The sequence below is a fragment of the Winogradskyella sp. PG-2 genome, from assembly GCF_000828715.1.
Taxonomy (GTDB): domain Bacteria; phylum Bacteroidota; class Bacteroidia; order Flavobacteriales; family Flavobacteriaceae; genus Winogradskyella.
On sequence record NZ_AP014583.1, the window covers coordinates 1,487,402 to 1,545,072 of the forward strand.

A 57,671-nucleotide genomic window follows, 5' to 3' on the forward strand; every position below is an offset into this window, starting at 1 on the left:
GAATATATAGCATATGGAGCTGAATTATTTAAAAATCCGAATTCAGCAATTTTAAATGAATACGATGTTGAGGCGAGTAACTATAATATGTTAATTGCTAGGTTTGAACCTGAGAATAACTTAGAGGTGATTCTTGATGGCGTTGCAATATCAGATAAGAAAACGCCTTTTTTAGTTGTTGGAAAACATAATGTCAATAAGTTTGGTACCTACCTAAAAAATAAATTTAAAAATGTAGAACATATAAGATTTATGGGGGGTATTTATAATTTAGAACACCTCAATAACTTAAGGTACTATTCTAAATTTTACTTTCATGGGCACTCTGTCGGTGGTACTAACCCTTCTTTATTAGAGGCAATGGCTTCTAAAGTATTAATGATTGCTCATAATAATGAATTTACTAAATCAATTCTAGAAGAAGATGCTTTTTACTTTTCTACAAAGGAGGATGTAAAAGGTTATATCGATAATTTGAATAAAGAAAACAATTTAAATAAAATTGATAATAATTATAAAAAGATAGAAGAAAGTTTTAAATGGGAATTAATAAATAAAAAGTACTTAGACTTTTTACATGAATGTAATAGAAAAGATTAAAATAAAAATAAACTCTTTTGAGTTTTTGATGTGTCTTCTTGGAGCATCTATATCCCTGCTTCTTATAGGTTTTGCCGCAAGTAGTATTGTCATTAGTATTTTTTGTGTTTTTTCTTTAAGATATTTCATTTTAAATAGAGAAAAAATAACCTTTAGGTTTGATTTAGCTCTGATTGTACCTCTACTATTGTACTTGTATTTTTTGCAAACATATTTTTGGTCTGTAGACAAAGGACAAACTTTAAAAGGGTTTGAAAGAATGATAGTATTAGCACTAGTTCCTATAGCATTTAGTATTATTCCAAAAGTCTCATATAAAAATTATCGCTATGTTTTAGGCGTTTTCACCTGGAGCAATGCTCTACTAGGCATTTTCTTTTTGTGTTCGGCATTTTACTATTTTATGCAAAAGCACTCAATAAGTGTTTTTACTTATCATGAGTTGGTGAGCGTTTTAGATCTAAACGCAGTGTATGTAACATTAATTTTTTCTATAAGTTTTTTTTATTTGTTATCACTTAAAAAAAAACAGCTATAGAAAAAGTACTTTTAATATTTTTCTTAACCTTAATTTTCTTATTGTCGACTAAAATTGCACTACTAATTTTACTAATAGGCATACTTGTTTTTTCATTAAAGCGTCAGTTATTTAACCTAAATAAAAAAACAATAATAATATGTATCGTTACTGTTTTCATTGGAATAAGTATGAGTTCAATAACATTATACAATAGGTTTAAGGTAGAGCAAAAAACTGAGTTCTCAGAAATATTTCATAAAGAAAAGTTCGGAAAAGTTTACTATTGGACGGGAAGTTCTATTAGATTATTTCAGTTAAGAATTTTAAAAGAACAAATTACTGAAGAATCTATTTTTTTTAAAGGCTTTGGTTTATTTGCTTCAAAAAAGAGCCTGGAAGAAAAGCATAAATATTATGATACATATTATACATTTCATAAATATAATTACCATAATCAGTATGCTCAAATATTATCTGAAACCGGTATAATAGGGTTGAGTATTTTGTTAATTATGCTATTTATTTTAATTAGAAGAGCAATTAAATCTAAGGATTATGGTTTCATTATGTTTTCTTTTACAGTAATAACTATTTTCTTTACCGAGAGTGTTTTATGGCGTCAAAGAGGCCTTTTCCTATTTATTATTTTATACTGTTTATATCAAAGAGTTTTATTCATAAAGCAACCCAAATAAGGTGATTATTTTTTAAACAGCTCTTATTTAGCGGTAATTTAAATCTCATTTGTCATTAGCTATATTTTATATATTAAATTATATTTGTTTTAGATAGTTTAATGATTATTTATGGCAAGAAACGAAGGGTATTCGAAATTAATAAGACCGATGTTGTATATATTGGATTTGTTAATTATCTCTATAGTTTCTTACTTATTTTTAACAATAAACTTTATTTATATTGCTTTTTTTGTTGCATTTTGGTTTCTGCTATCAATATCATTTTCATTTTATCGAGTATATAGATTTACTAAATTGATAAAAATAGTCTCGCTCCTTTTTAAGCAGATTGTTTTATTTAGTTTAGCTATTCTTTCCTTTTTATTTTTAATAAAATCCCCATTAGGATCAGGTACTATTCTTAATTTTTTTCTTGTTGTTTTTTTTCTTTTAAACTTTTGGAGGGTTTCCCTCTTTTTTCTCTTTAGAAGGTATAGGGCAATAACGGGAAGCAATTATAAATTAGTAGCAATTATTGGCTCGGGTAAATCAACCAAAGTACTTAAGGACTTTTTTAATAATGAGCCTGGATATGGCTATAGATTCGAAGGCTTTTTTACTGACTTAAAAGATAAAAATAGAAAGGGTTCAATTAATGAAAGTTTTGATTACATTCTTAACAATAATATTGATGAAGTTTATTGTGATTTAAAAGAGTTGTCGAATTCAGAAGTTAAAAAATTTGTTGATTTCTGCGATATTAACCTAAAAACATTAAAATTTATTCCAGATAACAAAGGGTTATTTGCAAAGAATCTATATATAAATTATTATGATATTACACCAGTTTTATCTTTAAGAGAGATTCCTTTGGAAGACCCTATAAAGAGTGGATTAAAGAGACTTTTCGATGTTACTTTTGCATTAATTATAATATGTTTTGTGTTGTCTTGGCTTATTCCAATCTTGGGCTTAATTATTGTTTTAGAAAGTAAAGGACCTATTTTTTTTCAGCAGAACCGACCCGGAATAAAAGAAAAAGGGTTTTTGTGTTATAAGTTTAGGTCTATGAGTCTAAATTCAAGATCTGAAGAGTCAGCTACAAGAAATGATGCTCGGGTAACAAGGGTGGGTAAATTTATTCGGAGAACCAGTATTGATGAACTCCCTCAATTTTTTAATGTTCTGTTTGGCTCAATGTCTGTAGTAGGGCCAAGACCACATTTGTGGCGACAAAATGAAATGTATGGTACCAAAATCTCTAAATATATGGTTCGACATTATGTGAAGCCAGGTATTACTGGATTAGCACAAGTACGAGGATATAGAGGAGAAATAGAAACGAGAGATGATATTGTTAATAGAACGAAATATGATATTTTTTATATAGAAAACTGGTCAATTTTATTGGATTTCAATATTATTGTAAGAACTATAATGAATATTTTCAAAGGTGAGGATAAGGCATACTAGATTAAAACATTAATAAATTCTATTAATTAGAAATAATATTTATGTTTTTGCGTGGAGGTCCTTTCAAGCTAGATATTAAATAAATTGGTTTATAATGGAGTTTAAACGTGGAAGATATTCTTGGGCCTTAAGACCTTTATTAATTTTATTTGACCTTTTTATAATAAATTTCTTTGCGTATAATTTATTAAATTTCAATAGTCAAAACCTATATTTTTTCTCTTCAGATATATTTAATAATAAGCACTTATTATATTTAATATACTCTATTGCTTTTTGGCTTTTATCTACATATTTTCTAAAATTTTATAAAGTATACAGGTACACATCTTTAATAAATGTCCTCTCTTTAATTGTTAAGCAATTTTTTGCTTATGGGATTATTATATATGCATTCGCAGGCGTTTTTAGGAGTATTAACATTCCTGCAACAGAAATACTATTCTACTTGTTGTATTGCTTTATCGTAATCTCTATTGTAAAATTATTGAGCTACTATATATTAAAATCTATAAGGATTTATTTAAAAGGAAACCTTAGGGATATTATTGTAATAGGAAGTGGGGAAAGTGTTAATGAACTCAAAAGAATATTTACAAAAAAGAAAGAATTAGGCTATAACATTAGGGCTATTTTTAATAAATCAAATGATGATAATAGTGATTATGGCTCTATAAAAGACAGCTTCGAATTTTTAGAACAGAATAACAACATCGATGAGATATATTGTGCTATAGATGAGTTAACAGAAAAAGAAATAAATGAGTATGTGAGGTATGCTAATTTGAATCATTGCAATATAAAGTTTATACCTAACACAAAGAAGCTTTTTACAAAACGACTTAAAACAGACTATTATAACTATGTACCTGTCTTATCAATACAAGGTGTCGCCCTCAATAATGAAGTCAATAAGTTTTTAAAGCGAAGTTTTGATGTGGTTTTTTCACTTTTTATTTTGATCTTCATATTATCTTGGTTATCTATAATTCTATTTATTCTTATAAAATTAGAGTCTAAAGGTCCATTATTTTATAAACACAAAAGAACAGGGATTAATTACAAAGAGTTTTATTGTTATAAGTTTAGATCACTAACAATAACAAAAGAACTTAAAGGTACCTATGTAAAACAGAATGACGAACGTGTAACGACTATTGGTAAATTTCTTAGAAAAACCAGTATTGATGAACTTCCGCAATTTATAAATGTTTTAATAGGCGATATGAGTGTAGTTGGGCCTAGACCTCACATGTTATCCTATACTGATGATTACTCTAAAAAAATCGATAAGTATAATTTTATTTTTAGACACAATGTAAAACCAGGAATAACAGGATTAGCTCAAATCAAAGGATATAGAGGTGAAATTAAACTTGATAAAGACATTATTAATAGAATTAAGTACGATATTTTCTACATTGAAAACTGGTCTATTTTTTTAGATATAAAAATAATATTTCAAACGTTTATTAACATAATTAAAGGAGACGAAAAAGCGTATTAATCCCTATAGAATGAAACCTATTGTTTCCATAATAACGCCAATGTATAATAATGATTCTGTTATTGAAGAAACCATTAATAGTGTTATAAAACAGACGTATACTAATTGGGAGTTAATTCTCGTAGATGATTGCTCCTCAGATTCAACCATAGCAAAAGCAGAGGGATTAAGAAATAAGGATAATAGGATAAAAGTCTATAGTCATAAAGAGAATAAGGGTGCTGCAGAAGCAAGAAATTTAGGAACAAAAATGGCAACAGGAAGTTATATAGCTTTCTTAGATGCTGATGACCTTTGGGATGAAAATAAATTAGAGTTACAGGTTAACGTTTTGAATACAACAACGGACGTATGCTTTGGGAGTTACGAGCTTATAAATTCTACCAGTAAACCTTTAAACAAGAAAGTGCAAGCGCTAAAAACACTTACTTACAAAAAATTACTCAAAGCAAATTATATAGGGAATTTAACAGGAATATATAACTGTATATCACTAGGTAAAATTTACACTAAGGATTTAAAAAAACGTCAAGATTGGTTGCTGTGGCTAGAGGCTTTAAAAAGAAGTGGAAAGCCAGCGAAAGGACTTTCAGAAACTATTGCTTATTATCGTATTTCAGAAGGGTCTTTGTCCTCTAATAAATCTAATTTGATAAAGCATAACTTTAACGCTTATCGTAAAGGTTTAGAATTTTCTTTTATAAAATCCTCATTTTATATGGTACTATTCTTTTATGAGCATTTATTTGTAAAGCGAAGTTTAATTAAAACTATAGATTAGACACAAATTGTTTTAGTTTACCCGCTTTTGTGCGTTTTAATTTATCTACACGCTCAAAGCTTACTCGTATTCCTGGCTCTAAATAACGCCCCATCTCTTTAGTAATTAACTCTTCTTTATCAGCTGGAATAACTGTTCTACTCACAAAACTTATCTTAAAATGGTCTAAAGCTAGTTGCTCAATAATAAACTCTGAAACATTACCATCGTTTTCAATAACGCTTTTTGTAACATAGTAGAAGGTTAATCCCGCTGCTTTTTTTCCACTAGGTAAAACAGCAATATCATTTGTTCGACCAGTTAATTGTTTTAAGATTGGTTTTCTAATAGTACTCAATTTAGATAAAGAACCAATATCACCAATATCATAACGAATAAAAGGGTGCGCGTGGTTATAGAAAGATGTAATTACAACTCTGCCCTCTTCTCCATTTGGTAAAACTTTGCCCCCCTCATTTAGAATTTCAACATAGAGTGTTTCACTATTTACTTGCCATTCATTTTTTGTGTTCTGAAATGCAATTAAGTCTAATTCAGAAGCTCCATATTCATTTACCACGGGAACACCAAATTGAGATTCCATCAAAGACCTATCGTCTTCAAAAAGCATTTCAGAAGTAACAATACAAACCTTAAGGCTTGGGCAGATAGTAGTTAAAATAATTTCTTTTCGCTTCAAATATTTGGCGAATTGAACAATAGGACTTGCGTAACCATTAATAAAATCAAATTCAGTTTTTTTAAATTTTAGAAGTGCTTTTTTGAAAGCAGAGTCACTAAGATCAAAAACTGAAAACCGAAAACGATTGCTAAACCAATCTTTTAGGCGCTCTTTGTAGTATCCCTTTTTATCTAAAGGAATGCCATAAAAACGGGCTTGTTTAGATGTATTAAAATCTATGTCGTACCAAGCAAAACGATTCATGATTTCTGCCCAAGTCATAGCATGGCACCACTTATCTTTTGCAAAAATAAATGGATCTCCTGAGCTACCAGACGTTTTGTTTAAATAAACATTTCTTGAGTTATAGTTGTCGCTTAAGCGCTGTTCAATAGGTTGCTGAAGATGGCGCTTTGTCATTATCGGAATGGAGTTCCAATCTTCAACATCAATAGATTTACCGAATGTTTTGTAAAATGAATTGTGTCTTAAATGATAAGAGATAATTTCTTTTTTCTGATTTAATATGTAAGCCACAAATTCTGAATCATTTAGAGCGTGAATTTCAGATAAAGTGATTTTAGCTTTGTCAATATCAAAGCCGTTAGTTTTTAGAGAAAAATCAAATAATCGCAAAGTGTTTTACACATTTAATGTTTCCGTAAATTAATTGTTTTTTGAGCGCAAAACCAATTATTTTTGCGCAAACAAATTTGAATCATGAATATTTTAATACTCGGGTCTGGCGGAAGAGAGCATACATTTGCATGGAAAGTAAGACAAAGTAACCACTGCACAGGTCTTTTTGTTGCGCCAGGAAATTCTGGTACAGAAGCTATTGCTACCAATTTAGATATTTCTGTTACTAATTTTGAAGCTATAAAAAACGCAGTGATTCAAAATAATATTAAACTTGTAGTTGTTGGGCCAGAAGACCCATTAGTTCAAGGTATTCATGACTTTTTCTTAAAAGATGATGACTTAAAATATGTTTCAGTTATTGGCCCTCAAAAAGCCGCTGCAGAATTAGAAGGCAGTAAGGAGTTTGCAAAAGAATTTATGATGCGTCATAATATCCCAACGGCTGCTTATAAAAGCTTTACAAGAGAAAATGTGGAAGAAGGCTTAAAGTTTTTAGAAAACCTAGAAGCACCTTATGTATTAAAAGCAGATGGCCTAGCTGCAGGTAAAGGGGTTTTAATTTTGAATGATATCGAAGAGGCTAAAGCTGAACTTAAGAGTATGTTAGTTGATGCTAAATTCGGTAAAGCAAGTACTAAAGTAGTCATTGAAGAATTTTTAGATGGTATTGAGTTAAGCTGTTTTGTTTTAACGGATGGTAAGAATTACAAAATTTTGCCTACCGCTAAAGATTATAAGCGTATTGGCGAAGGAGATACAGGATTAAATACAGGTGGAATGGGAGCAGTGTCTCCAGTACCATTTGCAACAAAAACATTTTTAGATAGAATTGAAAATGAAGTTGTAAAACCTACAGTTAATGGTTTAAAGAAAGATAATTTACCTTACGTAGGTTTTATATTTATTGGGTTAATTAAAGTCGGTGATGATCCTAAGGTGATTGAGTATAACGTGAGGATGGGTGATCCCGAAACAGAAGTTGTTTTACCGAGATTAAAAACAGATTTAGTTGAAATTTTTCAAGCAATGGCAAATCAAACTTTATCTGATGTTACTATTGATATAGATGAACGCGCTGCAACTACCATTATGTTAGTCTCTGGAGGTTATCCTGAAGATTACGAGAAAGGGAAAGAAATCACTGGGATAGAAAAAATAACTAACTCTATAGCGTTTCACGCAGGATCAAAATTTCAAAACGGCAAAGTAGTAACTTCTGGTGGACGTGTAATGGCAATTACGTCTTATGGTAATAATTACGAAGAGGCCATAAAAAAATCTTATCAAAGCATAGAAAATCTACATTTTGATAAGATGAATTACCGTAAAGATATTGGTTTCGATTTATAAATTAAAGATATGAGTGTGATGTCACACTTTTATCTTCTTCGTTATTATCGTTATACTTTTTTAGTTGAAGCATCCAATATGTGAATGCAACAAAGCCTATGGCCATGAATATCCAAGACATTATATTGGATCCAAACCAGTTTTCTAATTCTAAAGCTCTCAATGCATCAAAAGGTGCAAATAAGACATCAACAAATAAATCTTGTATTCCGTAAAAGAAATCCTTCATAACTTTATAAATTTACATATCAATTCGAATCTAGATATCAGATTTGATATTAAAACACAAAAGTACAAAAAGAGTTAATGATTACAAGTATTTTTAGTAAATCTAAACCGATAAACTTTATAATAGTTGCGGTTTTTGTTGCTTTACTTTTTGTTATTACAAATTACAATTTCCTGTTTAATGATTTTAGTGGTGTAATTAGTACAAGTTCAAAATTGTTAATCACACTTTTTTTAGTATTCCTGTTAGATTTTATTATTTCAAAAAACAACCTTACCCAAGGTAATAGCTACGGAATAATGACTTTTGCATTAATATTTGGGATGTTTCCTGAGGCAATGAAATATTCAGATATACTGCTAGCAAACCTCTTTACACTATTTGCTTTAAGGCGTTTAATAAGCTTACATTCTAAAGTCAATATAAAAAAGAAGTTATTTGATGCCGCTTTTTGGATAACTATAGCAACGCTGTTTTATTTTTGGTCAATATTATTTTTTGCATTAGTTATAGTTGCATTAATTTACTATTCACAAAATGATATAAAAAACATTGTAATTCCATTCATAGGTGCAGCGACAGTAATTTTGTTGCTAATTGTGTATAATATTTTACTATACGATGTTTATGTAAAACCATCGAATTTTCAGCCATATGCTAGCCTGGATTATACAGCATATAATAGTATAGAAAGCATTATCAGATTTACCGTCTTATTTACCTCATTTATATGGATACTAATCTATTTTTTTAAAACCTTACCAGAGAAAAATAAAAGGCTTAGACCATCTTATTTCATAATAGCATGGTCGTCTATTTTAGCAATTTTAATTGCTTTGATTGCACCTATAAAGAATGGGAGTGAGTTTTTGTTTCTGTTTGCACCATTTTCTATAATCATGGCAAACTATATTAAAGTTATTTCAGAACAATGGTTTAAAGAGGTCTTTGTAGTATTATTAATTATAACACCAATAATTACTTTATTGCTGTAACTTATTTCCAAAAGCTAAATCCCCAGCATCACCTAATCCAGGAATTATATAACCTTTATCATTAAGCGTATTATCTATTGTGGCTATCCATAGATGTGTATTTGTTTCAAATTCATTAGCTACTAAATCCACACCTTTTTGCGCTCCAATAACGCTAACCAAATGAACATCTTTTGGCGTTCCAAATGGTTTTAAAGCTTCAAAAGTAGCGACCATTGATTGACCTGTGGCTAACATTGGGTCAGCAAGAATCAAAGTTTTACCCTCTAGACTCGGACAAGCTAAATACTCAACAATAATTTCAAAACTTTCAGGATTATGTTTGTGTTGTCTATAAGCAGAAATGAATGCGTTTTCAGCGGCATCAAAATAATTCAATAAGCCATTATGAAGTGGAACACCAGCCCTAAGAATTGAACATAATACGATATCATTCTTATGCAATACAGTATTAGAAACACCCAACGGAGTTTCAATGCTATGGGTTTCAAATTGAAGAGACTTACTCAATTCTAAACCTAGGATTTCACCTATACGCTCAATATTTCGCCTAAAACGCATGCTATCTTTCTGGATGGTTTTATCTCTAATTTCAGAAATAAATGTGTTTAATATTGATGGTGTTTCAGAAAGATTATGAATATGCATAAGTCAATGTTTAGATGAACAGCTAAGTTAATAATTCAGACTATATTTGCATATTATAAAACGATTTCAATATGTTTTCAGAAAAAGCAAACGCTATATTTCAAGATGTAATAAAAACCTATAAGGTTTTAAATACTGTAGATCAGTCATTTACGAACAAATATGATAAGAATACTGATTTAATAGCACATTTATTATTTAGAAAATCATGGATAGATACTGTTCAGTGGGCTTATGAAGATATTATTAGAGACCCTAATATCGACCCTGTTGCGGCTTTAAAGTTAAAGCGAATGATTGATGCTTCTAACCAGGATAGAACTGATACTGTTGAATTTGTTGACAGCTACTTTTTAGACAAATACAAAGGTGTTGAGGTGAAGGCTGATGCTAAAATTAATTCCGAAAGTCCTGCATGGGCAATAGACCGCTTATCTATTTTAGCATTGAAAATTTATCACATGCATGTTGAAACGATAAGAGAAGATGCTACTGAAACTCACAAAGCAGCTTGCCAAAAGAAACTTGATGTATTACTTGAACAGCGTGTGGATTTAAGCACTGCAATCGATGGCTTGTTAGAAGATATTTCTAATGGAGATAAATACATGAAAGTGTATAAGCAAATGAAGATGTACAATGACGATGAGCTTAATCCTGTTTTAAGAGGACAAAAATAAATTCTTGCGAAGGTAGGGATTTCATCTAAAAGTTGAGGTGGCTAAACCAAAACACATACTAGTTATTAGGCTTTCTGCAATGGGAGACGTGTCAATGTCGGTTCCTATTCTGAGAGCTTTGACTGAACAGCACTCAGAATTAAAAATAACAGTACTTACGAGGGAATTTTTCAAGCCCTTTTTTCAAGATTTAAATAACGTTGATGTTTATTCTGCAGATCTAAAAGGAAAACACAAAGGTGTTTTTGGTTTGTATAAATTATCTAAAGAATTAAAGGCATTAGAATTTGATGCTGTTGCAGATTTACACAATGTCCTTAGAAGTAAAATTTTAAAACTCTTTTTCACAAGAAAAAAAGTAGTACAACTTGATAAAGGTAGAACCGAAAAGAGAGCCTTAACATCTGGGAAGATTTTTCAACAACTAAGAACCACACACCAACGCTACGCTGATGTTTTTGAAACATTGGGTTTTTCTGTTGATTTATCTAAGCCAAAATTTCCAAAACCAGCTCAATTATCGGAATCACTAAAATCTTTCTTTATAAATAAAGATTTAAAAGCTATAGGTATAGCCCCCTTTGCGGCGCATAAAAGTAAGATGTATCCTTTAGATAAAATAGAAATGGTAATTAAACAACTTTCTAAGGATTACAATGTGATTTTATTTGGAGGAGGACCAGAGGAGGTTGATATTTTAAATCAGTTTGAAGCAAGCTATAATAATGTTTCTTCAATAGCAGGGAAACTTACTTTAGGTGATGAGCTTGACTTAATATCTAATTTAAATTTAATGTTAGCTATGGATTCTGGCAATGCGCATTTGGCAGCAATGCTTGGTAAAAAAGTAGTTACAATTTGGGGAGTTACACATCCTTTTGCTGGATTCGCCCCTTATAATCAACCACACAATTTTGCACTTTTAGCTGATAGAGAAAAGTTTCCACAAATACCAACCTCTATCTATGGAAATAAATATCCTGAGGGTTATGAAAATGCAGCAGGTAGTATTTCTGCTGAAGAAGTAATAGATGAAGTAAAAGGCGTAATCTCTATGTAAATAGGATTCTTAACTAACGATTTATACTACACATCATCATAATCCACCACAATTGAAGAAGAAGTAGGATGTGCTTGACATGTTAAAACCAAACCATCAGCAACTTCTCCGTCAGTAAGAATATTGTTTTGGCGCATTGTAGCACCACCTTCAGTTATTTTAGCAATACAACTGCTGCAAATTCCACCTTGACAAGAATAAGGAGCGTCAATATCTTGTTTTAAAGCCGCTTCGAGAATAGTCTGTTCTTTTGACATTTCAAATTCAAATTCTTCATCATCAACAAGTACTTTTATTTTTGAGCTCCCAGAGGGTGTTTCAGTATCAGAACTAGATTCAGTTTCAATAGGAGCTGTAAACAATTCATATAGAATGGATTTTTCTTTCGTGCCATTTTCAACTAAAACTTCTTTTACTGTGTGTATCATTTTTTCGGGTCCGCACAGGTAGAAGTTTTCGATTGTAACGTCTTTGTATTTATTCTTAACGATAAGGTTTACTGTACTTTTTTCTATACGACCAAAAAGCGCATCTTCTTCTTTAGTTTGACTATAAATAAAATGGACATGAAAACGATTGCCATAAGTGTTTTTTAGTTCAAGTAAATCTTGAACAAACATAGCATCAGACAGGGTTTTATTTCCGTAGACTAAAATGAAATTACTAAACGGCTCACCCTCTAAAAGTGTTTTAGCTACACTTAGAATAGGGGTAATACCGCTACCAGCAGCAAAGGCGGCAATAGTTCTAGTTTTAGCAGTATTAGCTTCAAAAACAAAACGGCCATTAGGTTCTGCAACTTCTATGGAATCCCCAGTTTTAAGTTTTTCATTAGCATAAACAGAAAATGTACCGTTTTCAACAGCTTTAACAGCAACAATTAATTCACCACTATTTTTAGAAGAACAAATAGAATAATCTCTTCTAATATCCTCACCATTAATTGTGGTTTTTAAAGTAATATATTGACCAGCTTTAAATTTGAAATTCTCTTTTAAATCTTCAGGAATATCAAAAGTTATAGCTATAGATTTGTCAGTAACCTTATTAACAGATTTTATATTAAGCGAATGAAATTGAGCCATTAAAAATAATTTTGTGCAAAAATAAGAAAGCGGTCTTTTTATAACTAGAAATTAAGATTAAAATAATACCTAAGATTCTTATACATAAGAAAATTATGTATATTTGTTATATGAGCAATTCAAAATTATATAAAGGCAGTTTAAACACCATTATTTTAAAGTTGCTAAATGAGCACGATAAAATGTATGGTTATGAAATTACTCAAAAAGTAAAGGCTTTAACTAAGGGTGAACTTAAGATTACTGAAGGTGCATTGTATCCTGCGTTACACAAACTTGAGGCGGAAGGGCTTTTAGATGTTGAGGTCGCTAAAGTAGATAATCGGTTGCGTAAATATTACAAACTTACAGAGTCGGGAACAAAAGAATCTATCAATAAACTTGAAGAGTTGGCAGAATATATTAAAACAATGCAAGCACTGATGAACCCAAAATTAGCATAGCTAAAATGAAGTTGACTTTTGAAAACATATTGTTCATAAATAACTATCTTGAAAATTCTGACATTAGATACAAGGATATTAGAATGGAAATGATAGACCATGTAGCTTCTGGTATCGAAACAAAAATATCTGAAGGAGATAATCGTGATTTCTATTATATTTTTAAGGACTATATGGTTGAAAACAAAGCTAGATTACTACATAACAATAAACAATTTCTAAAATCTGCTGATAGAAAGATTGCTAAACTATTATTTAATAATTTATTATCGATTCCTGCCCTAGTATTTTTCGCTGCTATATTTTGTGCTTTTTATGTGGTATATAGTTACTGTGATTATGAGTTTTTTAAAACAATCCTTTTTGCAGTGCCAATAATTACATCTATATGTTTTGGGATTGCTTATTTCATTGCTTTAAAAGTTTATAAACTGGATAGGTATTCTGTAATAGAGCGAATAGCTTTTCCTTTTATAATTATTATCCACGTGTTGACATCCTTAAATAATATTTTGAAACCACTTGTGCATGCTGATAGTATTTTAATTATAATTGTCATAGTTAGCTTATGTCTAACAATGATGATTTTGCGTTTTAAAATCACTATTGGTTTCACAAAGACATTTCAAACTCGTTTTAAAAATGTTGTATAATTATGAAATTGAAGAAAAGAGATATAAAACTCATAGATAATTTTCTAGAACAGAAAGGCATTAAGTATTTAGATGTTAGATCTGAGCTTTTGGATCATTTGGCCTCAGAATTTGAAGAGAAATCTAACTATAGTTTACTAGAAGATTATTTAGTAAGCAAAATTGAATTTATTAAGAGTTTTGCTAAGAAGCAGCAGAAGATGATTCATTGGAGTTATCAAAAGCAGTTATTGGTTCAATTTTCTAAGTTTTTTTATAAGCCTAAATTCATTTTAACTTTCTCTGGTCTAATTGTCTTAGGGTATATTTTATTACAGTATTTATCTTTAGAGAATTTTAGCCTTATTTACTTTTTTGTTTTGGTTGGATTAGTTCTTTATCCCTTATTTTATCAGATAAAGTATAGCAAAGCAGTTAAAAAAGTACAATCCATGCAATCTTTATTTACTGTAACAGCATTGCCATCAGTGTTTCTTTACACATTTTCTGTTTCTAAGAGTTTTTTACTTGACAATTTCGGACTATTACTACTCTATTATTCTTTTTCTATTCTATTAGGAATTTCTGCGGTAATCATTATTGAAAATGACAGAAAAAAAGTGCTGAAAAGATATTATGAACTTTTAAGTTAAAAATGAAACTAACCAAAGCCCAAATACAGCAATTATATACATTTACTCAAAAGCATTATGTGGATTGGTATGATGTACAAACTGAGCTTGTAGATCATTTGGCAAATGGAATTGAAAATCATCTAAAGCAAAACCCTAACACCACATTTGACTCCGCTTTAAATTCAGAATTCAAAAAATTTGGAGTTATGGGATTTTCAGATGTTATTGAAGAAAAAACAAAAGCATTAAATAAACGTTACAGAATACTGGTATGGAAATACTATAAGGGTTTTTTTAAGCTACCTAAGATTTTGTTGACTTTGTTTTTAATGTGGCTTATCTTTTTTACCCTCAAAACTATTGATGAAAGAGTATTTGTGGTAATACCAACAGTTTTATTTATAACGATTACACCTATTTGGTTTTTGGTCGTACAAACAAAGCGAATTAATAAGCTAAAAGATAAAACAGGGAAAAAATGGTTATTTGATTCTGTAGCATTGCAACTAGGTGGATTAGTTTATATTATCAATGTAGTTGTTCAAGGTTTATTATTTCCAAATGGCGCATGGAGTATCAACGTAAAACTCTTATTTTCTATTACTATCGTATTGTTTGGTTTAGCGGTTTATATTTCAATATTTATTGTTTCTCCAAAACTCAGAAAAGAAATGGCTAACCAATATCCAGAATATAAATTTGCTTAACTTGTGTAACAAATCTCAATAAAACGTTACTAACTCAACGTACAAACTAACCAAACCAGAATGATAAAGCATTTTCTTAATCTAGAATGGAAACAATATTTCCGATCATCTTATTGGCAAAAAAGTATTGTAATCAACATCTTAATGGTGTTTTTTGCACTTTATTTTGTGGGAATGTTTCTTTTTCTTGGAGCATTTCTTTTTAAAATAGTAAGCAAACTTGTACCAGATCAAGATCCATTTACAGTAGTAAACAGCTACATATTCTTTTGGATTATTGGAGATTTATTAATGCGATTCTTTTTGCAAAAATTACCAGTAATGAGCGTTAAGCCATTATTGATTCAACCGATTAAACGATCTACAATAGTAAATTTTGTTTTAGGTAAATCAGCATTATCATTTTTTAATTTTTTGCCTATATTTGCAATTATACCATTTAGTATTTCTTTAATATCTAATGGTTATGAAACATCAATGGTGCTAACATGGATGTTTACGATGATACTTCTCGTGCTCATCATCAATTTTTTAAACTTTATTATTGAGGCTTTCTCAGCAGAAAAAGAATTATCGTTTTTACCAATTATTATTGTTGCAGGTGCATTGTATGGATTAGATTACTTTAATTTTCTACCACTGAAATCAATCATTGGCGACGGGTTAATGAGTATAGCAAATAATCCATTATTAATAGTGATACCAATTGCCGTTTTAGTATTGCTTTATGGATATAATTATAAAATATTAAGAGCTAAGCTCTTTTTGGATAGTTCTTTAAAATCTAAAGTAACTGAAGTAAGGGCAGCAGATTTGTCTTGGACTAAGCGATTTGGAGATATTGCACCATTTATGCAATTAGATCTTAAATTGATTTGGAGAAATAAGCGCACAAAATCTATGGCAATGCTTTTAATTATAGGTCTACTTTACGGCTTATTCTTCTATCCTCAACCTATGTATAGGGATAAGGAATTTATGTTTGCATTTATTGGGATATTCTCTACGGGATTTTTTCTAATCAATTTTGGTCAATTTATTCCGGCTTGGGATAGTGGTTATTATAAAATGCTAATGAGTCAAAATATTAAGTACGAGCAATATTTGCGCTCTAAATTTATACTCATGGTGATGAGTGTGGTTATACTTTTTGTTTTAGGAATACCATATGTTTACTTCGGTTGGAAAATTTTAATTGTACATTTTGCCGCAGCAATCTATAATATTGGAGTTAATTCTCATGTCATCTTATTTGGTGGCTCATTCAACAGAAAAAAGATTGATTTAGATAAAAAGGCAGCCTTTAATTATCAAGGAACTGGAGCTGTACAGTGGCTCATTGGAATTCCATTGATGGCCTTTCCAATGGGATTATTTGCACTTATCAATTGGTTGGTAGGTTTTGAAGTCGCAGTGGCAACCCTTATTATTCTTGGAGTCATAGGAATTGTATTCCATAAAAAATTAATGAAGTTGATAACTCAAAGATATCTAGATTCAAAATATAAAATGATTGACGCTTTTAGTCAAGACAATTAATAATACAAATAGCAGATGATACATACAAAAGATCTTTCAAAATCATATAACGGAACTAAAGTTTTAAATGTAGAAGAGTTGACTATTCCTAAAGGGCAAAGTTTTGGTTTGGTGGGAAATAATGGTGCTGGTAAAACGACCTATTTCAGTTTATTGCTAGATTTAATAAAGCCTTCAACAGGGAGTATTACCAATAATAGTGTGGTTGTTGATCAAAGTGAAGACTGGAAGCCGTTTACGTCATCCTTTATTGACGAAAGCTTCTTAATCGGTTATCTTACACCCGAAGAGTATTTTTATTTTATTGGTGACTTAAGAGGACAGAATAAAGCAGATGTAGATGCCTTAACTTCTAAGTTTGAAGATTTCTTCAATGGTGAAATTATAGGCAAGAAAAAATATTTGAGAGATTTAAGTAAAGGAAACCAAAAGAAAGCAGGCATTGTAGCAGCTTTAATTGGTAACCCTGAAGTTATCATATTAGACGAACCTTTTGCCAACCTAGATCCAACTACTCAAATACGGCTAAAGCAAATTTTAAAGAATTTAGCAGAAAAACAAGGAGTGACTATACTAGTATCTAGTCATGATTTAATGCATGTTACAGACGTTTGTGAGCGTATTGTAGTTTTAGAAAAAGGAGATGTTGTTAAAGATTTAGAAACAAATCCAACAACACTAAAAGAACTAGAGGAACACTTTGCCAGTGGAGCTGTTATCTCTCAAGAAGAAGAATGAATATCCAATCAATAATTATATATAAGCTCGTGATTAGAACTATGATCTCGAGCTTTTTTTATAGCCTTAAGTTAGACGACACATCGAAAAACCTTTAAATAACATCAAAAATTGAAAAAGATGTTTATTTTTACCGTGTAACACACTAAAAACCTAACATTTTAGTTATCTATTAATCAAATAGAACCAGCGTTGAAGACCTCTATAAAAATCATACTATCTCTTTTTTGTATCGCATTTATTGCTCAGGGTTGCTCACGAAAAAAAGACACTTTTATTAACAGGAATTTTCATGCATTAGGCACTAAGTATAATATTCTTTATAACGGTGAATTAGCTTTAGAGCGAGGTAAGTTGGCAATTAATGACGAGTTTACTGAAAATTTCTGGGCACTACTGCCAGTAGAGCGTATGGAAATAAAGGACGATATTTTTCTGCCTGGACAATCTAAAAACGCAGATTTTGATAGAGCTCAAGAAAAAGCTATTAAGGCGATTCAAAAGCATGGTATGAATATCGATGGTAAAGAAAAAAATTACCAAATAGATGAAGCCTATTTACTTTTGGGTAAAGCTCGATATTTTGACCAACGCTTTGTGCCAGCTCTAGCAGCACTTAATAACATATTAAATAAATATCCCACAAGTGATAAAATCAATCAAGTAAAAATCTGGAGAGAAAAAACAAATATGCGATTAGATAATAATGAAGTCGCTATAAAAAAACTAAAACGCTTACTTAAAGAAGAAGAACTAGAAGACCAAGATTTAGCAGACGCAACAGCTGCACTAGCACAAGCATATGTAAACCTTAAGCATAAAGACAGTGCACTTACTCAATTAGCAATTGCGGTAGAGTATACTAAAAACAAAAACGAAAGAGCAAGATACCATTATATCAGAGGCCAATTATATAATGAATTTAAAGAAAAAGACAGTGCTAATATGGAGTTTGATGCTATTATAGACATGCATCGCCATATTCCTAGGTCATTTTACATTAATGCTCATCTAGAGAAATCAAATAATTTTGATGAAACTAATGGTGATTTAGTTGAGTTTGAAGAATACCTTACTGATTTAGAAGAGAATCGAGAAAACAGACCGTTTTTAGATAAAATCTATTACCGTATTGCAGAATTTCATCGTAGTAATGCTAATGATAGTATGTCAGAAGCTTATTATAATAAATCATTAAGAAAAATAGCATCAGATAAATACTTAAAATCTTTAAACTACGAAACTTTAGGTAACATGTATTTTGATCGCAACATATATAAGACAGCAGGAGCTTATTATGATAGTACTATGACTACAATGGTTAAAAACACAAAACCATATAGAGTTATAAAAAAGAAGCGTGAAAATTTAGACGATGTTATCTATTATGAAGGTATTGCCCAAACTAATGATAGTATTTTAAATATAATTAGCCTTCCAAAGGAAGAACAATTAGCAATTTATACTGAATATGCTGAGCAATTAAGAGCAAAAATATTAGAAGAAGAAAAGCTTAAAGAAGAACTAGCAGAAAAGAAAAAAAATGCTGTTGCTACTAAAGGAAATAATTTAGATTTTAATAAGTCAGCAAAGAAATCTAATAGAAACCCAAGAGCAACACCTGGTGGTATAGGTGGTAATAGTAATTTTTATTTTTATAATCCAACAACTGTTGCCTATGGAAAAAATGAATTTCTAAAAATTTGGGGAGATCGTGAACTTCAGGATAATTGGAGACTTTCAGACCAAAGTATTAGTGTTAAAAGTGATGATAAGAAAGAAGTTGTAGCCACTGACACAAGTGAGGATAAACGTTTTGATCCTCAGACATATTTAGCAACCCTTCCAACGAATCAAGTTGAGATTGATAGTATATTTAAGGAAAGAAATTTTGCCTATTATCAACTGGGTATTATTTATAAAGAAAAGTTTAAAGAGTATGCTTTGGCAAAGTCTAAACTCGAAACGCTTTTAGATAATAATCCTGAAGATCGATTAATATTACCTTCAAAATATAATTTATATCGAATTTATTTAGAGTTGGGTCTTAATAGAAAAGCCGAAGCTATAAAAGCTGATATTGTTGCAAATTATCCAGATTCACGTTATGCCGAAATTTTGCTAAACCCACAATCTGAATTGTCTAAGGACGAAAATAGTCCTGAGGTCATTTATACCAACTTATACAAACAGTTTGAAAAACAAGAATACGCTGAGGTTATAGCTACTGCTGAGGCTCAAATTAAGCGATTAGAGGGTGATGATTTTGTTCCTAAATTTGAAATTTTGAAAGCATCGGCTAAAGGAAGACTTTATGGTTTTGAAGCCTACAAAGAAGGCATCAATTATATTGCTTTAACGTATCCAAACACCGAAGAAGGGAAGAAGGCACAAGACCTACTAAAAGATGCTGTACCTGCTTTGGCAAAAAAAGAGTTTATTGCAGATGATAAGGCGCAATATTTTAATGTAATTTATCAGTTCGATAAAAATTCTGATGAAGATATTGATGAATTTATTAAGGTTTTAAATGAAGAAATAGAGGAGAAAATCAAATATTTTGATTTAACAACTTCAAAAGATGTTTATAATGACAATACTATATTTGTTGTTGTTCATGGACTTAAAAGTATACAGGGAGCTAGCGGATTTGCGCAACTGCTTCAAACAGTAGATAGGGATGAAAAAGGGCGTCCTGTAAAACCTAAAATCACAAAAGAATATTTTGCGATTTCCTCACCAAATTATGCTATTGTTCAACGACATAAAAACTTAAATGCATTTTTAAAATTAGAATAACCTAAATCAAAAATTATGTTTTCCTCAGACAATAAAAAACCCAAACAATCAAAAATTATGGAAACAAGTACACAGCAAAATATTATAGCAAAAGGCACTAAAATTGTTGGCGATATAGCAAGTCAAGGCCCTTTTAGAATAGACGGAACAGTTGAAGGTAATGTTAAAACTTCAGGAAAAATAGTTGTCGGAAAATCTGGTTTTATTAAAGGAACATTACAAGGTGAGAATGCCGATTTTGAAGGTAAATTTTCCGGAAAACTTATTTTATCTGGTACTTTATCTTTAAAGTCTACCGCCAATATCGAAGGTGAAGTTCATATAACAAAATTAGCAGTAGAGCCAGGAGCTACATTTAATGCTACGTGTAGTATGAAAGGCACAGTTAAATCATTGTCTAATGAGCCAGTCAAAGCACAGTCAGCAACCCAAAGACCAGAAAGACCAGCTTAATTCTTACGCACGCTTTTCTGGGATAGCAATACAGATGTTTGCGATTATTGCTGTAGGTACTTTTGCTGGTTTGAAACTTGACAAAAATTACCCCAATCAACATAATCTCTATACCTTAATATTGACATTAGGCTCAGTAATTATTTCAATTGTTTATGTAATTAGACGTATTATTGCAGTCTCAAAAAATGATAATAAATAGTTGATGGAAGAGTTTAAAAAAAGACAGATTGTATTTTTATTACAGTTAATAGGTATTACTGTTGTATTGTTTGGCGTTCACAGTTATTTACTTCACCATTTCGCAAAAGAGACCATATTCTTTTTTCCAGTTTGGCAGATTTATGCGTTTCATGTATTTGTAACTTCAATTTTCTATACCATAATTAATTATAGATTTTCCTCAGGCAAAAAAGACATCTTCAATCTGTTTATGGTGCTGACATTTTTAAAAATGGTATTAGCCATTTTATTTCTACTTCCTTTATTTCTCTCAGATTTAGAGAATAAACAACCAGATGTGTTCAATTTTTTCATTCCTTATTTCTTGTATTTATTCTTTGAGGTTTTTTCCTTAACTAAGTTTCTTCAGAAGTCTTAAAAATAGTTTTAAAAACACCCATAAATCATTACTTGTTATCGGCAAAAAGCACTTGAAAATTATAGCGAAATTATTGCTTGTCATTTCATTTAATGTTCGTACATTTGCACCGAATTTAAAGCAAGGTATTTTTAAGCCCATTAGAATGAGAATAAGCACCTTTAAAAACATAGTATTATCAGCGTTATTTCTTACCGTTTTTAATATTGGTTTTGCCTCTGAAACAAAAGAAGGAGGAGACGACGAAAAATTCGATCCTAAAGAGATGATTTTGCATCACGTTAAGGATGCCTACGGAATGCATTTATTTGATTGGAACGACCATTCTGTTTCAATTCCACTTCCAGTTATAACATACACAGACAAAGGTTTTACAACTTTTTCGTCTTCAAAATTTCACCACGATTATAATGGTGAGGTTATTGTTGAGAAAAATGGCCAGCGTTTTGTAAACGTACACGAAAAAGTGTACGTATTAGATGAAGGTGCAACAGCTGTCACTTATGATGCTGAACATCATCCAACAAACGCACATAGACCAAAGTTTGATATGTCTATTACTAGAAACGTATTTATGATGTGGATTTCAATAGCGGTATTACTATTGATCTTTTTATCTGCAGCCCGTCGCTATAAGAAATCAGAAAATTATGTGCCGTCCGGTATTGCTAGTTTTGTTGAGCCATTAATTGTATTTGTAAGAGACGAAATTGGGAAGCCAATGATTGGTGAGCACAAGTACAAAAGATACATGCCTTATTTATTAACCATATTTTTCTTTATATGGATTAATAACATCTTTGGATTAATTCCTATTCTTAATGGCGCTAACTTAAGTGGAAACATTGCGTTTACATTTACATTAGCAGCGATTACATTTATCATTACAACATTTAGTGGTAACAAAAACTACTGGAAACACATCTTTTGGATGCCAGGAGTACCTGTACCAATGAAAATATTTTTAATGCCAATTGAGATTATAGGAATGTTTGTAAAACCTATCTCATTAATGATTCGTTTGTTTGCTAACATTACAGCAGGTCACGTTATCATTTTAGCATTAATGTCATTAATATTTGTATTTAAGTCTTATGCAATTGCACCAGTATCTGTAGCATTCTCATTGTTTATTACAGTTATTGAGGTTATCGTAACGGCTATACAAGCATATATATTTACAATATTGTCAGCTCTTTATTTTGGGATGGCAACAGAAGAAGAACATCATTAATTAATTTAAATTTTATATTATGACTATTACTGGAATTGCAGCTATTGGAGCTGGTTTAGCAGCTATTGGAGCTGGTGTTGGTATTGGTAAGATTGGTGGATCAGCTATGGAAGCTATGGCGCGTCAACCAGAAATGCACGGAAAGATTCAATCTTCTGCATTAATCTTAGCAGCCTTCGTAGAAGCGGTAGCACTATTTGGTGTTGTTGTTGCTTTCTTACAAGGGTAAGACATTAAGATACAGAAGTAACGGTTGGTTGCTTCTGTATTTTTAAAATTTAAGTTATTTAAAACAAAACAGAATGGATTTAATTACACCGGAATTTGGACTTGTCTTTTGGACGTTAATTACATTTTTAATTTTACTTTTTATTCTAAGAAAATTTGCTTGGAAACCAATCCTTGGTGCAGTTAGCGATAGGGAAGATGGTATTAAAGATGCTTTAGCTTCTGCTGAAAAGGCTCGTAAAGAGATGGAAAATCTTCATGCCGATAACGAACGTATTTTACAAGAAGCGCGCGCTGAACGCGAAGCGATGTTAAAGGATGCTCGTGACATGAAGAATAAAATCGTTTCAGACGCAAAAGAAGAAGCACAAGCACAAGCAAGCAAAATGATTGAGCAGGCTCAAGCAGCAATAGAAAGTGAAAAGAAAGCAGCTATGGCAGAATTAAAAAGTCATGTTGCAGGGTTATCATTGGATATCGCTGAGAAAGTAGTACGTGATGAATTATCTAACAAAGACAAGCAATTAAAATTGGTTGAAGATATGTTAGGTGAAGCAACTTTAAACTAAGATAAATGTCAGGATCAAGAGCAGCCATTAGATATGCAAAAGCAGTTTTAAGCTTAGCGACAGATCAAAAATCTGCTGAGGCAGTAAATAGTGATATGAAATTAATCACTACTACTATTAGTCAGAGCGAAGATTTAAGTCAGATGCTTCAAAGTCCTGTGGTAAGATCTTCAGATAAGAAAGCTGTGCTTACATCAGTATTTAAAAATGCTAATGTTGCAACAACAAATCTTATTAATACTTTAATCTCTAATAAGAGGCTAGCACTTTTAAATGATGTAGCTGCTAGTTATACTCAGTTATACGATCAGATGAGAGGAACGCAAGTTGCAACTGTAACTACGGCAGTACCCATAACAGCAGATTTAAAAACTAAAGTATTAGCTAAAGTAAAAGAGCTTACTGGTAAAGAGGCAGAGGTTGAAAATATTATAGATGAAAGCATTTTAGGTGGTTTCATATTGCGAGTAGGTGATATTCAGTATAACGCTAGTATATCAAATAAACTCGATAAATTAAAAAGAGAATTTACATTAAATTAAGATAATATCTATCTAATATAAATAAAGATGGCAGAAGTAAAACCAGCTGAAATATCAGCAATCTTAAAACAACAACTTTCAGGTTTTGAAGCAGGAGCTTCATTAGACGAAGTAGGAACTGTACTAACTGTAGGTGATGGTATTGTACGTGCTTACGGATTAGCTAATGCACAATATGGTGAATTAGTAGAATTCGAAGGTGGTGCAGAAGGAATTGTACTTAACCTTGAAGAAGATAATGTTGGTATTGTACTTTTAGGTACTTCAGTAGGAGTAAAAGAAGGATCTACAGTAAAACGTACGGAACGTATCGCATCTGTGAAAGTAGGTGAAGGTATTGTAGGACGTGTAGTAGATACTTTAGGTAACCCAATTGATGGTAAAGGGCCAATCGCTGGCGAAACTTATGAGATGCCAGTTGAGCGTAAAGCACCTGGTGTTATCTACAGAGAGCCAGTAACAGAACCATTACAAACAGGCATTAAAGCAATTGATGCTATGATTCCAGTTGGTAGAGGACAACGTGAGTTGGTAATTGGTGACCGTCAGACTGGTAAAACTACAGTTTGTATTGATACCATCTTAAATCAGAAAGAATTTTATGATGCAGGTGAGCCTGTATATTGTATATATGTTGCTGTAGGGCAAAAAGCATCTACTGTAGCAAACATTGCTAAAGTATTAGAAGAACGAGGAGCATTAGCTTATACAACAATTGTTGCAGCTAACGCATCAGATCCGGCAGCGATGCAAGTATATGCACCAATGACAGGAGCTTCTATTGGAGAGTATTTTAGAGATACTGGTCGCCCAGCATTAATCATTTATGATGATTTATCTAAGCAAGCGGTAGCATACCGTGAGGTATCTTTATTATTACGTCGTCCTCCAGGACGTGAGGCGTATCCTGGTGATGTATTTTATTTACACTCAAGATTATTAGAGCGTTCTGCGAAAGTAATTAACGATGATAATATCGCTAAAGAGATGAATGATTTACCAGATTCTCTTAAGCCTTTAGTAAAAGGTGGTGGTTCTTTAACTGCTTTACCAATTATTGAAACGCAAGCAGGTGACGTATCAGCATATATCCCAACCAATGTAATTTCTATTACAGATGGTCAGATTTTCTTAGATGGTGATTTATTTAACTCTGGTGTTCGACCAGCAATTAACGTAGGTATTTCTGTATCTCGTGTTGGTGGTAATGCTCAGATTAAATCAATGAAGAAAGTATCAGGTACGTTAAAATTAGATCAAGCGCAGTTCCGTGAATTAGAAGCGTTTGCTAAGTTTGGTTCTGATTTAGATGCTTCAACATTAAACGTTATTAATAAAGGTAAGCGTAATGTTGAGATCTTAAAACAAGGTCAAAACGATCCTTTTACAGTAGAAGATCAGGTAGCGATTATATATGCAGGTTCTAAGAACTTGTTAAGAGATGTTCCTGTTGAAAAAGTAAAGGAATTTGAACGCGATTACATAGAGTTCTTAAATGCCAAGCATAGAGGAATTTTAGACACATTAAAGTCAGGTAAATTAACTGATGAGGTTATAGATACATTAACTAATGTAGCTAAAGATCTTACCGGGAAATACAGAGCTTAATAAATTAAACTAATGTCACTCTTAGCATTTGCAAAGAGTCTTTATAAACTAAAGAATGGCAAACTTAAAAGAAATACGTAACAGAATATCGTCAGTGTCTTCAACGATGCAGATTACAAGTGCCATGAAAATGGTATCAGCTGCTAAATTGAAGAAAGCTCAAGATGCTATTACTGCAATGCGTCCTTACTCTAATAAGTTAACAGAATTATTGCAGAGTTTAAGCGCAACATTAGATGCTGATTCTGGTAGTAAGTATTCGACTGAAAGAGAAGTGAACAATGTTTTAATTGTTGCTATTACTTCTAATAGAGGTCTGTGTGGTGCATTTAACTCTAACATTATTAAACAAACAAATGCTTTGATTAATAATGTTTACGCTGATAAAAATGTTTCTGTTTTAGCTATTGGTAAAAAATCAAATGACGCTTTTTCTAAACAAGACAGAGTCATATCAAATAAGAGCGATGTATTTGATGCATTAACTTTTGATAATGTTGCAGAGATTGCCGAAATGATAATGGGGAAGTTTGTTGAAGGCGAGTATGACAAAGTTGAATTAGTTTACAATAGCTTTAAAAATGCTGCAACTCAGATTATAATGACTGAGCAGTATTTACCAATTGTACCAATCGAAGGTGAAGATGCTCATGCTAATTTAGATTATATTTTTGAGCCATCTAAACAAGAGATTGTAGAGGCCTTAATACCTAAAGCTTTAAAAACTCAATTATTTAAAGGCATTAGAGATTCTTTTGCTTCTGAGCACGGTGCGCGTATGACAGCAATGCATAAAGCAACAGATAATGCGACTGAATTAAGAGATCAGTTAAAGTTAACTTATAACAAAGCAAGACAAGCGGCAATTACGAATGAAATCCTTGAGATTGTTGGTGGTGCTGAAGCATTGAATAACTAAGATTTGTTATGCTGAATTCGTTTCAGCATCTAGAATATTAAAAACCTAACTTTAACGAGTTAGGTTTTTTTATTGATTTTACTGAAACTTCATGGAATATAAAGCCAAAAGATATTAGATTCTTGGTAAAGAAGATTAATAAATCATGATTCTTAGTTTTGAAACTAAATTTTAGAGTTAATTTTATTTAAAACAAATAATTTATTAAAATATTAGAAACCAGCTTGTTGAGCTAGTTTTTTATTTATGCCAATTAAAAATATATGCATTTCATCGATAAAAATTACATATTAACGATTTAATTCAATTTTTTTTATATATTGCCATCCCAATTTATAACCTACTTAAAATGAAAAAATTTAAAAAGGCAACTTACGCCATAGTTTTTGCAGTAATCTGCGCATCTACTTTTCAATGTGCATCTAATAAAGAAATAGCTTCAACTTTTGAGCAAGAAGCTCCTTTTAAAGTAAAACCAGTTACATTTCAAGAATGGTATGCTGGTATAAAAGTTGGAGGAACTGGTATAAACATGTTTATACCTATCACTGACGTTAAAGATAATGTCTTTATTCAAGATGTTTATTTTAGAAATCTTAAAAGTAAACTTGTTAAAAGTGGCGGAAAATACAAGGCCATCTTAAAAAATCCATCAAGCGATTATACGTTTAAGAAAGCTGAAAAACCAGCTGATTATCCATTTACATTGAAAGATGACGAATGTGTTGTAAGTTATTCAGAAAATGGACAAACAAAATATCATAAAATTATAGCACTTAATGAAGTTGCTGGAACGTATTATGAGCACGGAGCTCCATCTATTTATTCAATAGTGACTTCTGCAGGTATGGCATCTCTTGATGACGAAGAAGAGGACGACAACTAGAAATATAAATATACTTTTATATAGCCTTGCTTTTTAAGCAAGGCTTTTTTTATTTCATCTCACCAAAAGACCCATTTATATTTAATACTTTTGAGGATACTATAACTATTTAGGTTGAGCGGATTCAAATCTCTTTTTAAACAAACTTTCATTTACGGCTTAGCAACCGTTTTACCTAGGATGCTAACTTTTTTATTAGTGCCATTATACACTCAAGTTATGGCAGTTGGAGTCTATGGAAAAGTGTCAATTATATTTTCATGGTTCGCAATATTTAATGTCATTTTAGCTTATGGTATGGAAACTGCCTTTTTTCGTTTTTTTAATAAAGAAACTGATAAAGAAAAAGTTGTTAATACGTCTACACTTTCTATAATTTTTACATCGTTTAGCATTTTTATCATTGCATTTTTGTTTAAATACCAAATAGCATCTCTTACAGATATTAAAGTAGAATATATCAGTTTTGTTATATGGATATTATTATTAGACGCTTTAGTTATTATACCCTTTACATGGCTTCGAGCTAATGAGAAACCGATGAAATATGCAGCTATTAAAATAGCTAATGTTACTATTAACATGTCGTTGAATTTGTTTTTTCTTTTGTGGCTTAGCGGTTTAGCAAAGGAGGTATTTTTTTTTCAACCCATATACAAACCCAACTTTGAAATTAACTATGTTTTAATTGCAAATTTAATAGCAAGTGGTGTCACCTTAATTTTAATGTTTCCATTTTATAATAAGCTTAAATTTAGTTTCGATAAGAAATTATGGAAGCGTATGTTACGTTATGCATTTCCGGTCTTAATTGCTGGTCTAGCCTATACAATTATCGAAACTTTTAATAGAATTCTCCTAGACAGTAGTTTATCAACTGCAGAAAACCCAGAGCGAGAAGTTGGTATGTTTTCGGCCTGCTATAAATTAGCCTTATTCATGACTTTATTTGCCACAGCCTTTAGATTGGGCATAGAGCCTTATTTTTTCAGTCATGCAAAAAGTGACAATCCGCAAAAGAACTATGCTAAAATATTAGAATATTTTGTTGCTTTTGGCTCAATAATCTTATTGGTTGTTGTTGTATTTGCAGATGTCATAAAAGTTCTTGTTATAAGAGATGAAGCCTTTTGGGAGGCCATGTGGATTGTACCAATAATTCTTATTGCTAGCTTTTGTTTGGGCATGTACCACAACTTATCTGTTTGGTACAAAATTACAGATCGCACTAAGTTTGGAGCTTACATCTCGGTATTTGGGGCAATAGTAACTCTAGCTCTTAATTTTTGGTTAATACCAATTATTGGTTATAAAGGATCAGCAATAGCAACACTAGCAGCTTACGGCAGCATGGTGTTATTGTCTTATTTTTACGGAAGAAAATATTACCCAATACCTTATAACCTAAAGAAAATAGGGTTATATCTCACAATATCTATTGTATTCTCTTTACTTTCGTTTTATAAATTTAGAGAGAATTACATAGTAGGGATGTCTCTGCTAATTGTATTTGCTTTTATTATGTTTATTTTGGAACGAAAAGAATTAAAACTACTTTTGAAGCGCTAAGGATATGATTAAGTTCTTCAACAAAATAAGACAGCAAATGCTCATTGAAAATAAAATGGGTCGCTATTTCAAATATGCTATTGGAGAGATTATTTTGGTGATGATAGGTATTTTGTTGGCATTACAAGTCAATACTTGGAATAATAATAGAGAGCTTAAAAAAGAAGAATTCAAAATAATGAAAAGTCTTCACAAAGAGTTTAGCACCAACCTTGTTAAGTTTGACAAGAAGTTTCAATCCCATATTATTAAAAAGGAAAGTATTGAAACCGTCATGTCTATTAATCCTAGAGCGTTTTCAGTAGATAGTTTATATAGTTTAGTGAGACACGTAAATAATACGCCAACATTTGACCCATTTCAAGGCATTTATAATTCTGTAATTAGTTCTGGAAAGATAGAAATAATTTCTATCGACACTTTAAAGGAAAGTGTTTCAGGTTATCAAGACTTACTAAGAGATTATCGAGAAAGTGAAGATGCAGTAATACGATTTCTTACTCAAAATCTACATAACTATATGCTATCTGAAGGACTTTTAGATAATTATCAATTTTTTAGAAATATCGCCGAAATATCTAATGAAGAAGAACAACGCATAAAAAAGAAATTTATTAAGTTCATAGAGTCTGATCAGTATGAAAATCATTTGACTATGTTAAGAGCATGGTTGGAATCTGTTTTTAAGAAAGGCAATGTTTTTAGACAAGAAATAGTATCCATAATTAGTTTGTTAGACGTAGAAATAGAAAAACATGAAAATTAAAATCATAAACAAATCAAGACACGAATTACCGCATTACGAAACTAGTGCTTCAGCTGGTATGGATTTACGTGCAAGCTTAACAGAAGCAAGAATTCTAAAACCTTTAGAGCGCACCATCGTTAGTACTGGTTTATTTATTGAATTGCCAGTAGGAATTGAGGCACAAGTAAGACCAAGAAGTGGACTTGCTGCAAAAAAAGGAATTACCGTACTAAATGCACCAGGAACTATAGATGCCGATTATAGAGGTGAGGTAGGAGTAATATTAGTCAATCTATCTACCGAAGATTTCACTATTAATAATGGCGAGCGCATTGCTCAACTAGTTATAGCAAAACACGAACGCGCTGAGTGGGAAGAAACAAAAGAACTATCTTCAACTGAGAGAGGTGAAGGCGGTTTCGGAAGTACAGGAACTAAATAACGGAATAAAAAGATTAACGAATAAACTTAAAAAATGAAAATTATAGTCCCAATGGCAGGCAGAGGTTCTCGCCTTAGACCACACAGTTTAACAGTACCAAAACCATTAATCCCAGTTGCAGGTCAACCTATTGTACATCGTTTAGTAAAAGATATTGCTAAAGTATTGAAGCAGCCTATTGAAGAAATTGCTTTTGTTTTAGGTGATCCAGCATGGTTTGGTGATGATGTGGTTGAAAGTTTAACCGAACTTGCAGAAGGTTTAGGTGCTAAGGCATCCATTTACAGACAAGATCAACCTTTGGGAACAGGTCATGCCATAATAAGCGCAAAACCATCATTGTCTGGTCCTGCTGTAATTGCTTACGCAGATACTTTAATTAGAGCTGAGTTTGATTTAGATCCAACGGCAGATAGTGTTATTTGGACAAAACGTGTTACAAATCCTGAAGCTTATGGTGTTGTTAAGTTAGACGAGAACGAAAGTATTATTGAGCTGGTTGAAAAGCCAGAAAGCTTTGTAAGTAATCAGGCTGTAATAGGTATTTATTACTTTAAAGATGTAGCTGTATTAAAAGAAAAACTTCAAGAAGTACTTGATGAGAATATTATGAATGGGGGAGAATATCAAATTAATGATGGTATTAAACGAATGATGGCAGATGGTAGAGTTTTTAAAACAGGTACTGTAGATGAATGGATGGATTGCGGAAATAAAAACGTAACCTTAGAAACTAATGCTAAAATGTTAGGTTTTTTAAAAGCAGATAATGAAGAGCAATTAGTTCATGATTCTGTGGTATTAGAAAACTCAACTATTATTGAGCCATGTTTTATTGGAGCAGGTACCGTTTTGCGCAATACATCAGTAGGACCTAACGTTTCTATTGGCAAGGATTGTGTAATTGAATACTCTAGCGTTAAAAATAGCTTAATACAAAACCAAACTACTATCAAAAATGCTAATTTAGATGACGCTATGATTGGGAATTATGTAAAGTATGATGGTAGCTTTACTAAAATTAGTATAGGAGATTATTCTATTTTGGAATAACTTTTGAACTTATAATTATCTTTTATAGCATTACGAAGCATCTAAAATGAAATTGAATAAAAAAATAGTAAAACTAGCACTTGTACTTTTTATAGTACCAGTTTTTGCTATTGGCCAAGTTAATTTCGATAAACCACCAGACGACGATCTAGGAAATTTAGAAGATGAATTTCAAGAATACTTTTTTGAAGCCTTAAAACAAAAAGGAATTGAAAACTATGATCGTGCTGTAGATGCACTTCAAAAATGTTTAAATTTAGATAGCAAAAAGCCTATCATTTATTTTGAACTGGGTAAAAACTATAATAAACTCAAAAATTATGGTGCTGCAGAAGATGCCCTTAAAAAGGCAATTAGTATGCAGCCAGATAACGAATGGTTTTTAGATGAGTTGTATGATGTTTATTTTCAACAAGATGATATTAATAATGCTATTAGAACAATAAAGCAACTCGTAAAATATCACCCAGATTATAAGGAAGATTTAGCAGCACTTTATGTGCGAGAGGAAAGGTATAAGCAAGCCTTAGAGTTGTTAGATGAGCTAGATACCGAATTAGGAATTAGTGAATCTAGAGATGCTATGCGTAATGATATATACAGCATCACTGGGAATGCTGATGATAGAATAGAAAATTTAGAACAACGCATAGCTAATAACCCTAATAATGAGGATAACCACTTAAAACTTATATATAGATATAGTCAAACTGGCGATCGAAAAAATGCATATAAGGCTGCCAGAAATTTGTTAAAAATAAAGCCAGATTCTAAGTATGTACATTTGGCTTTGTATAAGTTCTATCTTAAAGATAATAAGGTGAAAGATGCTATTAATTCTGTAAAAATTGCATTGTCAAGCCCACAGATTAATGCAGACGCTAAAGCAAAAGTATTGAAGGACTTTGTGGCTTTTGTAGCTAGGAATCCTGAATATGAATCTGACCTTATTGATATCACATCTTTAATTGATAATAACAAAGACGCACAAACGCACAGTGATTTAGGTCAATATTATCTTAAAGCTGGTAATAAAGCTAAGGCGCTTTCAAATTTTAAAGAAGCGCTTAAGCAAGACCCTAATGATTTTAAATTAATAAAAGATGTATTGTTATTACAATTAGATATAAGGGATTATAAAGCTGTTATAGCTGATAGTGAGCGTGCTTTAGAATTATATCCCGCACAACCTATTTTATATTTGGTAAATGGTGTAGCTAATAACAGCTCAGAGCAGTATAAAAAAGCAATCGACAATTTAGAAATGGGCTTAGATTATTTAATTGACAACCCTAATATGGAAGCCGATTTCTATTCTCAATTAAGCTTAGCATATAAAGCTTTAAATAATATTAGTAAATCAGAAGCGTTTGCTAAAAAGGCACAAGATTTAAAAGCACAACAATAAATGAAATCACCTCAAATAAAGAAACTATTAAAACTTACCCTTACGGTTTGCTTAATCACAATAGCTTTTGGTTGTAAATCCGCTAAAAGTATAATAGCATCAGGTGAGGCAAGTAATCAGTTATCTGCTAAACAAGTGATAAAACAGCATCAAGAAAACAGTGCTGATTTCAAAACTATGCAAGCTAAAGTTAGAATTGATTTAATTCAAGGTCAAAAAGAACAAGGGCTTACGTTTAATTTTCGAATGGAAAAGAATAAAGTAATTTGGTTAAGTGCTCCCTTAGGTCTTGCACGCATGATGATAACACCAGATAAGGTTCGTTTCTATAATAAACAAGATAATCAGTATTTTGATGGTAACTATGAGTTGCTAAGTGATTTTGTTGGTGTAGATTTAGACTTTACTAAGGTTCAGAATATCCTTTTAGGGCAAGCTATTTATGATCTTAAAGATGAGCCTCATAAAGTTGCAGTTAATGAAAATTCTTATGCGCTACAACCTAGAGATCAGAAGGCACTTATAGAATTATTTTATTTGATTAATCCATCACATTTTAAGATGGATAGCTTACAGTTGTTCCAACAGTTAAAAAGAAGAATGTTGCAAGTAGACTATGCGTCTTATCAAGAAGTAAAAAACCAAGTATTGCCGCAAAATATTAGAATAATCGCACAAGATAATAGTGATGAGGTTGCAATTACTATGGAATTTAAATCAGTGTCTCTAAATAATGAGGTTCGTTTTCCGTTTAAGATTCCTAAAGGTTATGAAGAAATTATTATAAAGTAATGAGATCAAAACGTTTCTATACGACACTTATTTTTGGACTAATAATATCCTGCTCTACACTTATTGCGCAAAGTGATAAGCAAAAGGCATTAGAGGCAGAACTTCAACAAAAACGTAAAGAGCTTAAACAGCTTAATTCCTTATTATTCTCTAATAAGAAAGAAGAAAAATCGGTAATTACTCTTATTGAAGATATTAATTATAAGGTCAGTGTTAGAAAAAATTTGATTAGAATCTCAAATAAGCAAGCTAATTTATTAACAAGGGAAATTAATTCCAATCAAAAGGAGATTACTAGTCTCAGAACTCAACTTCAAGAATTAAAAGATGATTACGCAGCCATGCTTGTAAAATCATACAAAAGTAAATCCGAACAAAGTAAGATGATGTTTCTGCTGTCATCTAGTAATTTTTCACAAGCTTATAAAAGACTACAATACATAAAGCAGTATGCAAATTACCAAAAGGAACAAGGTGAAGCGATAAAAACGAAAACGAAGGAATTACAAGATTTAAACATTCAGCTTTCAAAACAAAAAGAAACCAAGAAAAAGTTGATCGAAGAAAACCGAATTGAAAAAAGAAAGCTAGATAAAGAGTTAAAAGATCGTGAGGTTCTAATGGCATCTATTAAGGCTGATATGAGGAAGTTTTCTGCTCAAATTAAAAAGAAGAAGCAAGAGGTTGATCGCTTAGATAAAGAAATTAACCGAATGATTAGAAATGCAATTGCTGCCTCTAATAAAAAAGCAGGTAAAAAATCATCTTCTGGTAAGTTTGTATTAACGCCAGAGGCTAAAAAGCTAGCCTCTAATTTTGAAGCTAATAAAGGAAAGTTGGGTTGGCCAGTATCTCGAGGTGTTATTAAAGGAAAATTTGGGAAACGACGTTCATTAACAGACAAGTCAGTAACCCAAAATTATAAGAGTATTTACATTGCTACAGAGAAGAACTCTGACGTTAAAGCTGTTTTTAATGGTGTGGTATCCGAAATTCACATCATGAAACGTGGTAATCCAACTATATTGGTTAGACATGGTAATTATTTTAGTGTTTACATGAACCTTTCAGAAGTAAGAGTGAAGAAAGGTGATAAAATAACTACAGGACAAGTTATTGGAAAAGTCTTCACAAATAAAATTAAAGGTGAAACTCTACTTGGTTTTAGAATTTATAAAAATGACCAAGTTCTTAACCCTGAATATTGGATAGCTAAGTATTGATTAAACTCTAACAAAAACATAGCCTCTTCTTGTCTTTCTATAATGTTTCCCATTAAAGAAATAGTAACGTTTACCTTTTACTCTAACAACTTTATATTGCCTTGGTAATTTTTTAACAACTGTTACTGAAGTGGGTTCCTTCACTACAACACGACTTGCACAAGATGTAAAACTTAGAGCAAAAACTAAAACTAGGGTATAAACTAGATATCTCATCATAAATAAATTTGGTTCTATGATAAGACCTAACAATTTTAGAAAGGTTTAATCGAAAGTGTTATTCAGAGCTTAGGGAAGTTATCTACTACTCAAAAAGTGCTTTTAGTTCAGTAGCATCATCCGGTTTCATCTTTCCTGCTAAAAGTAAGCTTAGTTGCTTACGTCTTAGCGCAGCATCAAAGCGAAGTTTTTCTAATTCAGTTTCAGGCACAAGCTCAGGCACTTTAACGGGTCTTCCGGTTTCATCAACCGCAACAAAGGTATAAATAGCCTCATTTGCTTTTACACACTCACCAGACTCTCTGTCTTCAATCCAAACATCCATATAAACCTCCATAGATGAGGTGAATGCTCTCGACACTTTAGCTTCAATCATAACAACACTACCTAAAGGTACAGATCGGTTAAATGCCACATGATTAACAGAAGCAGTAACAACAATTCGTCTTGAGTGACGTCTTGCCGATATACTTGCTGCACGATCCATACGAGCGAGTAATTCACCACCAAATAAATTATTGATAGGATTAGTTTCACTTGGTAAAACTAAATCGGTAACTATGGTTTTTGACTGAAAAGCAGTTCGTGATTGCATAAATTCTTTAAATTATGCGCAAAGATAAGATGCTTTGACGAAATAAAAGGATAAGAAAAGGTTAATCTAGCTTCTTAATTAAAAGCCAAGCATCACGATTATGCTCACTACGAATTTTGTAAAGTTCTCGTTGCGCATCTGCCCTATTTTCAAAACTTGCATAAACCACTTCGTGTAGACCATAACGGTTAGTGCCAATTTTTCTGGCCTTATAGCCTTTAGCCTTTAATTGACTTACTTTTTTATCGGAATTAGATTCAACTCTAAAAGCACCAGCAACAATATGATAATTACCACTTTGTTTATCGATAGATAATGTTGCAGCAGGTAATGGATTACTAATAACAAACGTTGCTTCTTGTACTTTAGCATCTAATTGCTCATTAGCTTGCTCTTGCGCTAATTGATTATGATTTTCAATCGTATTGTTGTAATAAGATGCAGCACCAAAACCACTTAAACCTAATAATATTACTGCTGTAGCAGCATACTTAAGCCAATTATTATTAGAACGTTTTTCTGGTGTAAAAGCGATTGGAGTAGTAGCCTCAACAGCAGAGACGGTTTCTTTATAGACCTCGCGTTTAACGTTAGATGAAGTAAAGTGAGACAATCCAAAGGCATCAGTTAGATAATTAATTTGGTTAGCTGGGTCGAATAATATCTTTCCATCTGCGTTTAAAATTAACTCACCAATATTTTCAAATTGAATTGTTTCTCCTTCTACTAAATATGACTTTATAGATTTTACTTGTTTAGAAATCTTATCAGTAGCTGTTCCGTATGGTATTTTTTCAATTTCAGCAATATAGTTTGCTAGTAAGCCATCATTATTGTGTAATTGCTCATTAAAAGACAATATTTTTTTAGGAGGATAAAATGTATGTGTCGATTCATGCACTTTCGCTGAAACACGATTCGTTAAAAACGCTCCAAAACCAGGAACAGTAACACAATCGTAACGGTATAAAAGATCGCTAATGTAAGTCTCTAACTGCATATAGAACAAAGTTAAAAATTTTTATTTCTGAAAGAAGTTTAGTGGGATTTAGTTATTAACATCAGAAAAATTTAGTTTCTTGTAGGTTTAAAATCAATGTTTTAAATGACAGATCAACAACTTATTTATGCCTTAGCCTTACAACATGTTCCTAAAATAGGATCAACAACGGCTAAAAAATTGATAAATCATTGTGGTTCTCCTGAAGCGGTTTTAAAAGAAAAAAAATCTAAACTTTTAAAGATAGATGGTATTGGCACCATTACTATTGAAGGCCTTTTTGACAAGATTCATCTCGAAGATGCAGAGAACGAATTACGCTTTATCAAAGATAATAATATAGTGACTCATTATTTCACTGAGGATACCTATCCTGAAAAACTACAACACTGCATTGACGGTCCAATTGTCTTATTTCAATCGGGAAATATTAATATTAAAAAGCATCGTATTATAAGTATTGTTGGTACTCGAAAGATTACTACAAGTGGCATTGCATTTTGTGAAAAACTAGTTGAAACTCTATCTCCTTACAATCCAGTAATTGTTTCGGGATTTGCTTACGGAACAGATATTACTGCGCAGAGAGCAGCTGTGAAACATAACCTTCAGACGATTGGGTGTTTAGCTCATGGCCTCAATCAAATCTATCCTAAAGTGCACAAAAAGTATATGGCAGATATAGAAAACCATGGTGGTTTTTACACTGACTTTTGGAGTACTGATCCATTTGATAGAAACAACTTTTTAAAACGAAATAGAATTATTGCAGGATTAAGTGAGGCGACGATAGTTATTGAATCTGCTGAAAAAGGTGGAAGTTTAGTAACCGCAGATATTGCGAATTCTTATAACCGAGATGTATTTGCTGTACCAGGTAGAACAACAGATAGCCAAAGTGTAGGTTGTAATAATTTAATAAAATTTCAAAAAGCACACTTATTATCTAATCCATTGGATATCCCTTATTTATTGAATTGGGAATTAGAATCTGATAAAAAACCAATAGTTCAAAAACAGTTGTTTGTAGAGCTTGAGCCCGATGAAAAAATCATATACACCTTCTTAAAGGAAAATAATAAAGAGCTACTAGATGTCATTGCAATACAATGTGAAATGCCAACCTATAAATTAGCAGGACTTCTACTTAATATGGAATTAAAGGGAGTAGTTAGGCCTTTACCAGGAAAGTTGTTTGAAGTTATTTAAACCAAGGCTCCACCACAAAGAATAATAAGAGTACGCCATATATAATATCGAGCCAGACGACATGTAATATTTGAGCTAGGTAGATTATAAGCACAAAAGGAAATCCTATTAAAGCAAAATAGTTGCTGTTTTTAACTTCATTAATACTACTAGCCCAAAGTAATTTTGCATTTTCTTTGGTTGGAAAAGCATGAGCTGCAATTGATATTCCTAACCAACAAAAAAATAGATAAATTAATCGATTAGATTCAAAAGAATAACCAATACTAAAAATAGTATTGCTGATAAAGTGGAAATAAAAAAAGGAGTAATGGAAAGTAGAAAAACTTTTAAATAATTAGAGGGAGTCTCATGCACAATATAAGATATAGGTGCTTCGAACTGTAAATACTTTATATCATAATTTTAATTAATACCCAACCTTGTCTCTTACACGTTTTAAAACATCATTTGCTACAACTTTAGCTTTTGAAGCACCTTTAGCTAAAGCCATATCAACTTCGTTAAGATTATTCATATAATAAGCATAACGTTTTCTAGGTTCAGCAAAACGCTCTAATATTAACTCAAATAAGGCTTGTTTAGCATGTCCATATCCATAGTTGCCACCTTCATAATTGACTTTCATATTAGTAATTTGAGTAGCTGAAGCTAGTAAACTATATAAAGCAAAACAGTTACAAGTTTTCCAATCTTTAGGGTCTTCAAGAGGTGTGCTATCGGTTGCAATAGACATAATTTGTTTACGTAATTTCTTTTCAGGTAAAAAGATGTCGATAATGTTTCCCTTACTCTTACTCATTTTAGCACCATCAGTACCAGGAATAAGCATCGTGTCTTTTTGTATATCGGCTTTTGGCAAAACAAAAGTTTCTCCACCCATTTTAGCATGGAAACGAGAAGCTACATCACGTGTCATCTCTATATGCTGCTCCTGATCTTTACCAACAGGAATAATCTCAGCATCATATAATAATATATCAGCAGCCATTAACATTGGATAGGTAAACAAACCACCATTAACATCACCTAAACGATCTGCTTTGTCTTTGAAACTATGTGCTAATTCTAAGCGTTTAAAAGGAAAGAAACAGTTTAAATACCAAGCTAATTCAGTTACTTGAGGTACATCACTTTGTCTATAGAAGACCGTTTTGTCAATATCTAAACCAAAAGCTAACCAAGTTGCCGCTGTGGAATAAGTATTGTCACGAAGTGTTTCAGCATCTTTTATTTGCGTTAACGAGTGTAAATCTGCAATAAATAAAAACGAATCATTAGCACTATTTTGTGATTGTTCTATTGCTGGTAAAATTGCACCTAAAATATTTCCTAAATGTGGTGTTCCTGTACTTTGTATGCCTGTGAGTATTCTTGCCATGTATACTTCCTGCGCAGCAGGAATCTCTTTAAAAGTTAAACGATGCGCAAAGATAATTTTTTTAGTAGAACTATTTACTTAGTTTTGATGCGATGGCAATTATTAAATATCCTTTTTGGGTTTTATATCGCATTTGGTTCTATATTCTTGTAGCAATTCCAATAATTGTTTTGTTTCCTTTTTTAATTATATCAATCTCTAGAGAACAGTGGTATCCTTATTTCTTTAGATTGGCACGTATATGGTCTAAATTTATTTTGATCGGAATGGGTTTTGCTTATACAATTAAAAAAGAAGAAAAACCTGAGTATAAAAAGAGCTATATGTTTGTTGCCAATCATACTTCAATGGCAGATATTATGTTAATGTTAATAGCCTCAAAAAACCCATTTGTATTTATCGGTAAAAAAGAATTAGCTAAGATTCCGTTATTTGGTTTCTTTTATAAACGCACATGTATTTTAGTAGATAGGAGTAGTGCTAAAAGTAGGCAAGCTGTTTTTTTGAGAGCACAAAGACGACTAAAACAAGGTTTAAGTATTTGTATTTTTCCTGAAGGTGGTGTACCAGAAGAGCATATATTACTAGATGCCTTTAAAGATGGTGCATTTCGTTTAGCTATTAACCACCAAATACCAATTGTACCAATAACTTTTTATGATAATAAAAAGCGTTTTTCATATACTTTCTTTAGTGGTGGACCAGGAAGAATGAGAGCGAAGATTCATAAATTTTTAAGTACTGAAGGTTTAACCATTGAGGACACAAAATCTTTGAATAAAAAAGCCAGAACTATTATTTTAGAAGAATTGAGTAGCACTAATTCTAAGCAACAAAAAAGCCACTCTAACCAGGAGTAGCTTTTGTCATCATTGCATTCATCATTGCTTAATTGTTGTTGCAACAACCTAACCTAAATTTAAATTTTACCTAAAACTTAAAACTTAATCCAGTATATACACCAATAAAGAAAGGTCTAAAATTACCTGACGTATTATTGAATGTATTTAACTGATACTTGAACTGAGGTTCAAGATTGATATTCCATTGTTTGGATAGGCTATAATCCATACCTAAACCAAAATTAGCACTGTAACTTGTACTATTAATATTATTAGCTTCACCAATTAAGGTTGAAGTTCCTTCAACGTCAGCGTAGATTTCATTCTGATTTAAAAAGAATGTGCTAAATCCACCGATAACGTTGATTCCAAATTTCTTATCTAAGACTCTATATTCTAATTCTAGAGGCACTTCTATGAACCCAATACGTTGATCTATATTACCCGCTTTGTGATTACTAAAATCTGAAGCCGCTACCATAGCTTTGGCACTCATTAAGGATATACTCTGAGCATTATTATTTAAATCTATATTACCATATTTAGGCGAAGGTGATCTTGAAGTCGTAGAAGACACTAACGATGCTGTTGAAGGACCGGTAAAAGCAAATACATCTGAAGTTGATTGACTAAGATTAACACGGTTAATACCTGCACGAACTTTTAATCGCTTAGAAACCACATAAGAACCAGCTATACCATAACTCATATTAATATCACTGCTTTTAGAATTCTCATTAAACTGTTGGTCTATTGAAGACCCTTGGCCAAGAGAACTGAAATAAACAGGCGCAACATTAGGTACAATGCTCCACCTACTTTCTTTTTCTTCTTTTTCATCAATAGTTTCAGTCGTGTTATTGGCAATAGCTTCTGTGATAGATTCCTTTTTAGGATCTTCGATTAGACTTGTATCAATATCAGTACTGTTAGTATTATTTAATTCTGAATTTTTAGTTTTATTAGATTCAGTCTCAGTAGTGTTAGAAGTAGAATTATCAACAGTAGCTGTTGTATTATCTTCTATATTTTTCTTAATCTCTGATTTTATGTCGTCTTTAGAAGCAAGCTTAGTTCCTTCTGATTTTGAATTTGTTTTAGTATTATTCTCAGCGACTTTAGTTGTCCGTTCTTTATTAATAACAGTATTTAAAGCTTTAAACTTTTGCGAAGGCTGCTGTATTTTTTCTTTCTTATTAGAATTATTGGCAACAGCATTTGTTTTTAATTTTCGAGAACTTGTTAATGGATTAGAGGATTTATCTTTTTTAGGAGATGTACTCGTATTAGTTTCCATTTGATCTATAATAGATTCCTTATTATTATCAGAATCTACGAACTCAAGTTTTTCATACGCATCATTCTTAATCGGATTTTGTTTATCCTCACTAGAATTGTCAGTAGCATTATCTTTAATCATATTGTCTTTATCTTCGGTATTTACAATTGGTAATTCTTTGCCACTATTTCCAACATCATTAAAAACAGAAACACCTACAGTTAGTAGCAATGCAATTACAGCTGCTACACCACCAATTTGCCACCATAAGGCAATGACGCGACGTTTTTTCTTTTTACTAGGCAGACTTTCACTTATACGATTCCAAACGGCATCATTAGGCGCTGTTTCAAAATCTTTAAACTTTTCTTGGAAAAGTCTGTCTATGTTCTTTTTGTTATTCATTATTATATTGATTGCGAACTTGCATTCGCTTTATAATCTTCTATTTTATCTTTTAAAATTAATCGAGCACGCGCTAGATTAGATTTTGATGTTCCTGTTGAAATATTAATTAATTCACTTATTTCTACATGAGAATATCCATCTAACACATACAAATTAAATACCAATCTATATCGATCTGGTAATTCTTGAATGATTTCTAATAAGAAATCAATACTCAAGCCTTCATCATCTATTTCTACAGAAACATCTTCTATATTTTCTTCATTTACAATGTCATAAACTCCGACATTTTCTCTGTAGCGTTGCAATGATGTATTAATTGTAATACGCTTTAACCAACCTTCAAAAGAACCTTTATTATTAAACTGCTCTATTTTACTAAATACAGTTATAAATGCGTCGTGCAGATTATCCTCTGCTTCCGCATAGTTTTTAGAATACTTAAGACAAAGCGAAAATAATTTACTTGCATATTGCTTGTACAATTGGCTTTGAGCTTTAGCATCTTGTTTTATACAATTATTTATGAGTCTCTCTAAACTCACATTAGTTCTGGAATTAATTAATAATTAGTCTCTTTTACCTAGCAATCAGAAATTATTCTGGCACTTTTACAGGTACTTCTACAAAATAATACTGATCTACACCTTCCGAGTCTTCACCTTGATAGAACTTAAACATACAAGGTTTAGTTCCGGAAACTGTAAAGTTAAAACTTACCGTAACACGTTCTTGTGTTTGTTCACAATTGGCGTTTGGGTAAACGGTATTAACTATGGCTACTGATCTTTCGTTATCTACAATTTCATAAATGAAATCATTAAACTGATAACACAAATTTGGTTTAGTGTAAGTTATAGAGATGTCAGAAGTCTCTCCTAGTAAAAAATACTCAGGTATGTCTACACTATCAATTGCCAGTACTTCTAAGTAAAACGTATCAGAATCAACATTTTCAACACTACATGATGTAAGTCCTGAAAGTAAAATGAAAGCCAATAACGCGCACTTTTTCATAATTAATTACAATCAATTTCACTAAGTAGATGCAAAAAGTGTAAAAGGGTTGCGTCTAAAACTAAAAAAATCCTGAATTTTTTTCAGGATTTTATTTTTTCTATTTAGAACCGTTGATTAAGGCCCTTACTTTTTCTTCTAATTCATCCATTAAATCTGGATTATCTTTGATTAAAGACTTAACAGCGTCTCGTCCTTGACCAAGTTTAGTGTCTGCATAACTAAACCAAGAACCACTCTTTTTAACAATTTCATGCGCAACGGCTAAATCTAAAATTTCTCCAACTTTAGAAACTCCTTCGCCATACATAATATCAAACTCTGCAAGTCTAAAAGGAGGAGCTACTTTATTTTTAACAACCTTTACTCTTGTTTTATTGCCCATTACATTACCATCCGTATTTTTAATCTGTGTAGAACGACGAATGTCTAAACGAACAGAAGCATAAAACTTAAGTGCATTACCACCAGTTGTAGTTTCAGGATTCCCAAACATTACGCCAATTTTTTCACGTAACTGGTTAATAAAAATCACAGTACAGTTTGTTTTACTAATAGAAGCAGTCAGTTTTCTTAAAGCCTGAGACATTAAACGCGCATGCAAGCCCATTTTAGAATCACCCATTTCACCTTCAATTTCACTTTTTGGTGTTAATGCGGCAACGGAGTCAATGACAACAATATCAATAGCACCAGATCTAATTAAATTATCTGCAATTTCTAAAGCTTGCTCGCCATTATCTGGTTGAGAAATGATTAAATTATCAATATCTACACCCAAATTTTCTGCATAAAAACGATCAAAAGCATGTTCTGCATCTATAAATGCTGCAATACCTCCAGCTTTTTGAGCTTCGGCAATAGCATGTAGTGTTAACGTTGTTTTACCAGAAGATTCTGGGCCATATATTTCAATAACTCGCCCTCTTGGATATCCGCCAACTCCTAAAGCAATATCTAAACCTAATGAGCCCGATGAAATAGCATCAACATCTTCAATAGCTTGATCACTCATTTTCATTACCGTTCCTTTTCCGTAGGCTTTATCTAGCTTATCTAAGGTTAATTTTAATGCTTTTAATTTTGCGTCTTTTTCACTGCTCATTTCTTCTATATGTCTTAATTAATGTAACATCAAAAATACCACTTATTTTAATTATTTCAATTTTATGACGCAACCATTTTACACTTCTTCCATTTTATGAATAAAATAATGCTGTGATAGGCAATAATTACTATCTATAGTTTTAAAATTTTAACTTAAAAAAAGCGAAAATGAAAAAAAGTGTAATTAAATTAATGATGATCTCGGGATTAGTCCTAACAGTGTTTGGCTGTTCTGATGATTTTATAAATGAGGCACCTGAAAGTGGGTTTCAAACAATAAATCAGTTTGGTGAGATTGCTGAGTCAAATCCAGATATTTTATCTGGTTTCATTGAAGGTGTATACTCAAATATGTATACAACAGGTACTGGTGGTACTGCTGGTCACGATGATTTTGGTCATAAAGCTTAAGATTTATTTGCTGACTTTCTAACTAGTGATATGGCTTTATCTGTAAGTACTTATGGATGGTACAGAGCTAGTATTACTGAATATCAGTGTACAGAAGATTTCACCTTTACTGATAACTACCAAGTTTGGAGACATTACTACAGAGTAATTCGTTCTGCAAATACAGTTATTGATGCTTTAGGTGGTGAGGCAGCTGATCCAGAAAACCTTACTAACAGAGCAAATTTAGGTCAAGCTTTAACAATGAGAGCTCACTCTTATTTTTACTTAACTCAGTACATGTCTAATGATTACAATCCATCAGCGGAGATACTTCTAATATACAGAGGTGTTTCTAACATTGGTGTTGGTAAGTCTACAACGGCAGAAGTATTTGAATTAATTGAAAGTGATTTAAACAGAGCGATAGTGTTAATGGCGGATTATACAAGACCGACAAAAACACAAGCTGATAAGACAATAGCTAAAGCAGTATTAGCTTACACTATTGCAGCAACACGTGATGTATCTCGTATGGGTGAAGTGGTTTCTCTATGTGATGCAGTTATCGCTGAGTCTGGTGCAACAGTAATGAGTGCAGCAGAAATAACAGGTGGATTTAACAACTTAGCAACTCCGGGATGGATTTGGGGTGTAGACCTTAACCCAGATATCGGATTGAGATTAGTATCTTGGTGGGGACAAGTTGATGCGTTTTCATACAGTTATGCTTGGGCAGGTGATGCAAAAGCAATCGATCAGAATTTATATGATGCAATTCCTGCAGATGATGCAAGAAAGGCACAATTCTTCCCAGGTACAGGTTATTATAACTTAATGCCATTAGATAAGTTTTACGATGCTAGTAGAATCATTGGTGGTCCAAGTGGAACAGTAGTTGCAGATTACGTATATATGAGAATTGCAGAATTACATATGTTAAAAGCAGAAGCATTAGCTAAGATGGGACAAGATGGAGCAGCTAGAACAGCATTAGCAAATGTATTAGATCAGCGTTTGCCAGATACATCTTATTTAAATGGATTATCAGGAACAGCTTTACAAGATGAAATTCATTTACAAACTCGTATAGAGTTCTGGGGTGAAGGAAAGACGTATTTATCGATGAAGCGTAATCAGCAGATGACAGGAGCAAGAGGAAGTAATCACTTATCTTTTGTAGGTGAATCTTTTGCACATAACTCTGAGCAAATGACTTTTGAAATCCCTGAATTAGAGATTCAAAGTAATGTGTTTATAAATGAACAAAATTAATTTTTTCTGATTTTTTGACGCAACCCTTTTACACTTTTTACATCTACTATATGAAAAAGGAAATAATTGCTATGATTACCGCTATTAAATTCTTGTTGTTAGTTAGAATTTAATAACAAAACATCCTAAGAGCTAGATGAGATGAGTTCTTAATGGAGGTAACCCTTAAAAAGATGAGATAAGTTTTGAAACTAATATTTTATCTTTTTGAAAAACCAATTAGCACATCACTAGGTGTTTCAGCTGCTGTATTAATTACAGTAGCTGTTAAACTAATGTAGATTAACCTTTTAATTAGTTTTATGTTAGTAGTTAATCGAAAAAGCACTTTGATATGTTCAGAGTGCTTTTTTTATGAGTGTTTGTATCTATTTGACTAAAAAGAATACCTTTGCCCTTTACAATTATTCTTTAATCTTAAAATTAGTATAGCATGCAACTGTACAATAACTTAAGTGCTAAAGAAAGAGCAGAACTTATTGAAAAAGCGGGAAAAGAACGCTTAACAATCTCTTTCTATAAGTACGCCAAAATAGGCAACACTGAAATTTTTAGAAATCATTTGTTTATAGCTTGGGATCAACAAGAGGTCTTAGGAAGAATTTATGTTGCTAATGAAGGGATTAACGCTCAGCTTTCTGTGCCGGCCGAAAACTTTGAAGATTTTAAAAGCCACTTAGACACTATTTACTTTTTAGAAAATGTAAGATTAAACATTGCTATTGAGCACGATAATTTTGCCTTTTTAAAATTGAAAGTTAAAGTGCGAAATAAAATCGTTGCAGATGGTTTAAATGACGATACTTTTGACGTAACTAACAAAGGTGTTCATGTTAATGCCCAAAAGTTCAACGAACTTATCGAGGATTCAAATACAGTTTTAGTGGACATGCGAAACCATTACGAAAGTGAAATTGGTCATTTTAAAAATGCTATTACTCCAGATGTCGATACATTTAGGGAGTCTCTAGATTTAATCGAAGAGGACTTAAAAGAGCATAAAGAAGATAAGAAGCTTGTAATGTATTGTACAGGTGGAATTCGTTGCGAAAAAGCAAGTGCCTACTACAAACACAAAGGGTTTAAGAATGTTTTTCAGCTTGAAGGAGGAATTATTAATTATGTAAGGCAAATTGAAGCAGAAGGATTAGAAAATAAGTTTGTTGGAAAGAACTTCGTGTTTGACGAACGTCGTTCAGAACGTATTTCTGATGATGTGATTGCCAATTGTCATCAATGTGGTGAACCTGCAGATTTACATACCAATTGCGCAAATGAGGCCTGTCATTTATTGTTCATTCAATGTGAAGCTTGTAAAGAAAAAATGGAGAATTGCTGTTCTACAAATTGCCAAGACATAATTAAGTTACCTTACGAGGAGCAAAAAGCACTTCGAAAAGGGCAAGGCAACAGTAACGATATTTTTAAAAAAGGAAGAGCGGATCATTTACCTTATAAAAAAGATTTGCGAAATATTTTTGAAACTTTGAAGATGTAAAATTCTAGTTTTTTTAAATCTTAATTTCTTATCACTACAGAAGTTGGTAAATAGTTTTTATCTTTACTCATAAATAAATTACGAATCCTTCTTTAGGTTTTTACATAAATCTAAATTAATATATATAATTTTTATGGCTTGTAACAGTTGCTCAACTGGTAAAGACGGCCAACCAAAAGGATGCAAAAACAACGGAACTTGCGGTACAGATAGCTGTAACAAACTTACTGTTTTTGATTGGTTAGCTAATATGTCACTTCCAAACGGACAAGACCCTTTTATTGGTGTTGAAGTACGTTTTAAGAATGGCAGAAAACACTATTATAAAAACACTGAAAATCTTACATTAAGCATTGGTGATATTGTAGCCACTCAGGCAAAATCTGGCCATGATATAGGTATGGTGACTTTGACTGGTGAATTGGTGCGTGTACAGATGAAACGTAAGAAAGTAAACATTGATGATGCAGAAAATGTTTTAAAAATATACAGGAAAGCATCACAAAAAGATATTGATATCTGGTCAGCTTCACGAGATAAAGAAGAACCAATGAAAGTCAAGGCACGCCAGTTTGCCATTGATTTAAATCTGAAAATGAAAATTTCAGATATAGAATATCAAGGCGACGGAAGTAAAGCAACCTTTTATTACACTGCTGAAGAGCGTGTAGATTTTAGAGAATTAATCAAGGTTTTTGCGCGTGAGTTTAGAACGCGTATCGAGATGAAACAAGTTGGTTTTAGACAAGAAGCCGCAAGACTTGGTGGTATTGGTTCTTGTGGAAGGGAATTATGTTGTTCTACGTGGTTAGTAGATTTTAGATCGGTAAGTACATCTGCTGCTCGCTACCAGCAATTATCTTTAAACCCACTAAAGCTAGCTGGGCAATGTGGAAAACTAAAGTGCTGTCTTAATTATGAGTTAGATGCTTATTTAGATGCTCTAAAGGCCTTTCCTAAAAAAGACATTAAATTATATACAGAGAAAGGAACTGCGGTTTGTCAAAAGACAGATATTTTTAAAGGCTTAATGTGGTTTGCTTACGAAGGTGAATGGATGAATTGGCATATTATTACTACAGATCAAGCCAATAAAATTATCGCTAAAAACAAGAAAAAGGAAAAAGTTGCGAGTTTAGAAGAATATGCTGCTGAGCATATCCAAGACACTAAAAACGACTTTGAAAACGTTGTTGGTCAAGATAGTTTAACACGTTTCGATAATCCAAAATCGAAAAACAAACGTAAAAACAATAGGAACAATAGAAACAAGAACCGAAATCGTAATCGCAATCAAAATAAGAGTCGTAATCAAAAATCTAATCATAAACAAAATGCAAAGAAGAACTAGTAATGTACTGGCCCTGACCATTGCGTTATGTTTTTTGGTTTCGACCTGCGACTCAAATGCCCTTTATGATGTCTACAAATCTGTACCAGATAAATGGCATAAAGATTCTATTGCAAGTTTTAACTTCAAAGCTCCAGACACTATTAATAATTACGATTTACACCTGCAGATAAGAAATACTAACGATTATAAATTCAGTAATCTGTTTCTTATTGTGGAATTAAATTATCCAAACGGGAAAGCTGTAAAAGATACTCTAGAGTATAAAATGGCTGCACCTAATGGGGAGCTTTTAGGAGCCGGTTTCTCTGATCTTAAAGAAAATAAATTATGGTATCGTGGATTTAAAACCCCTTTTCAATTTAAAGAACAGGGAGACTATATTGTTAATATTCAGCACGCGATGAGAAAGAATGGGGATGTTAATGGAATAGTCAATTTAGAAGGAATAACAGATGTTGGTTTTAGAGTGGAACAAGCAAAAAAATAGTAATTATGGCAAAGAAAACAACAACACCATCTAAATCAAAAGCATTAGATTTTTCAAAATACATTCGATGGTTTTGGATGGTATTTGCAGGAGGCATCTTAGCCATATTATTATTATTTTTATTAGCATCTTGGGGAGCATTAGGTGAAATGCCAGATCACACTAGATTAGAAAACCCTGAAACAAATTTAGCTACAGAAATTATCTCATCGGATGGGAAAACTCTTGGTAAATTTTATTTTAATGATAATAGAACACCAGTAGGTTATAAGGATTTACCAAAGAATTTGGTAGATGCTTTAATAGCTACTGAAGATATAAGATTTTATAATCATTCCGGAATTGATGGAAGAGGTTTTTTAAGAGCTCTTACCGGTAGAGGAGGAGGAGCTAGTACAATTTCTCAGCAACTAGCGAAGCAGTTATTTACTAATCAAGTTTCTAAAAATAAATTTCAACGGGGATTACAAAAAGTAAGAGAATGGATTATAGCCATTCGTCTAGAACGTCAATACACAAAAGAAGAGATTATAGCTCAATATTTTAACATATATGATTTTGGGAATTATGGTGATGGTATACGGTCAGCAGCACGTATATATTTTGGTAAAGAACCGCAAGATTTGGATTTAAAAGAGTCCGCTATGCTAGTTGGCATGTTTAAAAATTCATCACTTTATAACCCTAGACCTCATAGAAATCCAGTTGGTACTAAAAACAGGCGTAATGTTGTTTTGTCTCAAATGGCTAAATATGAGTATATAACTGAGGAAGTTAAAGATTCTTTACAAAAAACAGAATTAGACTTGAGATATACACCAGAGTCACACCGTGAAGGTATTGCCACTTATTTTAGAGAATATCTTCGAGGTTTTATGAAAGAGTGGACTGAGGATAAAAAGAACAGAAAACCAGATGGTAGTAAATACAATATTAATAGTGATGGTTTAAAAGTATTTACTACGATTGATTCGCGAATGCAACAATATGCAGAAAACGCAGTTGCTAAACATATGCCAAGACTTCAGGCTGAATTTGACCATCAAAACACACCAAAGCGAAATAAGACGGCGCCTTTTTTGGAATTAGATCAGTCAGAAATAAGAAAACTTATGAATGACGGAATGAAGCGAGGTGAACGTTGGAGAATTCTAAAAAATCAAGGAAAATCGGAAAAGGAAATTAGAGCATCATTTGAGAAACCAACGGAAATGCGTGTTTTTAAGTGGGTAAATGGAAAAGTTGGTGAAGTAGATACAATTATGAAGCCTATAGACTCAATGCGATATTATAAATCGTTTTTACGTACAGGTATGATGTCTATGGATCCTATAACTGGCCATGTGAAAGCTTGGGTTGGTGGAATGGATTACAGGCATTTTCAATATGATATGGTTAAGCAAGGAAAGCGTCAAGTCGGTTCTACGTTTAAGCCCTTTGTCTATGCTACTGCGATTGATCAATTGCAAGTTTCACCTTGTGATTCGTTCCCTCGATCACCTATTACTGTAGAGGCTAACAAATTTGGGAACCCTGAATCTTGGACCACCAAGAATTCTGATGGTAATTATTCTGGTATTCAAACTTTGAAAGATGCTTTAGCAAGTTCTACAAATACAATTACTGCGAGATTGATGAATGAAATAGGACCACAACCTGTTGTTGAAATGGCAAAAAAATTAGGAGTAGAAGAAGATATTTTAGCAGTGCCTGCTATTGCATTGGGAACTGCAGATATTAGTGTTTACGAAATGGTTGCTGCATATTCCACGTTTGCAAATAAAGGGGTTTACAATAAACCAGTAATGATTACCCGAATAGAGGATAAAAACGGATCTGTATTGTATCAGTTTACACCAGAGAGTAAAGATGTACTGAGTGAGGAGGTAGCTTATGTTACAATTAATTTAATGGAAGGCGTTACACAAGCTGGTTCTGGAAAACGATTAAGACATAATTCTGATTGGCTCAAAAAATCAGCACTTTATAAGGAAGTTATGACTGGTTATCCTTATGAATTTAAAAACCCAATAGCAGGTAAAACAGGTACTACACAAAATCAAAGTGATGGTTGGTTTATGGGAATTGTTCCTAATTTAGTGACAGGTGTTTGGGTTGGAGCTGAAGATAGAGCAGCTCATTTTAGTCATATTTCGTATGGTCAAGGTGCATCTATGGCATTACCAATATGGGGATTATATATGAAGGCCTGTTATGAGGATGAAACACTTAATGTATCTACAGATAATTTTGATAAACCATCAAGTTTATCTATTAATATAGATTGTACAGCGGTAGATGAAGGTGATCTTGGTAGTGATGAAGATCCTGAAGACAATGTAGATATTGATTTTTAAAACATCTAAACTTTATTCTAAATCTATTTTAGATTAATTTTAATTATGCACTTTGTTTCGTACTTTACAAAGTATAAATTTTTCAACTTATGATTAATAAAAAAGTAACAGGTGTTGTAGAAGCGCTCAAAGGTGTTTCTAATAACATGACTTGTATGTTCGGTGGATTTGGATTATCAGGTATTCCAGAAAATGCAATAGCCGAATTAGTAAAACTTAATGTTAGAGGCTTAACCTGTATTTCTAATAATGCCGGAGTTGATGATTTTGGTTTAGGTTTATTGTTACAACAAAAACAAATCAAAAAAATGATTTCGTCTTATGTTGGTGAGAATGATGAATTTGAACGGCAAATGCTTTCAGGCGAGTTAGATGTTGAGTTAATTCCTCAAGGCACATTGGCAGAACGTGCTAGAGCCGCACAAGCAGGATTCCCTGCGTTTTATACTCCAGCAGGTTTTGGTACAGAGGTCGCAGAGGGAAAAGAAACAAGAGAATTTGATGGCAAAATGTATGTTTTAGAGCATGCCTTTAATGCAGATTTTGGTTTTATAAAAGCGTGGAAAGGTGATGCTTCCGGAAATTTAATTTTTAAAGGTACAGCACGTAATTTTAACCCAAATATGTGTGGTGCAGCCAAAATTACAGTCGCTGAGGTAGAGGAATTAGTTCCTGTCGGTGAATTGGACCCAAACCAAATACATATACCAGGTATTTTTGTGCAACGCATATTTAAAGGTGCGCATTTTGAAAAACGGATTGAACAAAGAACAGTAAGACAACGTAATTAGTATGTTAGATAAAAACGGAATAGCAAAACGTATCGCTAAAGAAGTCAAAGATGGTTATTATGTTAACTTAGGTATAGGTATTCCCACTTTGGTTGCTAATTTTGTAAGAGAGGATATTGAAGTTGAATTTCAAAGTGAGAATGGTATATTGGGAATGGGACCATTTCCTTTTGAAGGTGATGAAGATGCAGATATCATTAATGCTGGAAAGCAAACAATAACAACTTTACCTGGAGCAAGTTTTTTTGATTCTGCTACTAGCTTTTCAATGATAAGAGGGCAACATGTTGACCTTACAATACTTGGCGCAATGGAAGTATCGGAAAATGGTGATATAGCTAATTGGAAAATACCAGGAAAAATGGTGAAGGGAATGGGAGGCGCAATGGACTTGGTTGCAAGTGCAGAAAATATTATTGTTGCTATGATGCACACTAATAGAACAGGTGCTTCTAAATTACTGAAAACATGTTCGTTACCATTAACAGGAGTAGCATGTGTAAAGAAAATTGTAACGAACATGGCAGTATTAGAGGTTACACAAGATGGGTTTAAGTTATTGGAGCGTGCGCCAGATGTCTCAGTAGAAGAAATTCAGCAAGCAACAGAAGGCTACTTAATTATTGATGGTGATATTCCAGAAATGATTTTATAGTTTTAAGTATTAATTTTAGATTTTGCCACTAATTACCTAGTGGCTTTTTTGTAGGATAAAACCATATAATCTCGATAAAATGTTAAAATAAAGTGTATTTCATCGATTAATATTGTATTTTAGCTGATATATGTAATATATGTCTCATATTAGTAATCCCGAAAATTAAATTAAACAACCAAATTTACTTTTTGCCCTAAATCTACCATAAACTATTACTTATGAAAACACAACCAAATTTACAAGGCCCTACTCTAAGTGAAAACGGTACGTTTTCAAATTTCAAAAACACAATGAAGTTAGTCTCAAATGTGTTAAAATTGACTAAGAAAGTTTTCATGCTATAATCCTTTTGGAATAGCATGAATTAACTTCTTAGTATAATTATGCTCAGGTGATTTGTAAATTTTATCTGAATCTCCCATTTCTTCAATTTTTCCTTTATTCATTACAATCAATTGGTCAGCCATATATTTAACAACAGCTAAATCGTGTGAAATAAATAAGTATGTAAAACCAAATTGCTCCTTTAAGTTATTTAACAGATTTAATACTTGTGCCTGAACAGAAATATCAAGCGCAGAAACTGATTCATCACAAACAATTAGTTGAGGTTCTAAGGCTATAGTTCTTGCAATGCCAATTCTTTGGCGTTGACCACCAGAAAACTCGTGAGGGTATCTGTAGAAAGTGTCACGGTCTAAACCAACTTTTTCTAATATAAATAAGACCTTTTCTTTACGCTCCTTATTAGAATTTCCAATGTGATGAACTCTCATTGGTTCTAAAATTGCATTCCCAATCATCATTCTTGGATTCAATGAGGCAAAAGGGTCTTGAAAAATAATTTGAATATCCTTTCTTAACGCACGTAATTCTCTAGTTTTTAAATCAATTATAGATTTATCATTGTATAGAATTCTTCCAGCTGTTGCTTTATCTAATTGTAAAATTGCATTACCTAATGTAGATTTTCCACAGCCGGATTCACCAACTAAACCCACTGTTTCGCCTGGATATATTTTAAAACTTACACCATCTACTGCTTTAAAAGGAGTGTTTTTAGCAAACCAACCTGTTTTAGAAAGATAAGTTTTTTCAACATCAATGACTTCTAACAAAGGTTTTTTATTATAAAGGTCTTTATGGTGTTTTATACGTTCTTCTTTAGATATGATTGTCTTGTCAATAGAATCAGACAAAAAATCTGAAATTGTTGGAAGTTTTTTTAATCTTAATTGAGTAGATGGTGTTGCACCAATTAGAGCTTTAGTATAATTGTGTTTTGGAGTCTTAAAAATTGTATGGGTTGCACCTTGTTCAACAATTTCACCATTATACATAACCATGACCTCATCGGCTAATTCTGAAACCAAAGACAAGTCGTGTGAAATAAAGAGTATACTCATTTCTGTTTCTTTTTGAATCATTTTGAGTAATTCTAATATATCTTTTTGAACCGTTACATCTAAAGCTGTAGTAGGCTCGTCTGCAATTAACAATTTAGGTTTGCAAGCAATTGCCATAGCAATCATAACACGTTGTTTTTGCCCACCAGAAATTTCGTGAGGGTAAGCTTTAATAATTCTTTCAGGATTTGGAAGCTTAACTTTTTCAAAAAGATCTAACACCTCTAACTTAATTTCAGATTTAGATAATTCAAAGTGCTGTCCTAAAATTTCTTCAACTTGTTTACCACAGCGCATTGAGGGATTTAATGAGCTCATTGGCTCTTGAAAGATCATGGCAATCTCTTTTCCTCGTAAATTTTGAAACTTTTTTTCTGAAAGCTTGACAATATCTACGTTATTAAATTCAATTGAGCCAGAAGTTATTTTAGAAGTACCCATAGGTAGTAAGCCCATTATGGACAAGGAAGTTATTGATTTACCTGAACCAGATTCACCTACTATTGCTACAATCTTATTGGTTCCAATTTCAAACGAAACAGATTTAATAATCTGATTTTCAATCTTTTTATTGAAAAATGAAATAGAAAGATTTTTGACTTTAAGTAAAATATTACTTGGCATATACAAAAATAATTAAAAAAGCAAAGATGAAATCAACTAAAAGTCCCTCATATAATCTAAAAAGCATGAATTTGTATGATTTTTTTAAAAAACTAAAAATGAGCATGTTACGTGAATTAATAAAAATAAAAGGCACACTTTATCGATTAAAAATGCGTTTTATCTATGTTTTTAAAAAAATTATAATATATTAGCAGCCTAAATATATTCATTGAATCCCAAACAAATGAAAAAAATTACTTTAAGCTTAACCGCTTTGCTGATGCTTTTATTTACTGTAAACGCTCAAACTACAGAAAAAGAAAAAGCCGAAAATTATTTGAGTTCTAAAGGAGAACTGACGTTTACATTTCAAGTTGCTAATGACTCTGACGTGGAGTTCTTGACAGGAGAAATGTCTTTAATTCATTATGACCCAACCACTAAAATAGTGAAAGCTTGGGCAAACACCGCTCAGTTTAGAGTGTTTGAAGCTTTGGAAATTGCATACAGTGTTCCTGTGGTCGAAAATGAAGTTGAGGAATCTATAATCTATGATGTAAGACCGTTAGAAAGTAGATCTCAAAGCCTTATTATAGGTAATACAAGTGCTTTTACCGCTGATGCTTCAAACTTAACGTTTCCATTAAGTAGTTATCCAACTTATGCTGAATATGCCCAACAAATGCAGGATTTTCAAAATGATTACCCAGCGTTAGTTGAAACATTTAGTATCGGAACCACTGGTGAAGGTGATAAAGAATTGTTATTTGTAAAAATTTCTGATAACGTAGCAACAGATGAACATGAGCCGAAGTTATTAATGACGTCGTCCATTCATGGTGATGAAGTTGTTGGATATCCAATGATGTTAACACTTATTGACTACATCTTAACGGTTTATAGTAATACGGGTCATGCCGATCATACGCGTGTTAAGAACTTAGTTGAGAATACTGAAATTTGGATTAATCCAAGTGCTAATCCAGATGGAACTTATCATAACAGTGCAGATAATACATCAGTAATAAATGCACGTAGAGGAAACGCAAACAATATAGATTTAAATAGAAATTATCCAGATAATGTTGCTGGCCCTCATTATGATGGGGAAGTTTATCAAGTAGAGACTTTGGCATTTATGGCAATGGCAGATGCTAATGATTTTGTTGTTGCGGCCAATTTTCACAGTGGTACAGAACTTATAAATTATCCATTTGATAATGCTTATGTAAACGAACATGAACATTCTGATGGGGATTGGTACGAGTATGTAAGTGTAGAATATGCAGGACACTGTCAAGCAGACGCTGTTGCAGGTAATAGTTCTTCACCTACTTATGATAATAAATCATCGTATATGACTGATGATGAAGATAGTCATATTTTTCCAAGCGATGGAGTAACTCATGGTGCAGAATGGTATAAAGTTTTTGGTGGTCGTCAAGATTATATGAATTTTTACCAACATTGTAGGGAGGTTACAATAGAGCTTTCGGATACTAAAATCTTACCAGAAAGTTCTTTGGACGATTATTGGTATTACAATAGAGACGCATTATTAGATTATTTGACACAAGGTACTTATGGTTTCAGAGGCTTAATTTTAGATGCAAGTAATAGCAAGCCTATCGAAGACGCTAAAATATCTATAGTAGGACATGACACTTATGGTTCAGAAGTATATGCGGATAATCACGGTGCATATTACAGGCCAATTAAAGCAGGTACTTACGATATATTAATTGAAGCATCATGTTATCAATCAGTAACACTATCAAGTCAATTAATTTCAGATAACCAAACGATAGTTTTAGCAGATGTTTTATTAACACCTATAGCAACTGTGCCATTAGGATTAGCCGCTTCTAATGTAGTTTCGGATTCAGCCATATTAAGTTGGGAAGAAGTATCAGGAGCAGATTATAGTTTACAATACAGAGAAGTAGGTTCTTCAACATGGACTATAATTGATTTATCTGAAACAAGTTTACAATTAACAAGCTTAAATGCTTTAACTGAATATGAAGCTCAAATAAGAAGCAATTGCAATGGCAAAAATTCGGCGTTTAGTAGTTCAGTGCTATTTACAACGACTGATTTATCTAGCTGTGTAGGAACGTTAATATCAACATTTCCTCATTTAGAAACTTTTGACTCTGGTATTGGCGATTGGTCACAAGATTCAGTTGATGATGGTGATTGGACATTAAATGCTAATGGCACGCCAAATAACGGCACAGGACCATCAGATGATATTACTGGAGGTGGAAATTATTTTTATACAGAAGCGTCATCTAACGGACTAGGTTCAAATGCTACAACTATTTTAACAAGCCCATGCTATGATCTTTCGAGTTTAATAGAAGGTACTTTTGCGTTTTATTATCATATGTATGGTACAAATGTTGGTGATTTAGATTTAGAAATATCTTCTGATAATGGTGCGAATTGGACAAACATATTTTCAGCTTCTGGCAATATTGGTGATATATGGAATTTAATAAATATTGACTTAAGTAGTTATTTAGGCGAAACAGTGAAATTCAGATTTATAGGCCTTACAGGTAATGGTTGGAGTAGTGATATAGCTATTGATAATATAAGTGTAGGAGATCCTATTGTTCCTGAATATTGTGATTCTCAATCAACTAATGCTAATCTTTATTTAGGTATTGCAAGTGTGCAACTTAACTCAATTGATAATACGTCTAGCTCACAGTTATATACTGATTATACTGGCATTTCAACGACATTAGCCATAAACAGCACATATAGCTTAACTATAACACCAGAATATAATGTATCAACAAGCAATGCAGTTGGTTATTCTGTTTGGATAGATTATAATTTTGATGGTGATTTTATTGATTCAGGTGAACAAATATTTTCACAAAGTCCTATTACAGGCGGTGGATCTGTATCAGGAAATTTTACTATACCTTCAAATATTGATACAGGTAACGTGAGAATGAGAGTATCGTTAAAATTTAATGATATTCCAGATTCATGTGAAGTATTTACATACGGCGAAGTAGAAGATTATAATATTTATCTGTATGATGGTTTGGTATACAACAATAGTATTTGGTCTCCGAATGCACCATCAACTTTAACAA

General features: G+C 32.1%; 58 protein-coding genes (2 of these 58 running past the window's edge). 45 read left to right on the forward strand and 13 right to left on the reverse strand.

Annotation, left to right across the window (positions count from 1 at the left end; all coding sequences use genetic code 11):
• The 6 genes from WPG_RS06520 to WPG_RS06545 form a co-directional block, all read left to right on the forward strand.
• On the forward strand, positions 1-600 hold the 3' portion of the coding sequence (locus WPG_RS06520) for a DUF1972 domain-containing protein (RefSeq protein ID WP_045470657.1). The gene continues 498 nt to the left of window position 1, outside the view; 600 of the gene's 1,098 nt are visible here — the last part of the coding sequence; its start codon lies beyond the left edge, outside the window; it ends in the stop codon at positions 598-600.
• Complete coding sequence (locus WPG_RS06525; protein ID WP_045470659.1) at positions 578-1,138, forward strand: hypothetical protein; 561 nt, start codon at positions 578-580, stop codon at positions 1,136-1,138. The genes WPG_RS06520 and WPG_RS06525 overlap by 23 nt, the downstream gene beginning before the upstream one ends.
• A 14-nt stretch (positions 1,139-1,152) precedes the next feature.
• Positions 1,153-1,815, forward strand: coding sequence for an O-antigen ligase family protein (locus tag WPG_RS06530; RefSeq protein ID WP_262507865.1), 663 nt, complete (start codon positions 1,153-1,155; stop codon positions 1,813-1,815).
• 150 nt (positions 1,816-1,965) lie between these two features.
• The gene (locus WPG_RS06535) at positions 1,966-3,270 is read left to right on the forward strand and encodes an exopolysaccharide biosynthesis polyprenyl glycosylphosphotransferase (protein WP_052471331.1); all 1,305 of its coding nucleotides are present in this window, start codon (positions 1,966-1,968) and stop codon (positions 3,268-3,270) included.
• 94 nt (positions 3,271-3,364) lie between these two features.
• A complete protein-coding gene (locus tag WPG_RS06540; RefSeq protein WP_045470665.1) occupies positions 3,365-4,777 on the forward strand; it encodes an exopolysaccharide biosynthesis polyprenyl glycosylphosphotransferase in 1,413 nt (470 codons plus the stop codon).
• 10 nt (positions 4,778-4,787) lie between these two features.
• Positions 4,788-5,558, forward strand: a complete 771-nt coding sequence (locus WPG_RS06545; RefSeq protein WP_045470667.1) for a glycosyltransferase family 2 protein — start codon at positions 4,788-4,790, stop codon at positions 5,556-5,558.
• Here the strand turns inward: WPG_RS06545 and WPG_RS06550 are convergent.
• Positions 5,548-6,855 (reverse strand): phenylacetate--CoA ligase family protein, encoded by a 1,308-nt coding sequence (locus WPG_RS06550; protein WP_045470669.1) that lies wholly within the window; start codon positions 6,853-6,855, stop codon positions 5,548-5,550. The genes WPG_RS06545 and WPG_RS06550 overlap by 11 nt on opposite strands.
• A gap of 84 nt (positions 6,856-6,939) precedes the next feature.
• On the opposite strand from WPG_RS06550, the gene purD reads away from it, so the two are divergent.
• Positions 6,940-8,211 (forward strand): phosphoribosylamine--glycine ligase, encoded by a 1,272-nt coding sequence (gene purD, locus WPG_RS06555; protein WP_045470671.1) that lies wholly within the window; start codon positions 6,940-6,942, stop codon positions 8,209-8,211.
• 1 nt (position 8,212) lies between these two features.
• Here purD and WPG_RS06560 read toward each other — a convergent pair whose 3' ends face one another.
• On the reverse strand, positions 8,213-8,440 hold the full coding sequence (locus WPG_RS06560) for a DUF6341 family protein (protein WP_045470673.1): 228 nt from the start codon (positions 8,438-8,440) through the stop codon (positions 8,213-8,215).
• 77 nt (positions 8,441-8,517) lie between these two features.
• Here WPG_RS06560 and WPG_RS06565 point away from each other — a divergent pair, with 77 nt between their 5' ends.
• A complete protein-coding gene (locus WPG_RS06565; RefSeq protein ID WP_045470675.1) occupies positions 8,518-9,435 on the forward strand; it encodes a DUF6427 family protein in 918 nt (305 codons plus the stop codon).
• Here WPG_RS06565 and upp read toward each other — a convergent pair.
• Positions 9,424-10,083: a uracil phosphoribosyltransferase gene (gene upp, locus WPG_RS06570; protein ID WP_045470677.1), complete on the reverse strand. Its 660-nt coding sequence runs from the start codon at positions 10,081-10,083 to the stop codon at positions 9,424-9,426. The genes WPG_RS06565 and upp overlap by 12 nt on opposite strands.
• A 71-nt stretch (positions 10,084-10,154) precedes the next feature.
• Here upp and WPG_RS06575 point away from each other — a divergent pair, with 71 nt between their 5' ends.
• The gene (locus tag WPG_RS06575) at positions 10,155-10,763 is read left to right on the forward strand and encodes a DUF4254 domain-containing protein (RefSeq protein ID WP_045470679.1); all 609 of its coding nucleotides are present in this window, start codon (positions 10,155-10,157) and stop codon (positions 10,761-10,763) included.
• A 79-nt stretch (positions 10,764-10,842) separates the two neighbouring features.
• Entirely contained in the window at positions 10,843-11,823 is a 981-nt protein-coding gene (locus WPG_RS06580) for a glycosyltransferase family 9 protein (RefSeq protein WP_045470681.1), read from the forward strand.
• Positions 11,824-11,849: 26 nt separating this feature from the next.
• Here the strand turns inward: WPG_RS06580 and WPG_RS06585 are convergent, their stop codons facing one another.
• On the reverse strand, positions 11,850-12,908 hold the full coding sequence (locus WPG_RS06585) for a ferredoxin--NADP reductase (protein WP_045470683.1): 1,059 nt from the start codon (positions 12,906-12,908) through the stop codon (positions 11,850-11,852).
• 110 nt (positions 12,909-13,018) lie between these two features.
• Between WPG_RS06585 and WPG_RS06590 the strand changes: the two genes are divergently transcribed.
• From WPG_RS06590 to WPG_RS06705, 24 genes are all read left to right on the forward strand, one after another.
• Complete coding sequence (locus WPG_RS06590) at positions 13,019-13,351, forward strand: PadR family transcriptional regulator (protein WP_045470685.1); 333 nt, start codon at positions 13,019-13,021, stop codon at positions 13,349-13,351.
• A gap of 5 nt (positions 13,352-13,356) precedes the next feature.
• Positions 13,357-14,004, forward strand: a complete 648-nt coding sequence (locus WPG_RS06595) for a hypothetical protein (RefSeq protein WP_045470687.1) — start codon at positions 13,357-13,359, stop codon at positions 14,002-14,004.
• A gap of 2 nt (positions 14,005-14,006) precedes the next feature.
• Complete coding sequence (locus WPG_RS06600; protein ID WP_045470689.1) at positions 14,007-14,636, forward strand: hypothetical protein; 630 nt, start codon at positions 14,007-14,009, stop codon at positions 14,634-14,636.
• A 2-nt stretch (positions 14,637-14,638) separates the two neighbouring features.
• Complete coding sequence (locus WPG_RS06605) at positions 14,639-15,325, forward strand: hypothetical protein (RefSeq protein ID WP_052471175.1); 687 nt, start codon at positions 14,639-14,641, stop codon at positions 15,323-15,325.
• 60 nt (positions 15,326-15,385) lie between these two features.
• Positions 15,386-16,864 (forward strand): DUF5687 family protein, encoded by a 1,479-nt coding sequence (locus WPG_RS06610; protein WP_045470690.1) that lies wholly within the window; start codon positions 15,386-15,388, stop codon positions 16,862-16,864.
• A 15-nt stretch (positions 16,865-16,879) separates the two neighbouring features.
• Complete coding sequence (locus tag WPG_RS06615; protein ID WP_045470692.1) at positions 16,880-17,602, forward strand: ABC transporter ATP-binding protein; 723 nt, start codon at positions 16,880-16,882, stop codon at positions 17,600-17,602.
• A gap of 192 nt (positions 17,603-17,794) precedes the next feature.
• Positions 17,795-20,401, forward strand: a complete 2,607-nt coding sequence (locus WPG_RS06620; RefSeq protein WP_045470694.1) for a tetratricopeptide repeat protein — start codon at positions 17,795-17,797, stop codon at positions 20,399-20,401.
• 15 nt (positions 20,402-20,416) lie between these two features.
• The gene (locus WPG_RS06625) at positions 20,417-20,854 is read left to right on the forward strand and encodes a polymer-forming cytoskeletal protein (protein WP_045470696.1); all 438 of its coding nucleotides are present in this window, start codon (positions 20,417-20,419) and stop codon (positions 20,852-20,854) included.
• Positions 20,802-21,056, forward strand: coding sequence for an AtpZ/AtpI family protein (locus WPG_RS18985; protein WP_045470698.1), 255 nt, complete (start codon positions 20,802-20,804; stop codon positions 21,054-21,056). Before WPG_RS06625 ends, WPG_RS18985 begins: the two co-directional genes overlap by 53 nt.
• 3 nt (positions 21,057-21,059) lie before the next feature.
• The gene (locus WPG_RS06635; protein WP_045470700.1) at positions 21,060-21,455 is read left to right on the forward strand and encodes a hypothetical protein; all 396 of its coding nucleotides are present in this window, start codon (positions 21,060-21,062) and stop codon (positions 21,453-21,455) included.
• Positions 21,456-21,600: 145 nt separating this feature from the next.
• Complete coding sequence (gene atpB / locus WPG_RS06640; protein ID WP_052471176.1) at positions 21,601-22,689, forward strand: F0F1 ATP synthase subunit A; 1,089 nt, start codon at positions 21,601-21,603, stop codon at positions 22,687-22,689.
• A 19-nt stretch (positions 22,690-22,708) separates the two neighbouring features.
• Entirely contained in the window at positions 22,709-22,918 is a 210-nt protein-coding gene (gene atpE, locus WPG_RS06645; RefSeq protein ID WP_034042296.1) for an ATP synthase F0 subunit C, read from the forward strand.
• 73 nt (positions 22,919-22,991) lie between these two features.
• Positions 22,992-23,486, forward strand: a complete 495-nt coding sequence (locus WPG_RS06650; RefSeq protein WP_045470704.1) for a F0F1 ATP synthase subunit B — start codon at positions 22,992-22,994, stop codon at positions 23,484-23,486.
• 5 nt (positions 23,487-23,491) lie between these two features.
• On the forward strand, positions 23,492-24,028 hold the full coding sequence (atpH, locus tag WPG_RS06655) for an ATP synthase F1 subunit delta (RefSeq protein ID WP_045470706.1): 537 nt from the start codon (positions 23,492-23,494) through the stop codon (positions 24,026-24,028).
• Between the two features lie 27 nt (positions 24,029-24,055).
• Positions 24,056-25,636 carry a F0F1 ATP synthase subunit alpha gene (atpA, locus tag WPG_RS06660; protein ID WP_045470708.1) on the forward strand — a complete coding sequence of 527 codons (1,581 nt, stop codon included), beginning with the start codon at positions 24,056-24,058 and terminating at the stop codon, positions 25,634-25,636.
• A 55-nt stretch (positions 25,637-25,691) separates the two neighbouring features.
• Entirely contained in the window at positions 25,692-26,555 is an 864-nt protein-coding gene (gene atpG, locus WPG_RS06665; protein WP_045470710.1) for an ATP synthase F1 subunit gamma, read from the forward strand.
• 349 nt (positions 26,556-26,904) lie between these two features.
• Complete coding sequence (locus WPG_RS06670) at positions 26,905-27,441, forward strand: hypothetical protein (RefSeq protein ID WP_045470712.1); 537 nt, start codon at positions 26,905-26,907, stop codon at positions 27,439-27,441.
• A gap of 114 nt (positions 27,442-27,555) precedes the next feature.
• Positions 27,556-29,010, forward strand: a complete 1,455-nt coding sequence (locus WPG_RS06675) for a lipopolysaccharide biosynthesis protein (RefSeq protein WP_045470714.1) — start codon at positions 27,556-27,558, stop codon at positions 29,008-29,010.
• Positions 29,011-29,014: 4 nt separating this feature from the next.
• Positions 29,015-29,776, forward strand: coding sequence for a DUF6090 family protein (locus tag WPG_RS17325; protein ID WP_052471177.1), 762 nt, complete (start codon positions 29,015-29,017; stop codon positions 29,774-29,776).
• A complete protein-coding gene (gene dut / locus WPG_RS06685) occupies positions 29,766-30,200 on the forward strand; it encodes a dUTP diphosphatase (protein ID WP_045470716.1) in 435 nt (144 codons plus the stop codon). Before WPG_RS17325 ends, dut begins: the two co-directional genes overlap by 11 nt.
• A 33-nt stretch (positions 30,201-30,233) precedes the next feature.
• Positions 30,234-31,253: a sugar phosphate nucleotidyltransferase gene (locus tag WPG_RS06690; RefSeq protein ID WP_045470718.1), complete on the forward strand. Its 1,020-nt coding sequence runs from the start codon at positions 30,234-30,236 to the stop codon at positions 31,251-31,253.
• A 46-nt stretch (positions 31,254-31,299) separates the two neighbouring features.
• On the forward strand, positions 31,300-32,661 hold the full coding sequence (locus tag WPG_RS06695) for a tetratricopeptide repeat protein (RefSeq protein ID WP_045470720.1): 1,362 nt from the start codon (positions 31,300-31,302) through the stop codon (positions 32,659-32,661).
• Positions 32,662-33,453: a DUF4292 domain-containing protein gene (locus WPG_RS06700; RefSeq protein ID WP_045470722.1), complete on the forward strand. Its 792-nt coding sequence runs from the start codon at positions 32,662-32,664 to the stop codon at positions 33,451-33,453.
• Positions 33,453-34,676, forward strand: coding sequence for a murein hydrolase activator EnvC family protein (locus WPG_RS06705; protein WP_045470724.1), 1,224 nt, complete (start codon positions 33,453-33,455; stop codon positions 34,674-34,676). Before WPG_RS06700 ends, WPG_RS06705 begins: the two co-directional genes overlap by 1 nt.
• On the opposite strand, the gene WPG_RS06710 is transcribed toward WPG_RS06705, so the two are convergent.
• The 3 genes from WPG_RS06710 to WPG_RS06720 all read right to left on the reverse strand — a co-directional run bounded on the left by WPG_RS06710 (position 34,677) and on the right by WPG_RS06720 (position 36,490).
• Positions 34,677-34,895, reverse strand: a complete 219-nt coding sequence (locus WPG_RS06710) for a DUF6515 family protein (protein WP_045470726.1) — start codon at positions 34,893-34,895, stop codon at positions 34,677-34,679.
• Between the two features lie 85 nt (positions 34,896-34,980).
• The gene (locus tag WPG_RS06715) at positions 34,981-35,490 is read right to left on the reverse strand and encodes an acyl-CoA thioesterase (protein WP_045470728.1); all 510 of its coding nucleotides are present in this window, start codon (positions 35,488-35,490) and stop codon (positions 34,981-34,983) included.
• A gap of 61 nt (positions 35,491-35,551) precedes the next feature.
• A complete protein-coding gene (locus tag WPG_RS06720; protein ID WP_045470730.1) occupies positions 35,552-36,490 on the reverse strand; it encodes an SPOR domain-containing protein in 939 nt (312 codons plus the stop codon).
• 105 nt (positions 36,491-36,595) lie between these two features.
• Between WPG_RS06720 and dprA the strand changes: the two genes are divergently transcribed.
• Positions 36,596-37,699: a DNA-processing protein DprA gene (gene dprA, locus WPG_RS06725; RefSeq protein WP_045470732.1), complete on the forward strand. Its 1,104-nt coding sequence runs from the start codon at positions 36,596-36,598 to the stop codon at positions 37,697-37,699.
• 409 nt (positions 37,700-38,108) lie between these two features.
• On the opposite strand, the gene trpS is transcribed toward dprA, so the two are convergent.
• Complete coding sequence (gene trpS / locus WPG_RS06730) at positions 38,109-39,080, reverse strand: tryptophan--tRNA ligase (RefSeq protein WP_045470734.1); 972 nt, start codon at positions 39,078-39,080, stop codon at positions 38,109-38,111.
• A 92-nt stretch (positions 39,081-39,172) separates the two neighbouring features.
• Between trpS and WPG_RS06735 the strand changes: the two genes are divergently transcribed.
• Positions 39,173-39,940, forward strand: coding sequence for a lysophospholipid acyltransferase family protein (locus WPG_RS06735; protein ID WP_045470736.1), 768 nt, complete (start codon positions 39,173-39,175; stop codon positions 39,938-39,940).
• Between the two features lie 70 nt (positions 39,941-40,010).
• On the opposite strand, the gene WPG_RS06740 is transcribed toward WPG_RS06735, so the two are convergent.
• From WPG_RS06740 to recA, 4 genes are all read right to left on the reverse strand, one after another.
• Entirely contained in the window at positions 40,011-41,606 is a 1,596-nt protein-coding gene (locus tag WPG_RS06740) for a hypothetical protein (RefSeq protein WP_045470738.1), read from the reverse strand.
• 2 nt (positions 41,607-41,608) lie between these two features.
• Positions 41,609-42,154, reverse strand: coding sequence for an RNA polymerase sigma factor (locus tag WPG_RS06745; protein ID WP_045470740.1), 546 nt, complete (start codon positions 42,152-42,154; stop codon positions 41,609-41,611).
• Positions 42,155-42,206: 52 nt separating this feature from the next.
• Positions 42,207-42,608: a hypothetical protein gene (locus WPG_RS06750; protein ID WP_171817162.1), complete on the reverse strand. Its 402-nt coding sequence runs from the start codon at positions 42,606-42,608 to the stop codon at positions 42,207-42,209.
• A gap of 118 nt (positions 42,609-42,726) precedes the next feature.
• Positions 42,727-43,731: a recombinase RecA gene (gene recA, locus WPG_RS06755; protein ID WP_045470744.1), complete on the reverse strand. Its 1,005-nt coding sequence runs from the start codon at positions 43,729-43,731 to the stop codon at positions 42,727-42,729.
• 170 nt (positions 43,732-43,901) lie between these two features.
• Between recA and WPG_RS18580 the strand changes: the two genes are divergently transcribed.
• The 8 genes from WPG_RS18580 to WPG_RS06790 all read left to right on the forward strand — a co-directional run bounded on the left by WPG_RS18580 (position 43,902) and on the right by WPG_RS06790 (position 52,540).
• Positions 43,902-44,144: a hypothetical protein gene (locus WPG_RS18580; RefSeq protein ID WP_231850264.1), complete on the forward strand. Its 243-nt coding sequence runs from the start codon at positions 43,902-43,904 to the stop codon at positions 44,142-44,144.
• 30 nt (positions 44,145-44,174) lie between these two features.
• Positions 44,175-45,398 (forward strand): RagB/SusD family nutrient uptake outer membrane protein, encoded by a 1,224-nt coding sequence (locus WPG_RS06760; protein WP_231850265.1) that lies wholly within the window; start codon positions 44,175-44,177, stop codon positions 45,396-45,398.
• A 433-nt stretch (positions 45,399-45,831) separates the two neighbouring features.
• The gene (locus tag WPG_RS06765; RefSeq protein WP_045470746.1) at positions 45,832-46,896 is read left to right on the forward strand and encodes a rhodanese-related sulfurtransferase; all 1,065 of its coding nucleotides are present in this window, start codon (positions 45,832-45,834) and stop codon (positions 46,894-46,896) included.
• Between the two features lie 133 nt (positions 46,897-47,029).
• Positions 47,030-48,247: a stage 0 sporulation family protein gene (locus tag WPG_RS06770; RefSeq protein ID WP_045470748.1), complete on the forward strand. Its 1,218-nt coding sequence runs from the start codon at positions 47,030-47,032 to the stop codon at positions 48,245-48,247.
• Entirely contained in the window at positions 48,231-48,737 is a 507-nt protein-coding gene (locus tag WPG_RS06775) for a gliding motility lipoprotein GldH (protein ID WP_045470750.1), read from the forward strand. Before WPG_RS06770 ends, WPG_RS06775 begins: the two co-directional genes overlap by 17 nt.
• A 5-nt stretch (positions 48,738-48,742) precedes the next feature.
• Complete coding sequence (locus WPG_RS06780; RefSeq protein ID WP_045470751.1) at positions 48,743-51,094, forward strand: transglycosylase domain-containing protein; 2,352 nt, start codon at positions 48,743-48,745, stop codon at positions 51,092-51,094.
• An 89-nt stretch (positions 51,095-51,183) separates the two neighbouring features.
• Positions 51,184-51,885: a CoA transferase subunit A gene (locus WPG_RS06785; protein WP_045470753.1), complete on the forward strand. Its 702-nt coding sequence runs from the start codon at positions 51,184-51,186 to the stop codon at positions 51,883-51,885.
• A 1-nt stretch (position 51,886) separates the two neighbouring features.
• Positions 51,887-52,540 carry a CoA transferase subunit B gene (locus WPG_RS06790; protein ID WP_045470755.1) on the forward strand — a complete coding sequence of 218 codons (654 nt, stop codon included), beginning with the start codon at positions 51,887-51,889 and terminating at the stop codon, positions 52,538-52,540.
• A gap of 341 nt (positions 52,541-52,881) precedes the next feature.
• Here WPG_RS06790 and WPG_RS06795 read toward each other — a convergent pair whose 3' ends face one another.
• Positions 52,882-54,573, reverse strand: coding sequence for an ABC transporter ATP-binding protein (locus tag WPG_RS06795; RefSeq protein WP_045470757.1), 1,692 nt, complete (start codon positions 54,571-54,573; stop codon positions 52,882-52,884).
• A 226-nt stretch (positions 54,574-54,799) separates the two neighbouring features.
• Here WPG_RS06795 and WPG_RS17330 point away from each other — a divergent pair, with 226 nt between their 5' ends.
• Positions 54,800-57,671 carry the 5' portion of a M14 family zinc carboxypeptidase gene (locus WPG_RS17330; protein ID WP_084221533.1) on the forward strand. 1,529 nt of this gene lie beyond the right edge of the window, so only the first 2,872 of its 4,401 coding nucleotides appear in the window; its start codon is at positions 54,800-54,802; its stop codon lies beyond the right edge, outside the window.

Coding starts and splice junctions, on each gene's coding strand:
- WPG_RS06585 (WP_045470683.1), bottom strand. CDS start 12,908: ATGGCTCAATTTCATTCGCTTAATATAAAATCTGTTAATAAGGTTACT.
- WPG_RS06780 (WP_045470751.1), top strand. CDS start 48,743: ATGGCAAAGAAAACAACAACACCATCTAAATCAAAAGCATTAGATTTT.
- atpA (WP_045470708.1), top strand. CDS start 24,056: ATGGCAGAAGTAAAACCAGCTGAAATATCAGCAATCTTAAAACAACAA.
- recA (WP_045470744.1), bottom strand. CDS start 43,731: ATGAGCAGTGAAAAAGACGCAAAATTAAAAGCATTAAAATTAACCTTA.
- WPG_RS06595 (WP_045470687.1), top strand. CDS start 13,357: ATGAAGTTGACTTTTGAAAACATATTGTTCATAAATAACTATCTTGAA.
- WPG_RS06535 (WP_052471331.1), top strand. CDS start 1,966: ATGTTGTATATATTGGATTTGTTAATTATCTCTATAGTTTCTTACTTA.
- WPG_RS06740 (WP_045470738.1), bottom strand. CDS start 41,606: ATGAATAACAAAAAGAACATAGACAGACTTTTCCAAGAAAAGTTTAAA.
- atpG (WP_045470710.1), top strand. CDS start 25,692: ATGGCAAACTTAAAAGAAATACGTAACAGAATATCGTCAGTGTCTTCA.
- WPG_RS06650 (WP_045470704.1), top strand. CDS start 22,992: ATGGATTTAATTACACCGGAATTTGGACTTGTCTTTTGGACGTTAATT.
- WPG_RS06790 (WP_045470755.1), top strand. CDS start 51,887: ATGTTAGATAAAAACGGAATAGCAAAACGTATCGCTAAAGAAGTCAAA.
- WPG_RS17325 (WP_052471177.1), top strand. CDS start 29,015: ATGATTAAGTTCTTCAACAAAATAAGACAGCAAATGCTCATTGAAAAT.
- WPG_RS06760 (WP_231850265.1), top strand. CDS start 44,175: ATGGCTTTATCTGTAAGTACTTATGGATGGTACAGAGCTAGTATTACT.
- WPG_RS06785 (WP_045470753.1), top strand. CDS start 51,184: ATGATTAATAAAAAAGTAACAGGTGTTGTAGAAGCGCTCAAAGGTGTT.
- WPG_RS06710 (WP_045470726.1), bottom strand. CDS start 34,895: ATGATGAGATATCTAGTTTATACCCTAGTTTTAGTTTTTGCTCTAAGT.
- dut (WP_045470716.1), top strand. CDS start 29,766: ATGAAAATTAAAATCATAAACAAATCAAGACACGAATTACCGCATTAC.
- WPG_RS06560 (WP_045470673.1), bottom strand. CDS start 8,440: ATGAAGGATTTCTTTTACGGAATACAAGATTTATTTGTTGATGTCTTA.
- atpE (WP_034042296.1), top strand. CDS start 22,709: ATGACTATTACTGGAATTGCAGCTATTGGAGCTGGTTTAGCAGCTATT.
- WPG_RS06705 (WP_045470724.1), top strand. CDS start 33,453: ATGAGATCAAAACGTTTCTATACGACACTTATTTTTGGACTAATAATA.
- WPG_RS06770 (WP_045470748.1), top strand. CDS start 47,030: ATGGCTTGTAACAGTTGCTCAACTGGTAAAGACGGCCAACCAAAAGGA.
- WPG_RS06715 (WP_045470728.1), bottom strand. CDS start 35,490: ATGCAATCACGAACTGCTTTTCAGTCAAAAACCATAGTTACCGATTTA.
- WPG_RS06565 (WP_045470675.1), top strand. CDS start 8,518: ATGATTACAAGTATTTTTAGTAAATCTAAACCGATAAACTTTATAATA.
- WPG_RS06605 (WP_052471175.1), top strand. CDS start 14,639: ATGAAACTAACCAAAGCCCAAATACAGCAATTATATACATTTACTCAA.
- WPG_RS06690 (WP_045470718.1), top strand. CDS start 30,234: ATGAAAATTATAGTCCCAATGGCAGGCAGAGGTTCTCGCCTTAGACCA.
- WPG_RS06700 (WP_045470722.1), top strand. CDS start 32,662: ATGAAATCACCTCAAATAAAGAAACTATTAAAACTTACCCTTACGGTT.
- WPG_RS06765 (WP_045470746.1), top strand. CDS start 45,832: ATGCAACTGTACAATAACTTAAGTGCTAAAGAAAGAGCAGAACTTATT.
- WPG_RS06590 (WP_045470685.1), top strand. CDS start 13,019: ATGAGCAATTCAAAATTATATAAAGGCAGTTTAAACACCATTATTTTA.
- WPG_RS06615 (WP_045470692.1), top strand. CDS start 16,880: ATGATACATACAAAAGATCTTTCAAAATCATATAACGGAACTAAAGTT.
- WPG_RS06635 (WP_045470700.1), top strand. CDS start 21,060: ATGGAAGAGTTTAAAAAAAGACAGATTGTATTTTTATTACAGTTAATA.
- WPG_RS06775 (WP_045470750.1), top strand. CDS start 48,231: ATGCAAAGAAGAACTAGTAATGTACTGGCCCTGACCATTGCGTTATGT.
- trpS (WP_045470734.1), bottom strand. CDS start 39,080: ATGGCAAGAATACTCACAGGCATACAAAGTACAGGAACACCACATTTA.
- WPG_RS06540 (WP_045470665.1), top strand. CDS start 3,365: ATGGAGTTTAAACGTGGAAGATATTCTTGGGCCTTAAGACCTTTATTA.
- WPG_RS06575 (WP_045470679.1), top strand. CDS start 10,155: ATGTTTTCAGAAAAAGCAAACGCTATATTTCAAGATGTAATAAAAACC.
- WPG_RS18580 (WP_231850264.1), top strand. CDS start 43,902: ATGAAAAAAAGTGTAATTAAATTAATGATGATCTCGGGATTAGTCCTA.
- WPG_RS06695 (WP_045470720.1), top strand. CDS start 31,300: ATGAAATTGAATAAAAAAATAGTAAAACTAGCACTTGTACTTTTTATA.
- WPG_RS06610 (WP_045470690.1), top strand. CDS start 15,386: ATGATAAAGCATTTTCTTAATCTAGAATGGAAACAATATTTCCGATCA.
- WPG_RS06580 (WP_045470681.1), top strand. CDS start 10,843: ATGGGAGACGTGTCAATGTCGGTTCCTATTCTGAGAGCTTTGACTGAA.
- WPG_RS06625 (WP_045470696.1), top strand. CDS start 20,417: ATGTTTTCCTCAGACAATAAAAAACCCAAACAATCAAAAATTATGGAA.
- WPG_RS06670 (WP_045470712.1), top strand. CDS start 26,905: ATGAAAAAATTTAAAAAGGCAACTTACGCCATAGTTTTTGCAGTAATC.
- WPG_RS18985 (WP_045470698.1), top strand. CDS start 20,802: ATGAGCCAGTCAAAGCACAGTCAGCAACCCAAAGACCAGAAAGACCAG.
- purD (WP_045470671.1), top strand. CDS start 6,940: ATGAATATTTTAATACTCGGGTCTGGCGGAAGAGAGCATACATTTGCA.
- atpB (WP_052471176.1), top strand. CDS start 21,601: ATGAGAATAAGCACCTTTAAAAACATAGTATTATCAGCGTTATTTCTT.
- WPG_RS06600 (WP_045470689.1), top strand. CDS start 14,007: ATGAAATTGAAGAAAAGAGATATAAAACTCATAGATAATTTTCTAGAA.
- WPG_RS06545 (WP_045470667.1), top strand. CDS start 4,788: ATGAAACCTATTGTTTCCATAATAACGCCAATGTATAATAATGATTCT.
- WPG_RS06795 (WP_045470757.1), bottom strand. CDS start 54,573: ATGCCAAGTAATATTTTACTTAAAGTCAAAAATCTTTCTATTTCATTT.
- WPG_RS06525 (WP_045470659.1), top strand. CDS start 578: ATGAATGTAATAGAAAAGATTAAAATAAAAATAAACTCTTTTGAGTTT.
- upp (WP_045470677.1), bottom strand. CDS start 10,083: ATGCATATTCATAATCTTTCTGAAACACCATCAATATTAAACACATTT.
- atpH (WP_045470706.1), top strand. CDS start 23,492: ATGTCAGGATCAAGAGCAGCCATTAGATATGCAAAAGCAGTTTTAAGC.
- dprA (WP_045470732.1), top strand. CDS start 36,596: ATGACAGATCAACAACTTATTTATGCCTTAGCCTTACAACATGTTCCT.
- WPG_RS06720 (WP_045470730.1), bottom strand. CDS start 36,490: ATGCAGTTAGAGACTTACATTAGCGATCTTTTATACCGTTACGATTGT.
- WPG_RS06735 (WP_045470736.1), top strand. CDS start 39,173: ATGGCAATTATTAAATATCCTTTTTGGGTTTTATATCGCATTTGGTTC.